We start from the raw sequence: 56,373 nt of genomic DNA on the forward strand, positions 1-56,373 counted from the left end.
GAGACAAACAAGCAAGAGCCGCAACGCGGCTCTCCGTTCCTGATTATTTGGGCGATCTTGGCGAGGCTGGCGGCGGGAGAACAGGCGGTTGCTCTGTCGATTCCTCGGGGTTTTCGTGCCGGGAGTCCGAACTATCGGCCTCTCGTTCCTGTTGTGAGCGTCCGGTCCAGTCCGGTTCTTCAGCGAAAGCGAACGAGCCAAGAACCAAGACGCCGGACATCGCCAGTTGAACAAGCCTTCTCATATGCATGATGAGCATCCTTTTTCGCGTTGACGCAAATAGGACGGCCTACGGCCGGCTTTTATTCTGCGATGGCATGAGCGAAGCGATGGCATCGCCGCGTCAGTCCGGTCGTCACCCGCATGGGCCGAAACGGACGTGCCGGGAGCCTTGACGAAGCAGGCAAGTGACGGGCTTGCGGAGCAAAAGACCGGGAACGCCGTTGCTAAGGCTGGCGAGCGGTGCGGATGGTTCGGTGAGCCGGTAAAGCCGGCGAATAGGGCGGCGGTGCCATAGGCAGACGCAAACAATCCTGCGATACCTCACGCTTCCCTAAGTCGCCTTCTCAAAACGGAAACTCATATATCCAGTAACGCAAGCAAACCGGCCGTTAGGTTCCAAATCGCATAATTCTGCATGAAATATCAGCGGTCTAAACTGTGCGCAAAAACCGCATCAACTGGCAAATATTTCCAGCCAAAGGCCCTCACCCATCACTGTTGCAAGAGCGCTCACCAAAACTATGCTGGACGCTTCCTGAAATCGCAAACGGTGGACCAGACCAGGCGCATAGCTCAATAGCCCGCCAACGATAGCCACAGCCAAAAGCGCAAACCAACTCAAAACAGGTTTATGAAATCCGAGTGACGCAGCACCCACGAACGCCGTTGCAGCAGCATATCCAGCAATTCGTAACAAGTTTCGATCGTCAACCAGCATTAATCCCTCCAGTTATCGTTGATCATCTTCGTTCATCAGATCCTATCATTCGATATGAAAGCGTCCAATTCACACGACCTCTCATTGCCACTAGGCTTTACTTTGGATCAGGACGTCGATTTGAGGAATTGCACAGTCGAAACGGCGAGCACGATCGGCGCCAGAATAGGAGAGATAGCAAAGGTCAGTGGAAAGACGATCCAATGACCGCTTCTGGACGTGTACAACCTGTTTCGCGACCATATGGCGACTATTTCCGCAAGAAGGCCGGTAAACAGGGCTGCAAAGCACATGCCGACGATGATGACCGGAACTGTCATGGCAGTCCCGATATGCCCCTGCAGGAGGAGTAGGAAGAGCGTCGCGGCGATCAGAAGCCCGGCGAGCGCAGCGCGCCGGGCATAGATCCGCCGCGAAAGCCTGGGGCTGCTAACCGCGTTCGCAAACGCTTGCCAGCCCTCCCCTACCCGGCCGCCGGGCATTAGCCCTGGGCGGCCGCCTGTTCGGCCGCGCGAGCGCGAGGGTCTATGCCCTCGTCGAGTTCTTTCTGAAGTGCGCCAAGTGCGAGTTCCAGGACCTCGGCAATCGCGTTGCATTCCAGGCGGTCGGCAAACTCATAGATCAGGTTGTTCGTCTCGACCTTCAGCTTCACGGCAAAGGGAGTGTTACGATTGGTGGTTCGTTTTCTACCACGGCGACGTGCTTCGCCCTCTCCTTCTGATGCAACTGGCGCTACTGGCGCGGCCGGTGCAGGTACGGAGTCGGGTTTCGGGGAAGGTTTCGGCTCATTGCGGGTCTGTTCCGGTGCATGGCGTGTCTTGAAACCGGTTGCCTCGGCAAGCTTTTCCACGGACGCCTTTGCAGCAGGATCGGCCTTCTTAGCCTCTGGTTTAAACTCATCCAGATCAAGGCGAATATTGTGCGTGCTCATGTGCGGTGCTCCTTCAGCAAGGCGATGATTTCACCGGTGAACGCGGCGGCGTTAGCCCGAGCCTTCTCAAGTGAGGGAACCTGATCTTCGGTCAGGTTCTCCAGCGTCCTGCCGTAGTTGAAGATGCCCCTGAAGGCTTCTCGTTCGATCAAGCTGGTTTCGAGAAAGCCGATTCCTGCCTCCTCGAATTGCGAGCCGATATCGCGAGCGCTGCGCGTAATATAAGCGGCTGGCGTGCGAGCCCAAAATACTCGTGCAGGCATTGTCTTCCCACTGCTTTTTCCCTGTCTGAGGATGAACTTCAGGGTTTTGGCCGCTTCGTTGGCATCGAGTTTGGACGGCTGCAACGGGATAAGTATCAAATCGCTTTGGGTCAGCGCGTAGCCGGTCGATAGGTTTGCCGAGCCTTCGAGATCGACAACCACAAACATATGCTTGGCGGATTGTTCTTCGATTGTCTCGATGATGTTGTCCTCATGTACATCGCCGATCACCGTCAACGATTTAGGATGAACCGCCTCTGTGGCCCAACCGACAAGCGGCTGATTGGGGTCGGCGTCGATCATGCATACCGAAGCGCCCTGCTCTGCGAGTACGGTCGCAAAAAGCGTGGCGCTTGTGGTTTTTCCACCGCCGCCTTTGGTGGTCATGAAGGAAACGACAGCCATACGATCATCTTCCGTATCTAGTTGCTATTCGGATAGTCGACACATCCGAAACCATGCGAATGTCTTCACTATCGGTTTTATCATCGGATTATGAACGGATGGTAAACGCAATTCCTACGTTTCGCAAAGGTTTTATTATGGTATACCTATTTAAAGCCTATGGAAAACGTTTTGCTTATATTTGCCATTAGGAAATGAATGCGAAGAAAAAAATAGCCGCTTATTCAGCGGCTAATGGGAGTCTGCCCGCCTGTGTCTCGACAGGTTCGGACTCCGTTAATGCCGGAGCCTTCTGAGCGGGTATCGGGGGAGGGGAGGGGGAGCGGCGATATTCGAATCCGTAGTCTACGGCTTCGCGATAACGTCTCTGATAGAACGCCGGCCTCCTATGGCCGGCAAAGGTGGCCCTGATCGTCCTGAGAGCACTCGGGAAACGATATCCAGCCCTTTCAACGAGCCAGAACACAAGCATTGCTGCCAGGAGAAGAACGGCGGTCCAGACCGCAAGATGGACCGCCAGAAGCAGGAAAAAGAAGACCAGGCGGGCATCAAAGATCATGAGACGGGGTTCTCGCATGGAGTCGCGCCAATGGACCTTTCTTTTGAAGCGGTTGCCGTCTTCGAATTCCTGTTCACTCATCGCGTAGCAACCGAATTAAGCGTGGCCTGAACGTTGGGTACGCCCTGCATGAATAGGACGCCAATGGTGTAGCCGCTGCCAAGCTTGACGAGCGGTCCACTCGGGGCCATGTCCTCGATTTCGCTGGCGAGCTGATCGCCAACACGGCCAGCGCCGGCATATAGCGCGTCCTTCAGCTCGGTTTCGCGATCAACGACAGTCGTGGAGTTATTGCCGATGATGATTTCCTGGCTTGGGCGCGACATGGTTTCGCCAAGGCCGGAAATGAAGGCACCGGCAAGTCGCGGCCCGTAGCGGGCAAGCCACCGATGATCTACATCTGATTTGACGGCGATGGAGCCTTTGGCACCATCAACGGCATATGCCGAGATCGGTACTTCGGTGCCATCGGCCATCACAAGGCGGCTGAATTCGACAATCAAAGCGTTCGTGTTGCGGTTTTGCTGAAATGACCCGAGCATTCGGGCACGATACAGAGGGCCTTTCTGGAAGATTTCGGCGACGACGGGACCGGGCGTATCGGAGTCGGACGCATTGACGGTGCGTGCAAAGAGGATCTGACCGGCTTTGATGAGCATGTTTGCGCCGTCAACAACGCCGCCAGTGCCTGATAGGGCGGCCTGTCGCGCTGCCTCGGCCTCGGCCTGTCGCTGTTCGGGCGACTTGTAGAGCGTCTGATTGAGAACGATCGTATTAACAGACCCCTTGGGAGACCATTGCGACGCTAGACTTGCAGCTTGGGCGGCCATCGCACCGGCAAGCGTGTTGATGTCACTGTAGTCATCCGGGGTCATGGCCTGACGGCGGTCAGGGGTGAAATTCTCAACGCGCTGCGTCGGAACTTCGTTGGCAGGGGCCACCGGACGTTGGCGAGGGTAGGGCTCCTTCGTCACATCGCGAATATCGTCAATATTGCGCAGTGGTTCGTCCGGCGTAGCGAGGAAGCTGCCGCCGCTCTGATCTGCCGTTTGCGCGCCCTGCTGATTAACCGCATCGAGCGATTGCTGATATCGTTCGGAGTCGGCCTGCTGCTGTCCGGCTGGCGTGGCATCGACATTAGGGCCGCGTGAAATACGGGACGGCGCAAGATCGTTTTGCTTGAACATGGAGTAGCCGACATAGCCGACGGCTGACGCAAGCAAACCGACGACGACGTAAGTCTGAACCCGTGACCCGCGTTTGCGGCTTGAACGATTGACGGTTGCAGCACCGGCCAGCTCCGGCGCTGCATCCTCGCGCTCGGCCGAATTCTTGGCGTTTTCGTCGCTTGCGTCGCTCATTGGGTAATCCTCACTCTGGAAATCGTGCCATTGCGCGAGATCAGCACAACGGGAGAGGGCTTGATTTTCACGGCATGGATGCCTCCCGGTCCCGTCAGCATGGCTTGCGGGGATGGGGAGGTGTATGTGTCAGATGTCCGGAGATAATAGGCTCCATCAAGAAGCCAGGCCTCAACATTGCTGTCAGAGGTCCGCAATTTGATTGCCGATCGTGGAAGATCCGCACCTTGTGCGAAGGCCATCATCGTCCCGTTGGAAGGCGGCTCTTTAACGGAAACTTCCGTCGGCGAGACCGCGGCATTTGGGCCGTACCCCTCAACGGTGATGTCACGGCGGAAATGCGTCTTGGTATCGCTTGTCTCGAGATTGATCACGATCGGTCGATCTTCCTCGACAAGAGAGATTATCAGGTTCGAATAGCCGTGCGTCACGAGCGGCGTGACTGCGATCTGGTTCGAACCTTCCTGCAGCGCATAGACTTGGAAAGAATCGGCTCGACCAACGACAAAGCTGGCAATCGGCCATGCTTTGCCTGTGCGGTCGTAGAAAGCCATTACCGATACCGTGTTTGGCGTCGTGTACAGGGTTTGGAGCGCCTGATTGGACTTGAGCGACATACGCACGGAATCAGATATTGGCCGTGCTCTGAAACCGCTTGGCGGCATCGCCGCGGCCTTCTGGCTTTCATCGACCCTACGCCGATAATCGCGGATGATTTCCGGAGACATCGGCATTAACGACTGAACAGTTGCGCCATAGGCCGTAATCTCTTCTGGCGTCAGGGGACGGTCCAGTTCGGAGAGTGACTGCATCAGACGGCGGGCGCCGATGATCGGGACATTCGGGGCTTGTCGTGGCTGGCGTTGCGCGGCCTGTCCGGGCATTGCTTCGCCGTATTTGGAGTATGCAGGCTGGCCTTGCCCTTGAGTTTCCTGCTCGTCGGCAGGTTGAGATACCTGCTCTTGTTGCTGAGGCTGTTGGACAGGCAGTTCGGCGGCGGCCTCTGGGGTTGGAGGCGTGTATGTTTGCGCAGGCTGAGCAGCCTGTTGAGCAAGTGCGGACCCGCTCAGGGCGAGGAGAAAAGCGATATTGCCGGCGAACATTCTCATCAAGCACCTCCGGGGGCCGCGAGGAAGCGGGAGATAGCCGCGCCGCGCGGGTGTTCATAGCTTTGCAAACGCTGCAGGGTGATCGTGACCATCAGATTTTGGCCTGTCACTTCCGATGCAGACTGATAGGTGACACGTACCGGCATCTGAACGATCCACTCGTAGACGCCATTCGCATTGACGCCTTCTCGCACGATAACTGCGCGTTGTGCGATCGCAGTCGTGTTGAGACGGCGGTTTTTCACAAGTTCGAGCGTTCCGGATTTCTGGACCGCATCAACGAATGAATTCCAGCCTTGCGGCTTGGTGAAATACTGCTGCGCGTCCTGAAAATCCTGCTGGTAGGTGGCGAATGAATAGGTGAAGGACCGCGTGACGGCTTCTGCCGCATAGGTCGCTATCTCGGCGGCGCTCAAATGTGGTTGATCGAGCGGTATGAGCGGCTGAATGCGCCCGTCGGCTGTCGTTGCGAAATATCGCGGCTCCGGCCTTGTCAGCGCGAGGCTAACCGCCGCCAGGACGGCGATCACGGCGACGACAAGCAAGGCAAGGGCGATGATGCTCATGCGACGATAGGCGGTCCGATAAACGTCCGCCCGCATGAGGATTGTTTCGATCTGGCCGTAATCGGCGTTCTGGCTCATTGGGCGGCGGTTCCGGCGTTGTTGGCGGTAGCGGCTGGCTGCGCGTCGGGGAGAGCGGTTGCTAGTTGTGCATCATTGAGAGCGCCAAAGGCGAACTGAGCACCTTCCTTCGTGCGATAGAGATAGAATGGGGTTCCGGGAACGCCATTGAGACGCATCCAATCGACATTGCGTTGCATAGCTGCGACCACGGCGTTGTCGAAGTTCTTCGGATCGACCTTCGGCGCTGGCTTGCCCGATCCGATCACGGATGCGAGTTGGTCACGCAAGCTCGTAGCAATATCCTCCTGATGCATGATTGAAGCCGCGATCTGCGCGGCTTCGGGCGAAAGGATCGGGGCCATGATGACGCGCAGGTCAATCGTATTGTCATCGATCCGCTGCTTCAGATGCTCGAACGACCATGCGCAATGCGGGCAGGTGGGATCAACGAAGACGTATACGAGAGGCGAACCAGGCTTTGGCTTATTGGCAGGGAACCACATAGCGAAGTCCTGGGCTTGCTGCATAAGCTGTTCAATGCTGGCTGCCTTGGGAACGTCTGGAACGGTTTGCGAGCCCACCGATGCGAGCTGTTGCGGAGGGGTAGCGGCTTGCGCCTGCTGTTGCGGCTGAGCCTCTGGTGGCGGCGTTGCAGCGGTAGGGGCCTGCGTGGATTGAGCGGCTTGCGTTGCGGGTGCTGCCGGTGCAACGACCGAATTGTTGCTTGCTGGCCTCTCAACAGACGGGGCAGCCGAAGCAGCCTGTTGCGGCTCTGCCGTGGATGGTTGTTCAACCGGGGCAGGGGAGGACTGTCCCGTCTGAGGCGCTGCGGCCGCGGCCGCTATCTGCGCGGCGGTTCCTACTCCGGGAACCGACCGGATAACATTAGCGGCAGCCTGAGAGGTCGTCGTTGATGAGGTGGCTGGCGACTGCGGATCGAACGGCGAAGGTTCCGGTGTGACGGTTGGTGCAGTTGCCAGAAGAGCGGCGGAAATGTCTTCACCCTGCGGGCCGACGATGCGACCGTAAATCGTCAGACCGTCCGGTGTGGTGAGCGCGATTTGCTGGCCGCCATCAGCAGTTGGAACCGCCCATGCGTTCATCCCGGCAATTTGCATGAGCGGGCGAACCTTCGACGCGTCCTTGAAAAGGACCTGCGTTGTATAGGGTGAAGATGAGACCGAGCAGCCCACAAAATTCTGCTGCCAGAGATTCAATTCTGCCTTGGCGGGCAGACCTGTAGCGAAAATGGCACATGACGCGAGGAGGATTTTGTAGGCATTCATTCCCGCATTTTCCTTTTGCTTTATATTGCAATATCGTCTGAATATGCCATAAAGAGTCTCATTGTCACCCCCAAAAGGCCACAATCGAAAATTGTTCGATTCGTGTTGTCGAAAGCACACGCAGAGCACAAAATGAGTATAGGCAGGCATGATGACAATCTATCTCGGCTACCTACGGAAGATAGCGACAGAGGCATGCTATTCCGGGTAGTCTTGATAGTCGCAATTTGTGCAATTGCTGGTGGCGGACTTTATTTTGCTGCGGGTAGTGCGCACGGCGAAAAATCAGATTCAGTCAAAATAGAAAAAACATCTACGCCAACCCCGATTGAGCGTGAAATTATTGCGTTAAAACGTCAGGTAGCTGATTTGCGTGCCGACAACGATGCATTGCGTGCGGAGGTCACAACGCTGACTTCGCAGAACGGCGTTGTGGATACGATCATCGCGCGTCTGCGGGAACTCAAGGCACAAGATCAGGCAATTATCGGCCTGATCCAGCCGGGAGCAAACGGATATTCCGTTCAAGCCGGCAATGACGGGGAAGCTCCGGCAGACGAGGCGGTTTTCGGCAATGCCCGACATCAGATCGTGACCCCGAAGGCGAAGGCACCACCCGTTCCAACTCCGAAGCCGGAAAAGGTAGCGGAAGCGAGCGCCGCCGGAGATAAACCGAAAGAGGATGCTGCGGCGACGCAGTAATATGGGTGAGCCATGGGCGGAAACGGTGAAGCACTGAATGGCTTGGTGGGATTGGTTCAGCGGCTCGCTGACCTGATCCCGCCGGCACAGGCGCTTGTTGCCGCGACATGTTTCATTATCGGCATTGTCCTGGCGATTGCGTCCATCAACAGCTTTGTCAAAGCAAGCGAACGCGCCGCCTCCGGCCAGCACGTTGCGCGTGACGATCATGGCCGATGGATCGGAATGGCTGGCTTGATAACCGCCGTCATGCTGGTCTCGCTATCATCGGCGATCTCGGCGTTTCTGATGTCGTTTTTCCAGGTGGACGAGACAGTCGCAGCCTCGGAAATTTTTGCTTACGCGCCAGAAATGCTCGCTCCGCTCGATCATGAGCAGGCCCGTTCGGTCATTATTGCGCTTCTGCGCGTTGTGCAATTTCTCGGCCTTCTCGGCTTCATTCGCGGGCTCATGCTGCTCAATCAATCCGTGAAATGGCCGGCTCCGGGCCTTGTTGGCTTTGGAGTCGTACACCTAATCGGCGGAACATTCGCGATGAACATCGTGATGTTCGTTGGCTACATCGAAGAACTTGTGCTCGGCTAAGAAAGGAAAGCACTTATGAAGAAGGCATGGATACAAACGGCGGCACTCTTTGCCGGGACGTTTGCTTACCAGACCATGGCGCTCGCTCAATCGAGTGGCGGCCTTGGCGAAGTTCTGACGAATGTTCGCAATGATACGCTCGGCCCTGCCGGTGACTTCCTCGGCGCGGCTTCGTTCATCATTGGTGTTGTGTTCGCCATGCTGGCGATCAACAAGCTCGTGCAGAACCACCGCAACCCGCACGATCCGTCCGCTAGGCCCGCTACGGCGATCTGGTTCGGCGTTGCGGCCGCACTGTTCATTGCCGTTCCGGAATTCCTCGGCATGGGTGTGACGACGTTCTTCGGCTCTGGTGCCGATACCACGTCGGTTGACGGAACCTTGCGGTCGATCAACTGATGATGGGAGGGATCGGAATTCTGGACACGCTGGCGGCCGTCATCGGTCGGTCGGCGCTGCGGAAGTCGCTGGACGGCTATTGCCGCCTTGTGACCTCTGAAGGCGAAAACATGCTTGTTGCCGATGACGGTTCGTTGGTGACGGTATTTCGGCTTGAAGGCTTCCGGTCCATGCCGGGCGAGAAGGAAATCAGCAAGGCGGTGACGGATCTTCGCCTTGCCTTCAGCTCGCAATTGGGGACTGCCGGCTATACGCTTCAATTCTGGTTCGGGCACACCCCGGAACTCGGCGCGGCCGACATCAATCGCGCACTTGCAGTAACAGAAGGCGTTGCGGCCGATACGGGCCTTGATATTCACGATCTTATAGACGAGCGGCGGCAATTGTTGCCGAAACGTCTAACCGGCGAGCGTTGTTTCATGGCGCTGTGGTCGCGGCCTACCTTGCTCACGCGCCAGGAGCTGAAGACCAGTTCGGAAAAGGCCCGCAAAGATATGCAGGGTGCGCCGCAAATGCGGCATGCACAGTGGCCGGCGCTGGCGATCGACGCCCTCGTTACAAGGCATCGCTCCTTTTGCGAGGCCATGGTGCGAGAAGCCAACATTGTCGGTATCGAAATCGAGCCGCTGGAAGTGCATGAGGCCCTGTCGCAGATCAAGGGCGTGCTCAATCCGGAATATCTGATCGCGGGGGATAGCTGGAAGGCGATCTTACCCGGAGATTATGCGCGGGCTCGTATGCCCAAATCCGTCAAGGAACTCAAGAAAAGCGAGGTTTCGAACCTCCTTTGGCCGTTGCTATCTCGACAGCTCATCAATGAGCATGGCGAAATCATTGACCAAACGACGGTGCAGCTTGGTGAAACAGTCTTCTCCGGTTTCGACATATCGCTTGGACCGGAAGTCGTTGTTCAATTCAATGACCTGATCCGGAGGGTGCTCGACAGCAATCAACGCATCTCTTGGCGCATGTCGATGCTGATCGATTCCGGCGGTTTCCAAGGACAGATGTTCAAGGAAACCTACACGAATATCATGACGTGGACCGCGCCGATCCACAATTCACGCATCAAGAAGGCTTTCGAGAAACTGCGTCTTGATGACGGCGCGGATGATACCGTCGTTCGGTGGCGCTGCTCGTTTGCAGCATGGGCGCCAAAGACGGATATAGAGACGCTGCAGCGGCATGTGGCGACCCTGAGGCGGACGGTAGAACGATGGGGCAACTGCCAGACGGACGCACTGGTCGGAGATCCCGTCCAGTGCGTGATGTCGTCGGCTCTAGCGCTCAATGCACAATCGACAGCACCGGCGGCCGCCGCCAGCCTTGCCGACGCTTTTGCCCTTGCGCCGATCGCACGACCTGCAAGCCCATGGCAACAGGGTTCCGTCATGTTCCGGACGAAAGATGGCAAGCTGTGGCCGTATCAACCCGGTTCCTCGAAACAGTTGGGCTGGGTTGACCTGATCGTCGGCACGCCGGGCTCCGGCAAATCGGTCCTGATGAATTCGATCAATCTCGGCGTGGCGTTATCACGCCAGTCAGGTCGAAGCAGGTCTAACGAGGGCCTGTTGCCGCGTATTTCGATTATCGACATTGGTCCATCGTCGTCAGGCCTGATCAGCCTCATTCGCGATGCTCTACCGGTCCAGCGCCGCCATGAAGCCGTCTTTCATCGGCTGAAAATGTCAGAACAATATTCGGTCAACCCGCTCGACCTGCAACTGTGCATGCGTCACCCCTTCGAATATGAGCGAGCTTACCTTGTAAACCTGCTCTGCCTCATATGTACCCCGGACGGTGAGGAGGCGACCTATGACGGTATCAGTGCGCTTGCGGGCGCAACGATCGACGAAGCCTATAAGTTCTTCAGCGATAGCCGCTCACCGAAGCGCTATTCCAAATCCGATTCCTTCGAGGTTGACGCCGCGCTCGAAGAGCTTGGTTTCGAGATCGACACCGCGACGACATGGTACGAGATCACCGACTATCTGTTCTCGAAGGGAAGATATCATGAGGCTGCACTAGCGCAGCGCTATGCCGTCCCGACCTTGGCCGATCTCGTGAATGTCTCTAACTCCGAAATCGTACGAGAGCCATTCCGAGATATGAAGGCACCAACCGGCGAGGATGTGCTGAAAGCTTTCCAGCGCATGTTGACGGCGGCTTGCCGCGATTATCCGATCCTGGCCCGACCGACGCGGTTCGATGTTTCGAACGCCCGCATCATCGCGTTCGACCTTGCCGGCGTAACCGCGAAGACAGGTCCGCACGCCAAACGACAGACCGCCATCATGTATATGGTCTCGCTTCAGACCCTGACCACCGATTTCTGGATGGATGCTGACGAGATCCGTGCTCGTGATCTAAGCGACGAGGTTCGCGCCTATCATCTTCAGCGGATCGAGAACAACCGGCAGATGGGCAAGCGCCTCTGCGTCGACGAATATCATTTGACTGGCGGCCTGGACAGCTTCCGCGACCAGATGATCAATCTCGGCCGCGTCGGTCGTAAGGCCGGCGTGCAAATCACGCTTGCGTCTCAGCTTCTCGAAGACTTCGACACGAGCATTCAGAAACTCGCCAACAGCTTCTGGTTCTGTAACGTGCCGACGGAGGAATCTATCCGTCAGATTGCATCGACCTACAATCTTACCCCTTCGATCATGGACATTATGCGCGGGCTTCGTGGTCCGATCGAAGGGGAGGGCGCACCGCTGCTGGCGATGCTGAACCTGCGGTCAGGCACGTATGTCCAGCACGTATTCAACCAGCTCGGCCCGATTGAAATTTGGGCGCTCTCAACGACGGCTGAGGACACCTCGCTACGCACGATGCTTTACGAAAGCCTCGGTTCGAAGGCAGCCCGGCGCATTCTCGCGCGCCGTTTCCCTTCAGGTTCGGCAAAGGACACGATCGAGCGCCGTCTTGCAGACATGGAAGATCGTGGCGTCGCAATTGATGACAAGGTTCGGGGCAACGCAATTCGCCAGCTCGCGGACGAACTGATCAAGGAGGCCTCGTGATAAAGGCAATTACAGCCGCGCTGTTGGCAAGCGCGATTGGAAGCGTTGCTCTGGCTCAGTCCAACATTGACGACCTGGTGACGGAAACCATCAATTTCGAAAAGCAGGACTCGGATGCGACGGCGACGGCGCGGAAAATGTATGGGCGTGATTTTCGTATCGTGCAGGCAAAGCGCGTCTGGCTCGAAGAACCGACAGATGGCTACGACCAGATGGTGGTCTTGCTCGGCGAGGCCCGCGGTTGCGCGACCGGGTGTTTCGTGTCCGCTTTGTACTATGACGATAAGCAATGGCTTGAGGTTTGGCGCGTACCGGGCAAGTCCGTTGGGCTTGGTCCTGTTGCAGCGACTGGCATGAAGCCGCTCTATGATGGTCATCGCCTTTGGCAATGGTCTGGAACGGCTTATATGGCGCAACCCGTACCCCAAGACCGCAAGAACAGAACTCCGACGGAGGATGAGCTGAAGGCCACAACCGAAGCGCTGAAAGAGCGCTTCAAGGGCGGCTCGGAAGCTCTCGAACCGTCGAATGTTCTCGCTCAAGACGTGAATATTAAGGATGGTGACGAGACCGCTATTCTGGTGCGGTCAAATTACTATTGCGGCAATTCGGCGTGTCCCGTGGTCTTTCTCGATGGGAAAAAGCAGCTCATCGACATTCTCGAAGCATGGGGACCAGATTTCTCAGTCATTGATGAGCGCGATGGGAATAATCGTCGTCTGATCGAAGTCGCGACGCAGGACGGCGTTGCGACCTATTCGCTTGGCGACAAAAACCCGCGCTCTGTCATCAACGCCATGAAGATCACGATAGCGGGGCAGAAGCGATGAAACGCTCGATTATTGCCATCCTGTGCTTAGCATTGCTGCTGCCGTTCGCGGCATGGGCGGACTATAATGAAAACACGTCCAAGCTCGAAGGCGGCAACTCCTATTCTATCTTCAACGGAAACGGCGGTAGCGCCGTCGGCCGTTATCAAATCACGGCCGGCACATGGGAATCTCTCGGCTACTTCAAATATACGGGTAGTGGTTCTACCGGCAATTGGAACAATTATGTTGCTACCGACAAGGCCAAAGCCGCAGGCGTCAACAGCCTGAACGATCTGCGCTATTCGAGCGCGGGGGCGGCTCTGCAAGATGCGGCGAATATGGAGCTTGCTTCCCGCAATTGGTCGTCCCTGAGTAGCCAGACGCGCGGTCTCGTCGGTCAGACGATCAACGGAGTCGAGATCACCCAGGACGGATTGCTCGGCGCGGCCCACTTCCTCGGCGCCGGTGCGCTCAACGATTGGGTCGCCAGCGGCTTTGATCCGTCCGTCCTGCCAGCTTCGTATCTGACCGCGAACGGCTTCTCATCCTATGCGGAGCTTCAGGCACATTTGTTGAAGCGCATGGCAGCCATGAACGGCCAATCCTTCGCAGGTTTGGACGGCGGGCTGGGCGGAGAAACCGGGGGCGGCATGTATGACCAGACCGAAGGATTCCCCGGAATCGGCACCAAGCGGCCGATTCTCATCCGAGAAATCCCACCATTCCAAGGGGAGAAAGCAACGCTATGAGGATCTTCCGATATCTATCGTTCTGCGCCATCGGTGGCTTGGCTCTCGCAGCCGCGCCCGCCCAAGCAGACCAGATCGAACAGCTATTCAAGGACAGCGGTAAAGGCTGCGTCGATACGGTAAAGATCAACCTCGTCGAGGCCATTCGCGCAGGTATCGATAAGGAAGTGAAGCGCCATGAAGCAGCCCTTCAAAAGCCGCCATCACTGGATTCGCTTGGCTGCCTCGACAATCTGATGAAGGTCAATCTCGATTTCGCAATTCAGGTTCCGGACCTGAGCCAGATTTTCAATCAGGCTTTGTCGAACGCCGAACAGCAAATCTGCTCCTATGCGCAAGAGCAGTGGAACAAGGTGACTGAACCGCTCCAGTCCGCGCTTCAATTGCCATCCTTCGATTCCTTGCAGTTGCCGGGCGGCATGGGCGGGGGATCGGTCCCGACCTTGAACTACAATTACAAGGGCGGTTCCCTGAATCTGAATTCTCCCTCGACGGAAAATTCTGGCCGTCGAGAGAATGACGGCTCGCTCTTGAATAATCTCTACAACGATCTCTATGGACCGGGAGGCCTGTGATGAAGGCAGTCATCAAATCGTTTCTGTTTGCTGGAACGGCTTTCGCGTCCCTTTCCGTCGGAGATGCGGCGCTGGCTGCCTGCTCCTGTGGTGGCGTTCAAAACATCGTCTACCGCGCTCAGGAGAACATCAATTCTCATACGACGGACGTAGGCAATCAGATTGCGCAAACCATCCTGAAGGGGGTCGCTCAATTGAGCGCTTATCAGAACCGCGCGATCGAGGCGAATTCACGGACCCAGGAAGCCGCTCAGATGGCAGAAACCATCCGCGAGCGACAGAAGGCCCGAGCTGCAGCCGAAGGCGGGCGATACGATCCGGCGACATCCGCCTGCCTCGACTTGTCGGGCATCTTCAGCATGGGTAAGCCAGGGCAGGGGGTCGCCGGCTATGGCGGCAACGATGTAGCCAACGCATCCCGCAATTGGTCTTACGGCAACGAGGATATTGGCAAGCCGGTAACGGAAGGTGGTTTGGCGGTCGCGAACGCGATCATTGCAGACCGTGACGAGTTGAGGAATGTCGCCGGCTTCGCTGATCCGACTTCTGACGTTCGCCTTCTGACCGATGCGATCACTCTCGATACGTCGGACGGTGAGGTTTCCAAGGCTTACGTCCGGATGATCAACAATATGGTCGATCCGATTCCGCCAAAACCGATCACGCAAGCGGAGATGAAATCTCCCGCCGGCAGGGCTCAAGTTGCTGCCCGTCAAGTCGATGCTACACGCCGTTCAGCGGCACATTCGATCTACAGCTATCTCGGTGACATTGCGGCTCCGACTGGCGGCAAAGAACTTGCGGATTGGGCAAAAAAAGCAGTGACGGAATCCTATCCCTACGAAGTAGGCGAGCATGTTTCCGAACTGCAGGCAGTGGATATTTTCGTCCGCTCACGCTTTTCAAACCCGGAGTGGCACAAGGAACTGGCTGGCATGTCGCCAGCCGCGGTGCAGCGCGAACAACTGCTAACCCAGGCCCTCAACCTTCATGTCGATTGGATGCGGTTCAATCTCGAGCGTCGCCAAGCATCGGCTATTGCCGCACTGTTATCGAACAGCCTCGATGAGCGCGACAGTCGCACGACCGTAACGACAGCGAGTGCGCAATGAGTGAGGAAGGTCGCATCCGTCGTTTCGCCTCTTGGAACCTGAAACGGGCTTTCGGCATCAAAGTCTTTTTCAACGCAGCATCACATGCTGCGGAAGATGCCGCCGACAACGTTCAGAACACGATCGGCGAGCTGCGACCGAAAGGCCGGTTAAAGGCGAGAAGCTTCGGAGATCGATATGCCGATGGCGGCATTCAGCGCTTCAAGGAATTGAGTGACGGGCTCAATGCAAAGGAAATAGATGCAGCGCTGGCAGCATGGGACCGGGATTCCAGCATCTACATGGTAGCAGGTTGCATAGCACTTGCTGCTATCCCGGCTCTCTACGTGCTCGGCTATCGGTCCTTCTATCTTCTTATCGGGGGGTGCCTAGTAGCCATCATCACCTTTGCCTTGGCGATGAAGGCTGATTTTAGAGCATGGCAGATCCGGCAAGGCCGTATCGGGTCCGTGCGGGATTATTTTAACGACCGTCTGCCTTCGAACATGCAGATCCTATCAAAGGACGATTAACCATGAACCGGGTGGGGCTTCTCGCTACTTTTTGGATGATTTCGGCAAGCGTCGCGCACGCCGACGACATCAACATTGCCGACATTATCAAGGGCGAGGGTGACGCACGGTCTAATTCCTTCTTAAACATGATATTTGGGCCGCTCTTCACCGGCCCCAACGACGAAACCCTGATTTCCTCACTGATCGCCAATTTCAATGTCCTGTTCTTTGCCGTTGCTGCAATCCTGTTCATTTACAACGTCATCGTAGGTGTCACTGAAACCGCCCATGAGGGTGAGATTCTTGGAAGACGGCATTCGGCAATGTGGGTGCCGCTGCGCACCATTCTCGCGGTTGGCGCTCTCATCCCCATGCCGACAGGATATAATGCCGCTCAGCATGGCATTGCCTACATGGTCAACGTGAGCACGGCCACCGCTTCATTCTTCTGGAATGAGACGGTCGATCTCATCGTTGAACAGCGGTTGCCAGTCGTGGGCGGTGACTATGACGCCCTTGACGGTCAATTCTTACAAGGACTGTGGAGGGCCGAGCTGTGCCAGGCCGTGTACAATCTCGAAGTATCCAAAGGCGGTGATGGACTTGACGGCATATCTCGTGGGCCGTGGCAAATGAAATCCGGCGTCCCGCAAATGGCATACAGTCTGCCGAATTCGTATGGAGCTTGTGGCATCGTCAGCCTACCCGGCCAGACATCAGGATTTCAACGGCTCGCTGAAGCCGCTGGCAAATCGTATAATGACTACATCACCGACATGCAAAAGGCGGTAGACGATACGGCCAACGGCTTCACCGAAACTGCCGCCAAACTCGCTCAGGCGATTAGTTCGCGGAATCCGCAGTTAATGCCGGACTATCGCAACTTGAGAGAGGATCTGAAGGCATGGCGGGAAAAGCATGCGAGAATACTTGATGGGTACATTGGACCGGATAAGCTGCAAAAGGCGGGCAAGGACGTTGCGGAAGCCGATGATCCGTTGCAGGTCACGCCGGTTGGAGATTCACAAAGCCAGGCACTAGCCGGCAATCTCAAGAACGGCGGCTGGTTGCAAGCCGGATTCTATTATCAGCTCATCGCACGGCTTTCGGCCGACTCCAATTCGGTAGCAACCGCACTTCCTAAGGTAACTCCTGGCGGAGCCATCGGCGCCGCATCAAACCCCGCTGGATCAGTTCGTAACGCCATCGCGTCACAGTATGCGGACAACAACTGGTACTTACTCGGCTCGGCCGATGGTGACGCGAAGAAGTTCCTTGATCAGATTTCAGCAACCTACAACGGCACTGTCGAGTGGTGGAACGAAAGCGTCGCGAGAAGCGGGATCAGGGCATTCGTAAATGAACGCGTCGCGTTCGCGGACAGCGGCGGCGATATATCGGACTGGATGCCATCCGCGGGATCTCTCTATCAGGCGCTGGAATTCCTGAACCCAATGCGGGCCACCAATGATCCGATGATCGGTCTTGTCACGTTCGGAACACAGGTCACGTTCTACACAACGGCCGCGATAATCGCGCTTTCCGTCCTTGCAGTAGTTCCATACGTGGGAACCGGGATAACGGTCCTCTCGAACTTCGTCGGTTGGGTGATCAGCGGTATTGGCGTGATAGGCATGTTCCTTGCGTTCGTGCTTCCAATGGTTCCGATGGTGACTTGGGTGATCGGAATCGGCGCGTTCTTCCTTCTCGTAATGGAAGCCATATTCGCCGCCCCACTTTGGGCGATCGCGCATCTCTCCATGGAAGGGAAGGGGATGGGTGGCAGCCAAGCACGTCGCGGCTACGTCATGATCCTGGCGCTCACCCTGACGCCGGTCCTCATGCTTTTTGGGCTCCTGCTCGGAATGATCCTGTTCCGGATCATGGGCGTGCTTATCAATGGCGGGCTCTATTACGCCCTTACCTCGGCACAAGCACTTGTAGGCGACAGCTTTGTTAGCCTCGCTTGGTTCCTCGGCATCTTTGTCGTCATGGGCTTTATGGGAGCGGTCTATCTCGTCATCATTGAGCGGTCGTTCTCGCTGATTGCAGAATTTCCTGGCCGGATTTTCCGCTGGTTCGACCATATCGGCGACGATCTCGACGCTCACACTGCACTCCGCGCTAACACTGCAGCGATGGGCAGCGCAGCTCATCTTGGAAAATCCATTGAGGCCGCAAAGCCAGCACTTCTACCGAAGCCACAGCAAAGAATAACCAACGGGTAAGGGTGCCGGTTTTCACGTTAGCGATATTGATGTATATTGCAGAATGAAACTCGGCACGAAAGGAGGCCGGATATGACATTGCCTAAGTATCTGCGTCCTATTCGTGACGTTGAGGCACACGGCTTGAGCGGAACTGAAAAACTCTTTCGTTTTTTGGTTTTCGTGCCGTTCCTGATGCTGTTCTCAATTCCGCGTGGAGCGCTTATCGCGGTTATGCCGATCCTGCTTGGCTACATGCTCTTTTTTCTTCCGGTTGGAATAGACACCATCATCCACGACCCGAAGAATTACAGTTTCGAATTGTCAATTCTCCTCGCGATCGTAGCGATGCTTCTCTTCTCGAACAGCATCGCAAAGGCAATCCGACGCTATTTCCTGCCGTTCGGCTAAGAAAAGGTCGTTCAAGCATAAAGGCCCGCGATGCGGGCCTTTTGCGGTTTTTGCCGCCAAGCATCCTGCCTACAGCGTTGCATAAGAAAAAATTCCTCTTGACGGGAACCGTCTCTCCGTTGTTCTGTTTTTGTTCTATTCAGGAGCGAAGACAGAATGCGCAAGCCGGAGACGATCGAACGGCTCTACCTAGATTTTGACGGCTTCTTTGCAAGCGTCGAGCAGCAGTGTGACCGGCGCTTAAGGGGGCGGCCGATCGGCGTCGTGCCGTTCGCCGGCACGACCCGCACGGCCGTCATAGCGTGCAGTCGTGAGGCAAAGGCCTACGGCGTAAAAAATGTAATGCCGATCGAGGAGGCGAAGAGGCTCTGTCCAGACCTGGTGCTTGTTCCACAAAAGCCCGACCTTTATCGGCGGGCGCATAACGCGCTCCTGTCCGAAATAGAGACCGTTATTCCGATCGACGCGGCTAAATCGATTGATGAGCTGACTTGCCGCCTCGATGAGACCGGCCGCAATGACCCGGAAGGGTTGTCCGCTCGCATCAAGGCCGCGATCGCAGAGAATGTCGGTTCCTTTATCACCTGTTCGATCGGCTTCGCCGCCAATCGCCAGCTTGCGAAAATCGCCTGTAAAGAAGGTAAGCGCGGGGCAGGGCGGTACGGCGACGGACTGGCGATCTGGCGGCCGGTTGACTTGCCGGCGCCATTGTTTGCGGTTCCGATGGAAGATATTCCAGGTGTCGGCGGGAACATGGCGAAGCGGCTCTATCGATCGTCCATCTACACAACCGAACAGCTTTATAAACTCCAGCCCAAGCACATGCGCCGGCTTTGGAACAACGTCACTGGCGAACGGCTCTGGTACGCTCTCCATGGTTACGACATACAGGCCCAGGCATCGAGCCGGGGCATGTTCGGCCATGGGCGCGTGCTTCCTCCGGAATCGCGCACCATAGCCGGCGCGCGCGAGATCTCACGGTTGCTTCTGATAAAAGCGGCGCGGCGTCTGCGACGCGAAAATTTTTATGCAGCCGGCCTCTGGCTCTGGCTCTCGATTCGTGATGGATCGTGGATGGGAAAGCGCCATCTGCCGGTCGTCAACGACGACCAGGCCATCCTCGCCGCCCTTTCCGAACTTTGGGAAATGGTCGCGCTGGACTATCCGCGTGGACTCACGATCTTCCGGATAGGCGTCACCCTCTATGATCTGACGCCAGCGCATGAGCGCCAGCTTGACCTACTTCACAATGATGACCGCCAACGCCGGCGTTGGGAAAACGCCAGCAAGGCAATCGACAATCTCAATGCGCGCTATGCTGCCACTGTTGTCAGCCTCGGCCAATGGCGGCCGCCGGCTGGCGGCCACGTCGGGGGCAAGATCTCATACACACGCATTCCATCCGCGGAGGATTTTTGGTGATGGGCTGGAAACAAAGCGTCAAGGTCGGCGACCTGGCCGACAATCAGAAGCTTGAAGCGCGGTGCAAGAAATGCGGACACGTGCATTACCTCACCCGTGCCATCGTATGTGTCTCGCCGGAACGCGAATTCCTGTACATCGACGAGCTCGAGCGCGAAACGATCTGCAGGGCGCGCGGCTGTCGTGGCACAGTACGGATTTCGATGGTGCGGCTTGATGAGTTAAGCGGGTTTGTCGGCGGCCTTGCGTAACGCCCTTACGAGAAGATCAGCCACGCCAAATAGCAGATTGCTGCCAGAATCATTAATCCAACTGGTATTTCATACCACCGCTCGCCGGGCCTCTTGCCACCACACTTAGGACAGTATGGAGCGTTGCTGGCGACAGGTGAGTACGAACAATGACGGCAAGAAGTAGTAGCCATATTTCTTCCAATAAATTCAATGGCTTGTTTTAGCAAGTTAAGGATGCGACGTTTCCAGCAAGATAGAAATGCGACAGGCGGTGACGTTCAGCCCCCATTCCGAGAGGCTGGTCAGGGTTGCAAGCGAGGAATGGGGGCGGGTGAATATACGGCTCTTCGGCTTCAACCTCTTTAATCACCAATATAGTGCGCACCCCTTTGCTTGCCGTTGATAAAGCTGGTATGCCTTCGACATGACTAAAGGCGTTCTCAGATTTTTCTTCGATTATGGTGCAGGCGGCTGCCTATGGGCTGGTGATCCTGCCACACGTGACAGCCTTGGCACAGGACCTGTTGATGCGGTGTTTTTTAATCTACAAGGGCAAGTAATCAAACCTGCCTGCGTGGAACTTTCTGAAATAGCTAAAAGTTTAAGGGATCAACTTGACTTTGAGCACTCTGGCTATCTTAACCCTTTGTATCCGCCTGACCCCAGTCTTTGGTCTCAGGCGCTCTGTGATCGTTTCAACGCGAATGTGGACAGATTAGTAGCGCTCTTACGCCAAGAGATTGGCAATGACTATGACATCTTGGACGAACAAATCCGTTATTTGGAAGATCCTCAACTTGATCACTATCTGATGCGCAACTCAGAGCTTTCCAAATTGAACGAAGTCAAAGCTTCAACTGTCCGCTAGGACTAAAGATTCCAATTATCTATCAACCGCCTTCATACGCGCCAGCGCTTTCTCCCGGCGGGCGATAACATCGGGATCATTCATGTAAGCGGTGCGCGATTTACGCTCGCGCTTCTGATAGCCATTGGCTATGCTGCCGTCGCGAATGCCAAACATATGGTTTGTCTGTCCTGTTCGACGCGGCCCACTCTTACTGCGCTGCTGTTCTCGACCAGCCTGCATCTCGGCTACGAGCGCAAGCGCGTCATCCAGTCGTTTGTTCTCTACAATAGACGACCTATGAACCGAGCGCAGCTTGTCAAACGTTTTATAGGGCAGGGTGTCCGTGCCATGCATGATCTCCAGACGCCCATCGGGGTAATCGCAGACTATGACTTTCTGTCGTGCCAAGCGTTTTGCAAACTCCGTTGGTTCCAAGATGAACAGCACCTTGTCGTAACGCAGTGTCAGTGTTTGTGACAGTGTCCGCACTTCCTTCCGACACATCGCACTATCAATGTTCTCATGCGCGGCCAGCGGTCGATGCATATCTTTTGGATTGCGAGGCTCCTTGCCAAAACGGGTATTGAAATCTGCAATGAACTCCGGTGCATAAGCATTTGCTGCTTCCATCGTATCAATGCCGTGCAATCGCAATTCCTTCACCAGACGATCCTGCAGAGTCCTGTTTGCCCGCTCGACACGGCCCTTGGCCTGCGGGGTGTTGGCACAGATAATGTCGATGTTGAGCTCATAAAGCGCGCGCCCAAACTGGGTCAGGCCACTCGTGCGATCTTTCTGCGAACCATGAGTGGAGCGAAACACACCATGCTTGTCACTGTAAAAGGCCAGCGGCTTGCCCCATTGCTGCAGGTAGGCCTTCGTTGCATGAAAATAATCAAACATATTCTCTGATCCAGCAAAGCGCAGATGCAGAAGCTTGCCGGTGGCATCGTCAATATAAACGAGGAGGGCGCATTTGGGACCCCGCTCCTCGAACCACCAATGATGTGAGCCATCCATCTGCACCAGCTCACCAAAACAATCGCGCCGGGCGCGCGGTTGGAATACCCGTTTTTTGCGTTCACGGCGTGAAACCCATATGCCTGCCGCCGTCATCCATTGGCGCAGTGTCTCCTTGCTGATCGAAATTTGATGTCGTTCAACAAGCTTCTCACATGCTAGTGTCGGCCCAAAATCCCGATAATAAACCCGCACCAAATCCAGCACGGTATTCCGGAAGTCCTCGCTGTAACGTCGATTACTCGGGCGACCGCGTCTTCCAGTAATCAGGCCTGTGTGTCCAAATCTATCGTAGGCCTGTAAAAGACGATGAATTTGGCTGCGGCTGAGATCAAGTAATGTTGTTGCCTGAACAACGCTCAGACGGCGATCTCGTATCTTCTGAATGACTTCTAATCTATTGAGTTCTTTCTGCGACATCGTGATCAAACAAGACATGACGGCTCCCATCCGTTGCTTGTATCCGGAACCCCAGTCTTCCTTTCTTTGTTTTGTTTGAATAGGGCAAGCGACCTAAAAATGTCGCATCTCTAATTTGCCCATGTGTCGCATCTGTATATAGCTGCTATATGGCTTAGTCGCATAACCCTTATTATGGAACATCTAGGCGGTTTGCGGGCTGTTGCGTTCTGGCCTGAAACCGCGTTTTCCACGACTGTGGAAAACCGTAGATGCTGCGGTTTGCTGTGTTGCGTTTAACCGAACCGATGGCATTGTTGCTTTCGTTGAGAAACGCGAGTGACCATGCCGATCATCAATATAAGAAATGCAGCCCTGCCGCCATCAGCACGTGGGCTTGTCGCTGTCGGTTCTCTTGGCGTCCCACGGTTTTGGGCCACCATCTGGAGTGACGTCCTGAACCCAAGACTGGAACCATCGAGCCGACAGAAGTATCTGACGGCCATTGATCGTTTCTACGAGGCAGTCTGCGAGCAACACGGTACCGACTGTCTGGACCGTCTTATAGCCGAAGCCGATGGAGATGCTTTGGAAGAATGTCTTCTGGGCTTCTTCGCCCAACTCAGGAACGCGGCCGTCGTCGAGAACGCGGACAAGTCGTCCACATGGAAGTTTGCGCTCGACTTCGCGACGGAAATGCTTCGCCAGGCCGGTAGCACGGCCGGTGCGCGGGCGAACGAAATCCAGGCAAAGGTACATCGCCTTGAGACCTTCTACCGCAACCTAGTTCCGAACCCCCAGAAGCCGCCACCGCCGATCCGGGCACTTCCGCCGCTCGTAATCGAGGACCTTTACGAAATCTTCAGGCCGGATTCGACGCGAAACCCCTTCAAGACTGAAGCGCTGCGCTGGCGCAACCTCTTGGTCTTCATGTTGCTGTTGCGCCTTGGGCTTCGGCGTGGTGAAGGCGCGTTGCTGTACGCTTCCTCGTTTAAGGAGGACTTCGACCCAGTCGCTCGCAAGACCGTCCACTGGTTGGATGTCGAGGAAGTCGATGATCCGGACCCACGGTACGAACAGCCTGGGCTGAAGACGGAGACCTCGCGACGCCAGCTTCCGTTACAGGAAGAGATCGTTGAACTCGTCAGGTTCTACATCCGCAACTATCGCGGACGGGCAAACCACCCACACCTTCTGATCTCTCAAAAAGGCCTGCCACTTTCGCTGCGATCCCTCAGTGAAATCTTTGAGGTTGCGACGAAGGCCCTGTGCGACGAGGCTAAGCAATCTCTGAAAAAGCAAGGGCTTAAAGGCGTCTCTTGTCACGATCTCCGCCATACATCCGCTGTCGTTAGGATGCGTCGGTATCAGGACACGGGCAATGATCTGGACAAGGCTCAGGAGAAGCTACGGACATTTTTTGGGTGGTCGAAGAAGTCGGATATGCCGCGCCTCTATGCCAAGGCCTACTTCGAAACCAGCCTGGACGAAGCCTGGGGCGAAAAATTTGACCATTTTGTGGATGCTCTTCGACGCACTGTTCCGGAGACATCCCATTGAAAGCCGCCGTCACGCTTCAGAACGACCGCCTCGTCGCCGATATTGATCGCCTGACATCGAGATTGCCGCCGCTGCCTGCGGTGGTCAAATACTACGATGATTTTGCGAACGAGATATGCTCCGTCCGAGACCTATCCGAAACCGACCAAGTCTTCCTTGCCTTGGACGGCCGCCAGCATTCAATATCGTTCAATGCGTTTGGTCCCGCAACGCAGGTAATGAAACATGTGTTCGCCGAATGGCTTGGCGAGCACGACCTTCACTACGTGACGATCCTGTTTGGCAGCACCCTGAGCTATCTCGCACGTCGCGGCGTCGCCTCTCTCATCGAGCTATTAGTGTCACAGCCGTTCGATGCTCGATCCCATTGGAACACATTCGTTCTTGCAGAGGTAAGTGCCAGGGAAAGTTACTCGCTAAGAGCCATTCTTCATTCCCTGTGTCGGCTCAACATTGGTCATTGGACGCCCACGGCGGCATCGATCATTCGGGCTCTGAAGAGCCCAAAGGTCGACAAGTATCGCGTCGTTCGCATCGGTGATTGCTTCCTGCCACTGGATCACCAAAGCATCATCGTCGACCACATCGATGCGATGTGCGCCGCGCTATCGAATGATCCTCAGTCGATTGATGACGAAGCGCTACGGGACGTGTGCATCTTGGTCACGTCATACCAGTATGCCTTCCGTCCGGGGCAGATAGCGCGGATCGAGACGGCCGATGTTCGGCTGTACTCGACTGGTGCGGTGCATGTTGCGGTCACCCGGATCAAGCAGAAGGATCACCGCAAGCGCATTCGAGAAACCCGGCGGATCAAGCGTGAGTGGGGGCCGCTCTTCAATGAGTTTGTGAAGCGCCGGGACGCAGGAATCGTCATGATAGAGGAGGGCGTGCCCCCTCGCCTCCTCTTCGGCCTCACGCCGTCCGGTGTTGGCCGGGTCATTCTTGAGCTTACGTCGGACTTGACAGGAGAAGCCTGGTCTCCAACCGACCTGAGACATACGGCGGCACAACGTCTCGCGGACGGCGGCATCTCGCACGCTGGCCTCTCGGAGTTCATGGGACACTCCAGCGACCGCGTGGCCAATGTCTACTTCGACGCATCGCCACCACAAGCCAAGCGTATCAATGATGCCCTTGCAATCTCGCCCATTTACAAGAACGTAGCCAAGATCGCGACGACGAGAACCATCGATAAGGAGATGCTTCTGGGCCTTCCGGCCGAGAAGCAGATCGGAGGTGTGCCTCACGGGATTCCTATCGCAGGAATAGGTGGTTGCAACTTGGGTCAGAACCTCTGCATGAAGAACCCGGTGCTTGCCTGCTACACCTGTTCCCAGTTCATGCCCCTCAACGATCCCGAAATCCACCAGGACGTCGTGGAGAGCCTTCGTCCGGTCGTCACTGAGTTCGCCGCCGCGTCCCGCAACAACCAGCAATCCCCTGCCTACGCTCAGTTGAAGAGCACGCTCGACGCCGCAAGACGTGTTGCCGAGGAACTGAAATCCGATGGCGGGGACGAGCCATGAACCCGTTCTATGCCGAATACATTGCCACGGCCAAGAGGCTGGCCGAAGAACGCGGCCTGAGCTGGAAGCTAGTCTTCGACGGTGAGGGCAAGGTCACCAAGGAGACGAGGTGGAACCTGACGGAACTGAGGGGTGGCCTTTCCAAACCGGTCTCATGGCTTGGTCAGGTTGGCGTGGACGCCGCGCCATTCATAAAACTGAACGAGATCAGAGTGGAAATGGGACAAGGTCTCTTGGTCGCCATGCCCCTGTCCCCCCACTGGCTGGACTTCTTCCAGGCTGTATTGATCCACCAGCTTCTCCTTGGTCAGACGAAGCCCGGAAGCGCCGTTCAAGTGGGCGCTGGCATCCGACGGCTGGCACCTGCAGCAGAGGATACACCGCCCTGGGCGGTAACCCCCGATCAAATCCAGCAGGCCTACAATGCCGTTCTTCGGTCATCGGAATCCGGCAAGCAAGCGCTCGACTTCGTGACCATGGTCAGGAACGTCATCGACAGACAAAAGCTCGCCGACATCCCTGCTTTGGCTCGTTTCTGCCAACCCTATTCCAGCAAGGAAGCGTTGGCAGCGCAGCAGCGGGCCGATGCGGTCAAAGACCGCCAAAACGCACATGGTGGCCGCAAGAGCCTGCGGCGCAGCCTGGCTGAACGGAAGTCGGCGTCGAAGCTTCCGGATGAGAAGGCCTTCTGGGAACTGGTTCGGATTGTCTTCACCGAGACGCCCCTGTCCTTCTCGGATGCGATCCGGTTTGCGGCATTTAAGGTCCAGATCATCATGGGCTTCCGGATCGGAGAGGCCGCCCTTCTTCCATTGGATTGGAAGCGTTGGCGCGAATATCTGGACGCCGACGGCCGACTGGCCGGAGAGCATGGTGGGTTCTCCCGTTCCCTGATAATCAGGTACTTCGCTGAAAAGCAGGAAGAGGACGACCTTGCCGAGGGATTGGCTCTGTACGAGAACATCCAGCACGTCCCGCCGATGTTCGAGGAGATTTTGGTAGAGACGCTCGACCACATAGCCACCATTACCGCCCCGCTGCGGGAGCGATTGAAACGGCAGGCTGAAACAGGTCGCATCTTTCCCGAATATGCTGAGGACGCGCTCGTTCCTGCCTGGGAGATGTACGTCCGCATTACAGGAAATGCGGTGTTCTCGGACGCAGAGGTTCCGCCGCAACTGATCCAGCAATATCGCGAAAGCTACGACCCGCAGTACCTCGACACCATCCGCGATCTTCAATTAGGCGGCAGACCCGCTGGTTTGTCGCAGTTCTGGACCAATCCGGCTCAACGCAACATTCCGATCCGGACATCGGCGGGCGTGATCGAAAACGGCAGGATTAACTGGCGATTTGCATTCGTCCGCGTTGGCGATGTCGAGGAACACATCCGGGAGAACCGCGCGACGAAGCTATCCGCTACCAAGCCGACCGCGACGACCGACGGTACGGTGTTTTATCCCTACGACCTCCTGTTCTTGATGCCGATCAGAAACCTCATCGAGGGGCGCAACAACGGCCTTCTTGACACGACCTTGTACTCTGCCATCGGCATTTTGGACAAAGGCCCTCTGAACGGCTCCTTGAGCGGCAAGGCAAGCGGGGAGACCCTCTTCCAGCGATACGGCCAGACGGACGAGGACCGCGCGTTGACGCTGACTTCTCATTCCCTGCGGCACCTGCAGAACACCGAGCTGTTCCGTCTCGGCGTCGCTGACACGATGATAACCAAGAAGTTCGGCCGCCGTAGCGTTCAGCAGAGCTACGAGTACGATCACCGAAGCCTTCATGAGGATATCGAGCATATCGACGTTCCCCCGGAAGCCGAAGATTCTCTCGGCGACAAGGCGCTTCAGGTCTACAAGATGATCGCCGCCAACAAGGTGCGAGGACCTATCGTCGACGAGTTCCGGCGTGTTCAACGCGAGTATGGCGACGATGCAGCCTTCGACTACCTGAATGCCGAGGCCGACGGTCTTCACGTCACGCCCTACGGGCTGTGCGTGAACAGCTTCACCAGCGATCCCTGCCCGAAACATCTCGAATGCTTCAACGGCTGCCTGCATCTAGCCCGAACCGACGTCGTAGAGGAGCACGACCATCTCGAAACGATGCGCGACCGCTTCGCGAAAATCATCATCCAGTTGGAATCCGTACCCGAGGGCCGTCGATATGCCGGATGGGCGAACCAGATCGCCCACGCCCGCATCCGATACGAGAATATCGGCAAGGCTCTCGCGACCGAACCCGGTGACCGCCCCTTCCCCGATGGCAAAGACCTCTCCGTGACGCCGGAGCAGAAGTTCGGTAACACCATCATCGACACCATGAGCCGCCTGAGAGACCTTGATGATTGATAAGATCGCCCATCTTGAGGAAATGTTGGAGGCGATGATCGCCGAGGACGAAACCATCACCGCGAGAGCCATCGTCCGGCGCAGCGGCGGCGTGTTCAAGAACGCCACTGACATCACTCGGAATGTGGACCGTCGCACCAAGTTCGAGGGTGCCCAGCGAAAGCAGGAGACTATAAGGATCGCGATTGGTCGCAGCAGCGGTAAGTCTCGCGCAGAGCTGGAGCGACTGGTCGAAGTGAAGAACGCCGAGATTGACCAGCTTCAGGCTGATCGGCAGCTCGTGATCGCGTCACACCGCATGATGATCCTGGCTGTCGCCGAAATGGGCGGCTTCTCAAAATGGAAACGTCTGTTCGAGGGATATCAGGAGACAGTCAACAAGCTCGACGGAATGAATGCCATTCCTTCTGGCGAGGTCGTAACCCTTCCTCCGAGGAAGTCCTAATGGCGCGAGGAACGGGCAAAAGCGGTGTCGAGGTTGCCCAGGAGCATGTCGATGCCCTCCAAGAGTATCTGGAGAACCTCGGTGACCAGCCGCTTCCCCGCTACGGCGGCGTCGAGCTGAACAAGAGCGCCATCGCCAAGGCCTGCGGCTTCGACCGTCAGGTGTTCCGCACCAATCCGAGATGCGCCGAAATCCTGGGCAACGCAGACGACCGTGATCGCAAGGCTAACCTGACACGCCTCGAACAGGCGGAAGCGGACCGCGAGCAGAAGGCCAAGGTCGATGGCAATCAGATGGCTTTGGAGGAAGAGAACCTTCGGCTGAAGGCGGAGAACGCCTCGCTGCGCCGCGACCTTGACCGCATGAAGCGGTTGAGCGCGGTGATCGCCGAGACTGGGAGACTTCCATGATTGGGTGTTTGAAGTCTGGTCCTCGGAGCCGCGCCGTCGTGGCCCCGACAGGCCGTGGGAGCTGGATCGCAGTGAATGAGGCACAGGGACCCGCGACGGCACGTCGTGGGTGGCCGCAGTGAACGGAGAGCCAGAGCCCATGGCAGGGGCCAATCAACGACGGGGTGGCGCAGAGGGGCAGACGTTCCTGGTCCTTGGTGAGCGTTCTGAGCAGTCTTCCTGGGAGCTGTCCATCACCTCCGTTCATGCCAGCCGGTTCGGCGACCATGTCATCATTGGCCGTGACGGGACCGAGCAGCTCCGTCGTGCACTCGTCCCTTCGAAGAGGTCGCCGCGCGATCCGGTCGCAGGGGAGACGTGGCGTGTCACGGGTCCTGTCAAACTCCATCCCGAATATGGGCCGCAGCTCCATGCCGAGGTGGCCCTGCCCTTGGTCACCAAGGGGCGGGCGATCATCCGCCATCTGGCCACCGACAAGCGCTTCGTAGGTATCGGCTGGGCTACGGCGGAGAAAGTCTGGGAGCGCTTCGGCGAGACCATCTACTCCATCATCCGAGATCGTGACCTGAAGGCGGTCGCGGACGTCGTCGGCGCGGATCGGGCCATCGCCATCGTCGACGGCTTCGGCATGCTCGCCGAGGAGGTCGAAATCTTCCGCTGGCTGGATCGATACGGCGTCTCGCCTCGTGTGGCTGGTGCTGCCGCCCGTCTCTGGGGTCTCGGAGCCATCGACCGCATCAAGGCCGATCCGTTCACGATGACATTGCTGGAGCCGTGGAAAGACGTGGACGCGAGAGCGCTTCGTCTTGGAGTCGCCCTCGACGATCCGAGGCGGCTAACGGCCGCCGTCGAGGAGGCCTTGGCCATCCGGTTCCGGACAGGGAACATGGCCTCCCCTTCCCCAGTTCTGAAGCCTCTGGTGAAACGCCTGCTCGCGCCTTGGAGCGGCGATCCGGCGAGTGCCATCGACCTGGCCTTGGCCAGCAGTCGCGTTGTGTCGCCAACCCCCGACCTTTTGCAGTCGAGGGCCTGCCGGTTCATGGAGGAAGAGGTCGCGCGACAGGTCAGCGAGCGCGTTGGTCGTGAAGTTCCGGCATTCGACGGTAAACTCGTCGTTGACGCCATCGCCAAGGTGGAAGAGGAAATCGGCTACGCGCTTACCGATGCCCAGCGAGAGGCGGTCTACATGGCCACGAGCTGCGGCATCTGCGTCATCAGCGGTGGCGCAGGCACGGGCAAGACGACAGTCGTGCGTGCAATCCTTGCCGCACTGGAGGCCGTCCGCGACAGTCTTCCAGCTTCGCAGCGCCAAGGCGTCGAACACCTGCAGGTGGCTCTGGCAGGCCGCGCCGTCAGACGGATCAGCGAAGCGACAGGCCGCCCGGCAAGCACTCTTTCGCGACTGGTGCACGACATCGAAAATGCTGGCCGCCGTGTTCAGTCAGGGACCGTCATCTTCGACGAGTCCTCGATGCTCGACACCCCGTCGATCTATCGGGTGCTCGCTCAGTTGCCCATCGAGGTCAACCTGATCTTCATTGGCGACCCCGGTCAGCTCCCGCCTATCGGACCCGGCCTGCCCTTCCACACCATGGTCAAGGCGACGCGCATCCCTTCGGTCACTTTGGATGTCGTCCATCGTCAGGATGATGCCACTGGCATTCCCGCCGTCGCCTCTGCGGTGCGATCAGGTAAGTCCGTCGCCCTCCGGCGCTTCGATCCAAACGTCGCCCTCTCGCCGGGCGTCTATCTCTTCCCGGCGACGAAGGAGGATGTGGCAGCAAGAACCTTGGCCGCCTTCCGCGCCATGTGCGGTCGGGTGCCCGCCTACGGCAGGACGGCCGCCCTGCACGATATGGATGTCCAGATACTCACTCAGGTGAAGAACGGACCGGCCGGATCGAAGGAGCTGAACCGCGCCATCGAGATCGAATACATGGCGCGGCAGGCCAACGTCGAGGACTGGGGCCTGAGCGTCGGCTCGAAGATCATGTGGTTGAAGAACGACTACTCCAAGGCACCGCAACTGGATGCTGATGGCAGTCCCCTACTCGACAAGGTGACCGGCGAACCTGTCTGCTCCGGGTTCATGAACGGCTCTCTGGGCGTGGTCACCAAGCCTCATCCGAAGGGTGCTTGGGTTAGGTTCGATGACGGCGCTGAAGATGCGGTCACTGCGGCCGACCTTGAGAAGGTTACTCATGGCTGGGCGATCAGCGTTCACAAGGCGCAGGGCTCGGCTTTCCGTAGGGTGATCGTGCCGCTCGTCGGCTCGAAACTTCTTGACCGGACCCTGCTCTATACGGCCGTCACCAGAGCCGTCGAGACGGTCGTCATTGTTGGTGACCCGGAAGTCCTTCGTCGCACGATTGAAGAGCCGCCCACGGCTCTTGATCGAAGCAGTTCGATGAGCTTGGAGGCGGAACAATAGTTGCTCGAAATCGCGCTAAGGCCGAACGGAGCGGGAACGGCCCACCGGGCGCATCTCAAAAAGGGCATCAATAATCGGGCATTCCGGAACCTGGTCGCCGCTGCATTGCGCTGCCATATCCGACATGACCCGCTCCAGACGCCTTAGATCGGCGATTTTCTGACGGATATCTTTCAAATGTTCGATTGTGAGCGCGTGAACCTCCTGGCAGGTGTGGGCGTGGCCATCGACAAGTTGCAATAGCCCACGCAGTTCATCGAGGCTGAAGCCGAGTTCCCGGCCGCGCCGCACGAAATGTAGCCGCCGCGTGTGGTCATTGCCGTATACACGATACCCGCCTGCGCTGCGGGCGGGCTCCGGCATGACGCCGATCTTCTCGTAGTAGCGGATCGTCTCGATGTTGACGCCGCTGCGTTCAGACAGCACGCCGATCGAGAATTCTTCTTCAGTCTGCTTCATCACGATGTGCTCACAAATTGGTGAATTTTTCCCGCTTGACCCTGTAGTCGCTACAGACGCTAGGGTCACGATAGATCAATTTTGGGAATATGTGAACGATGACGCAGGACGAAACTCAGACGCTGAGAAATACCGCCGTAGAGCCCGAGGAAAAAGGATTTGATCGGGCGGCGTTGCTGTCAGTTGGCGGCATCGTGGCGGCACTGGGCGCGGCAACCTGTTGCGTGGTGCCTTTTGCCTTGTTCTTCGCCGGCATCAGCGGCGCATGGATCGGCAATCTGACTGCCTTCGAGCCCTATCAGCCTGTGTTCGTCACGATCGCGCTCGCCTGCCTCGGCTATGGCTTCTATCTCGTATACCGCAAGCCGAAGGCCGCGGAATGCGTCGAAGGCTCCTATTGCGCGCGCCCGTCGTCCCACCGGAACGCCAAGATCGGCCTCTGGATCGCAACGGTCCTCATCGTCGTCGCTGTGGGCTTTCCCTACGCTGCGCGCTTCCTCCTTAACGCCTGACCTGAAGGAAATCCTCATGAAAATCCTACCCCTCGTTGCCCTCACCGTATCGCTGCTTACGAGTGTTCCCGCCTTTGCCGCCGAGCAGACGGTGACCTTGAATGTCGCCAACGCCACCTGCGAACTTTGCGGCCCGATCGTGCAGCGGGCTCTCAGCGACGTGCCAGGCGTACTCGATGTCGACGTGTCGGAGGCGATTGGCGCGGCAATCGCCAAGGTGCGCTTCGATGACAGTCAGACGAATGTTGAGGCGCTGATCACCGCAACCAGCAATGCTGGCTATCCCTCCAGCCTTTCGCAGTAGGGAGGCTCAGCATGACTGATGGAAAGTTCATCGGCTTCGGCGTCGTCGCGCTTCTGGCTATCACCTGTTGCGCCGCCCCATTTCTGCTGGCTGCTGCGGGCTCTTTCGTGGCTTACGCATGGTTCGCGGCAGCGGGCCATATGCAGGTCCCGATCGCGCTCGCTGCCATTGGGGTAGCTGCATTTTACCTTTACCGGCGCAGCCGTTCCGGATCGGCGGCGGATGCCGCTTGCTGCGGATCGCCGACAGAAAACAAGGAAGAATTGAATGTGTGAACACTGCGAACCCACTTCGAACAAAGGCAATGGCCGTTACGATCTCGTTGTCGTCGGGGCCGGCTCGGCCGGATTTTCCGCCGCAATCACGGCCGCCGAACAAGGCGCGCAAGTGGCCCTTGTCGGGCATGGCACGATCGGCGGCACCTGCGTCAACATCGGCTGCGTGCCCTCGAAAGCCCTGATCAGAGCCACGGAGGCCGTGCGTCACGCCAATGATGCGGCTGCCCGTTTTGATGGTGTCGAAAGCGGTGCGCGGGTGGTCAATTGGGCCGCCCAGATCGCCCAGAAGGACGCTTTGGTTTCCGCTCTGCGACAGGCGAAATACGCCGATCTGCTGCCGGAGTACAACAACGTGGTCTATCGCGAAGGGCAGGCCCGTCTTGTAGACGGCGGTGTCGAGGTGGCAGGCCAGCGGCTCGCCTCCGAACGGATCGTCATCGCGACAGGCGCGCGTCCAGAACTGCCGGAAATTCCGGGGATCGCCGACGTATCGCCGCTCGACAGCACGACGGCGCTCGCCCTGACCGAACTGCCGCGTTCGATGATCGTGCTCGGCGGCGGCTACATCGGCTTGGAGCTTGCCCAGACTTTCGCGCGGGCCGGTGTCGCGGTGACGCTCGTGTTCCGCAGTCGGCTTCTGCCGGAGGCTGAACCCGAAATCGGGTCTGCGCTTGCTACCTACCTGGCCGACGAGGGCATCCGGATCGTCGGCGGCATCAGCTACGAATCCGCCCGCAGGACCGATGACGGCGGCATTGCGCTCGCCATCGTGCGGGACGGTCGTCCGGAGACCCTGACGGCCGAGCGGATTCTTGTAGCGACGGGACGCCGCCCGAACACCGAGGCCCTCGGGCTCACTGAGGCCGGCATAGACTTGTCACCTGCCGGTGCCATCGTCGTTGACGACCGCATGCGCACCTCGAAGACGGGGGTCTATGCGGCCGGAGACGTGACCGGCAAGGATCAGTTCGTCTACATGGCTGCCTATGGCGCAAAGCTCGCCGCCAGGAACGCCTTGAACGGCGACGGCCTGCGCTACGACAACACCGCAATGCCCGCTGTGGTGTTCACAGACCCGCAGGTGGCGAGCGTCGGCCTGACCGAAGCGCAGGCGCGCGCCGCCGGACATTCGGTTCGCACTTCCGTCCTTTCCCTCGACAATGTGCCGCGGGCGCTGGCGGCGCGCGACACACGCGGCCTGATCAAGCTGGTGGCGGACGGAGCAAGCCGGAAACTGCTGGGGGCGCACATTCTCGCGCCGGAAGGTGCCGACAGCATCCAGACGGCCGCGCTGGCTATCCGTGGCGGCCTGACGATTGACGATCTGTCGGAGACGATCTTCCCGTACCTGACAACCGTCGAAGGTTTGAAGCTTGCGGCTCAGACCTTCGACAGGGACGTGAAAAAGCTATCCTGCTGCGCGGGTTAAAGGTGAAAGGGAAACGGGTGCTTGCTCAAGTTGTAGCATAGACGGAGCGGGCACCTCATCCCTGACGCGCATAATGGTCACGGCATCGTCGGTGCCTTCTGGCCAAGCTTGATGATCAGCGCTCCGATTGTTGCGTGCCTCGCGTCGAACTATGCCGCCAGAACCGACGCTCTACGGAGCAACAAGGGAGGGATAGAGCGGTGCAACAATGCTGCCAAGTGTAGCGAAACGGGCCGACCACCAAAGCAACAAACGGTGTCAAATCATTGCTGCAACACCTTGTCCCGAGGTCATCCTCCGGAAACCATTGCAACGCATGGCGATCGGCTCACTCACTCACCCAGCTTCACTGCCGAAACCGCACTCTTTGGAACTAAGCCATTGATATCGCTGAATATTTTAGATTCGGATCAATTTGCGCAGAATTGCTACCATTGTCACGGATTTTCCCGACTGTGCTTTGCCAACGATGATTCCTGTTTTAGGCACAGGTGGCGTTCCAACGCTGTTCTTTCTCATTTCTTCACCGTTCCAAAAAGGCGAGACCCTTGTCAGTCGGATTTAGTGACCGAACGCTTCCTTGAGCGATAACAGGATAGGCAATCTCGACCAGCTCGTGATCGAGAAGCAATCTCAATCGACCCCACGGCAAATCTCGATCTTCACCGCGTATGATTAGCGTCAAGTCCTCTTGCGCTTCCCGGCTTTGGCCTTCAGTCATCGGCCTGACTGCATACCGATTATGATCGGTCATGCCGCATCTCCTCTATTCCAGGACCTCAAACATCGACCGCGGAACGAAACTCCGGGCCTCTTTCATCGTGATCCAACCTTCGTCGACAAGCTTCATAGTCGATTGGGCGAGCGGTCGCGCAATAACCTTGTCAGATTTCATTCCCTCCTTGAGGAGCTGACGCACCACAGCGGACCAGCCGTCGATTGGCTTATCCAGAAATCGGTCGCGAACATCATCATCGAACACGAGGAATTCGCGGACCGCAAAGCGTTTGGTGCCGTCCGTCGTGCGGATAAGATGTTGAGCGATAAAGATCTGCAAGGAGCTGATCAGGTCGAACGCTCGCGCGGCCTGCTCCTCCGCCGGAAATTCCATCGCCATGCGCCGTAGCCCCTCGGCTACGGAGCCCGCGTGCGTGGTCGTGTTGACGATATGCCCCTGAATGCTTGCAGCGATACAGCCGCTCATCGAACCATGATCGCGTGCCTCACCGACATTGATGATCGCCGGCGCACGCCGAAGTGACGACCAGATTCCGGCCGCGAAGGTAGGAAGGTCACGCCCCTCCCCGATCTCCGATTGGCCGATCAAGCTCGCGGAAACGCCCTGCTCGCTGAGAATATCGGAGAATGTGAATTCGATCGGCGCCTGAAAGTCCACGATCTTTCGCGGATTTTCGTGGTTTTCGAGATGATGACGGGTGATTGCAGCCATCGTTGTCGATTTTCCATGGCCCGTCCCGCCCGCAATGACGATGATGCCGGATTTCGGATTGAGAAACGGCCTCAACTCATTTTCGAGCTGAACATCATCGAGAGTCGGTGTACGAGACGGCAATGAGCGCATCGTCAATTCGACGCCGGAGCCGCCGTTTTTCGTAATCGGGGTTGCGTTGACGCGGAAACGATGCCGCTCATGGCGACTGACTTGGACCTCATAGGAGAAGTCGAGACAACGGCCCTGGCGCAATATGCTCGGTGCATCGCTCGATCGCCAGATGTACGACAGCAGTAGATCGACCTCTGAGCGCAGCAACATGCGCTTGGTGCCGAAATGCTGGCGAGAATTGATCTGAATGCGCGGCCGGGCTTCCGACTGGATGGTAATGTCGGACGCCCCGCGCTTGCCGGCGCCGACGATGAATGTGTCGAAGATCTCGGGCGAGGAATCGAACCGCGTCGGCTCTTCCTTCAGGACCGGTACGAAGGAATCCGTTGGCTTGAATGGGGTATCGTCCAGACGCGTTTCGTCAATCATCTGCCTCGCCTATAGAACCAATAGCCAGCAACCACGGCAATCAGAGCTACGACGATGAAAAGCCCGCCATATCCCCCTTCCTGCTTGCGGAGGCCGAGGGGGTCAGCAGGATCGACCGTGCTTGTCTGGCTCGAAGTTGAGTTTCCGTTCATTTGGAGACCTCGAATCTCCGAGTGATCGGTTTCCAACGCCTCGGGTCGGAAACGAACGTCGCGGCATTCTCGATCTTCACCCGGCGCTGGCCGATAAACAGCTCTTCCGGCGTGCCCTTGGCACGAACCTCGCTCGACGTCACTACAAGGCTCTTGACCAGGCCAGCATCGACCAGACGCCGATATTCGACCATGCCCAAATAGTCGCGGCGAAGAAGGTTCATGTTTTCCTTCAACGCTTCCTCGGCCTGCATCCGTCCCTGCCGCCAGCCTTCAGCCATATAGCGGTCCCAAATCTTTCGCTCTTCCTTTCCAGAAGGAAGGAACTGGTCTGAGGGATCAGGGGTCTTATCGACGCCGATAACGAGATAATCGCGCCAGCTCGGTATCACGGCCACGAGGCGACCGGGCTTCTCGATGCGGTAATATTCATCGGCCGCAACGCTCTCGCGGCCGCCGTCCGTGATGGTGATCGCTTCCTTGGCCCTGCTCACGACAGGAGGAACGACATAGCCCGCCTCTTTCGGTGCCTTGTAGACCACATCATTGAAATTGAACTCTTGCGAAAGCCTCGACGACTGCGCCTCAAGCTCTCGCAGGATCTCCCACGAACGCCGCTCATAGGCGGCCTGCGCCGCATATGAGAGCGCAGCGTCGCGCAGCGCCGAATACCGCTCTGCATCAACGGCGTTCGCGCCGGTCCCGCTGCGCGTCTTACGGGCAAACTGCTCGTAAGTCATAGGCGCGGTCGTTCCGCCCGTTAGGTTGTCCACTCCGCCAAGGGTTGGAGGTGGAGGCGGTTCGTCCGGATTCGATGTACCGGTCGTGGTGCAACCGGCCAGGGCGACAGAGACGGACAGTGCGGCAAGGATTGTTGGAAACTGCTTCATAGCTTGGTGTCGTCCAGGTGCGGGACCGGGCTTTTTTCAGGCCGGGCGTAGTGGATGGTCATGACGCGTGCGAACTGGTCAATTTCCAGCCATGCGCGCCCTTTTCCTTGGCCGAAAGCTTCCCGCAACAGACCAAGAAGCGTCATGTCGGCCCAATGGACCGAAACCAAGATTGGAGACCCTGAACGTTCTCCATTCGCCCTAACGGAATAGCCGGCCATGCGGGCCGCTTTCCGTGTGATATCATCAAGTGTTCCGTTCCAACGAGCATGAACCGGCTGTAAAAGCTCTTGCCCGGCGGTCTCTGGATGCAGCCTGACAGTATTACTTGCGTGGGGCTCTAGTGCTCTCGGATATAGCGAAGCATATCGCTTTTCCTCATTCACAGTCGCCAACGACGAATCGAGATATTTTCTAACCGATAGAGTATCGAAATTCTCTTTCTTGTTCGCGCAGGCACTCAACAGGAATGCCAGAGCTACAATTACTGAGTTCCGCATCAAAAGTCGCCTTGTCTCTCATTATGGACAAGCGATCAATGGAATGATCACCCTCTCAAAATCAGTCCTACCCAATTTGACGGATTTTGCAATATACAGCATCACCAAAAGCGACCATTTCCTACAATCTTAATGCGAGATTCCTTCGCCCCTCTCCCGGCCACGCACCTGCTGCTGCTCATGGCTCATTTCAATCTTTTGCGCCTGTTGAGCCGCCTGCACGGTCGTCACAAGCTGGTCAGCTTTCGCGTACCCGGCTGCGAACGCTTCAACCCGCTCCTGATCAGCACCGGGCATCGCCTGGGCGAGGCGATCGCGATCAAGCTCATTTGTTCCCGGCAAACCGAACCGGTCGCGAACTGTCTCGACAAACCGGCGCAACTCACCCATTGCCTGCTGATCATCCGCCGATCTAATCAACGTCCCTAGACGATCTGCAGGCGTTCTCTCGATACGACCGACAAGCTCGCGTGCAGCCTGCGAAAGATCATCAACTGGCTCCCGCATCAGGGTACGGAACCGCTGCTCGTCCTTGGTCAGATCATTCCTCAGATTGCTTCGAACCTGGCCGTAATCCTGCAAGGCCGAGATCGCCGGCGAGACCGCTGCCAGCGCCTTCTCTCGCACGCCGTCATTTCGGCCGAACATGCTTCTGCTGCCGTGAAGCTCGCCAACAGATGCTGGATTATCCCGAATGGACTGCGCGAAATCGGCGACTAGAACCCGCCCGTCATCTATCCGGTTCCGCAGCGCAGAAAGCACGGCTTCAGGCCGCTGCCAGACGGCTGCAACCGCCGTCTCGAGACGGCGTGTTGCTGATTGCATGACCGGCCGGGTTTCCATCCGTGCCGCAACCGTCGCCTCGATGCTATCGCGCCAGTCGGAGATTGCTGCAACAAGTGGCTTTTCTGGTGTCGCAAACATCGCCTGCCTCCTTTCATACTGTTCGACTACCAGCCTCTCTTTCGCTTCGCTGTTGAGCGTCTGCGCGAGTTCGAGGCGCGTGAGATCCTGACCGGCTTTCTGCCCGGCATGGATCAGCGGCCAGTTGTCGATGAAAGCCTCTCGAACCGACTCCGGTAATAGCGACTGAACCTGATTGCGATCGTCGGCGCCGAGATCCGGACCGATGGCAACGACAGTCGCTTGCGGAATAATGGAAGCAATTTCCCGATTGAAGCGCTGAAGATCCGTGGCGGCTGAACCGTCCCTTAATTCATATCCAGCACTCGTGAACCAACGCCGACGTGCTCGATCCGTATCGGAGATTTGGGCATGTCCTAGATTATGCTCCAATCGGGAAAGGGCTTGACGAACCGCAGAAGTCATTTCGGGGAATGTGATGTCCGGAACCGTTACGACCTGCCGCTGTGACGGTTGATATTCCGGCCGATGTTCGGCGGCTTTGCCCTGTTGCTGCTCGGGCCGAATGACATGGGCGAATTTCTTGCCAATGGCTTCCAGCCGCTCGGCAACCTTCGTGAAGCGCTCTCGCAATGCCGCAAGCTGATGACGGAACATATCCCCAATTTCGCTGAATGATGGGATGCCGCGCCGTTCAGCAAATTCCTTCACGCTCAGACGGTAATCGTCAGTCCGTTCATAAGCGAGAGTGGTATCCTTCATGCGATCGCGTGAAAGTGTGTCCACCAGCTTATCCAGAGTTCTGAATTCATCGGAACCTGCATAAAGGGTCGCACTGTCTCGATGCCGGCTCATCGCCACATACGTCATGTGCGCGTCCATCGTCGGGCTCGCCAGAACGTGGGCACGATCGACCGTCGCGCCCTGACTCTTGTGGATCGTCGCTGCGTAGCCATAATCGATATTCGCGTAACCGTTCTGTGCGACGGTGACGCTTCGGCCGTCAAACAGACCAATCACGAGACGGCCGCGACTAGCCTCCTCTACATTGCCGAATGAACCGTTCTCGACACCAAGTTCACGGCTCTTCTCCAGAAATACGATACGATCCCCAACCGCAAACTGACGCTGGCCCCGATCAGTCCGGAACCCATGTTCCTCCTGAAGACCGCCTCCCTCTTTGATAACGTTTCGGGCAGCCATATTCAGAGCAAGGACATCGACATTGCGATGCGCAAGCATCAACACATCGACGCCGGCCTCCCAATCACTCCGCCAATTGCCGATCAAAGAATTCCGAGCCGATGCACTGTCAGATTCGAGCTGGACGAGATCATGTTCGACGTAGCGCCCGATCGCGTCCGCGGTATTCCCCTTGCCGAATTCAATAGTCGCATTCTGCATCCATTCTTCGCGCTGGCGGCGAACGCCCGTAAGCTCGATATACCCTGCGTCATCGGCAATAGCCCGGAAGGCGGCACCAGCTTCAATCGGCTGCAACTGGCGCGCATCACCGAGTAAGATGAGCTTCGCTCCGGCTTCTTCCACCGCAGAAACAAATCGCTGCATCTGCGCTGAACCGACCATGCCTGCTTCATCAAGTACGAACACATCGCCCGGCCCCAACTGGCGAAGGCCGTTCTTCCAAGACGCCTCCCAGGAGGCAAGTGTGCGGGATTCAATGCCTGCACTTTCCTGCAAGCCGACTGCAGCCTTGCCGGCCAACGCTCCGCCTACGACACGTCTCCCCTCTCCCTCGTAAACCGCGCGTACAGCGTTCATCACAGTCGATTTGCCGGCACCTGCGTAACCGACCATGACGGCGATACCCGCCTTTTCAGTTAGGCGAGAAATGACAACCTTTTGCTCTGGATCGAATTTGAAACCGGCACGTTTCTCAACCTCTGCGACAACCTTATCAGCGCTCTTCTGATTGACCGCAAAACCGTCCCGACCGACTAGCGACCGCGCAGAAGCGATCATAGTTCGTTCGGTATCGAGCACTTCCGTCGTTGTATATTTTGCGCGCTCAATGATCTTGTCTGTCATAGGATCGAAGATCGGTGATGCGATCATCACCTGATTTTCAAGCGCGCCTACGCGGAGGAACAGCGCCTGAAAATCCTCGTAGGAATCGGTGTAGCGATGGACTGTTCGCGCAACGTCGCGCTCATCGAAGACAGACTTTTCAGCGGTGATCAGCTTCAGGATGATGGAAGGATCTGCCATCACCTGCTGGCGGCGTGTCGCTTCGATCTCTGCATTGATCTCTATGCGATCCGACTTCACCCCTTTCCGGTCCATCCCCTCGGCGGTAGGCCCGCGGTGCATGGTTGGTTCGATCGCAATTCCCTGCTCTGAATAGGAGCGGTGGTCAACACGAATATCGAACCCGTGTGAGGCAAGATGATGGTTCTGCACATCCGCCCATGCTTCTCTCAGTGCAGGGATGAGCTCCTTGTCTCCGGCGAACTGGCGATAGAGGGCATGGCCGTTCTTCGAGAATTTCGGCTCACCATTCTCATCAACCGCGCGAACATTTTTTGCTCCAAATCCCTCATCTGTCAGAGGCCGCAAAGCGCTCATGATATGAACGTGCGGATTGCCCTTGATCTCGTGATACGCCCAATCCGCCACGACCCCCTTCTTTGAAAAGTTCTCCTCCACGAATTCGCGGACCAGGGCAATGTTCTGTTCTCGCGAAAACTCAATGGGCAGGGCAAGTGTCATTTCACGAGCAAACTGCGCGTCCTTCCTGTTCTCGGATGCCTCAACTTTATTCCAAAAGGCCTCCGACGCCTGAACCGGGGAAAGGTTCGCGAGAGCCTGCGCCCATTCCGGCGCATTAGCTGGTATCGCGAATTCGCTGTGAACGTTTCCCTTCTTGTTGGAAAAATCATAGGACCGTTCATAGGTCTGATTAGTCATGGCGGCGCAATGGCGATATGATGCTGCTGCGACCGCGCTTTGCCCGGTCGCCCTGCTTAAAACCTTCGCATGAAGATGAAATATCGCCATGCGAACACACATAACAAGCAGGTATCGACTTGTCGATACATAAGTGCGCCCTTACAATCGGAGCGCTGCGCGGCTCCGAACGGGACTGACAATGCGTTGGCTACGCCAACTCGTTGTTTTTCTCTGTGTCTCGCTATCGCTCGACCGCTTATCGAGTGGAAATCAATCTTGCCGTATAGAGCAACTGGCGGTATCAATGACGAGTGTACAGCGCAACAACGGAGGTTATTCGTGGCTCGCACATCAAAGGTATCGAAGATCCAAGACGAGATTGCACGTCTCCAGCAGCAGCTAGACGCTGAGCGTGCAAAAGAAGCTGAAAGGTTGGGAAGCCTAGCGGTCAAAGCCGGCCTCGCTGACGTTGAAGTCTCCGATCGCGATCTGCTCAAGGCTTTGAAAGAGGTGGCCGAGCGATTTCAACAAACACCCGCCGAGTGAAGCGGGAAGCTTAGCGCTCCTGCTTGGGAAGCGACAAAGGGAGTATCGAGACAAGATGGCGGCAAATCGGCAAAAGGATGCGCATGAGAAAATCATGCTTGGTGGGCTCGTCGTGAAGGCAGGTCTTCGCGGTGAGAACCCCGCCTTCATCCTCGGTGTGCTGCTGACTGCTTTTGAGCAAAAGGATAACGAGAAGCTTCGCATTGCGATGATCGAAAAAGGCAGGAAGGCATTTGAGAAATGATACGGAAACCGCCTGAACCTGCTGTTGGAGTTCTCGTTATCACTGCTATCGTGGCGGCGGTCATGACGCCGCTCTTGTGGTACTTCCGTTTCGTAAACCCATCATGGCCTACGGCGAACGGTCATTTCGTCCAACTCTCATTTTCGCAGGCATGGGATTGCCTGACGATATGGAAATGGGGCGCTTGCCGATCCCATCTTGAAGCGATCGGAAGCCCCCTCGCCGGCTCAGCTATTCGCAACCAGGTAGTGGTTATTGCGCCTCTTCTAGTCGCTCTCGCCCTCCTCGGAGTATTCATTTTTCAGAAGTGGCTCGTGGTTCGGCAACGCATCATTATCTCGGGAATGGTCGTAGAGGGAATGGACGCTTTGTTGCGTGCTGCTCGTTACGAGCAGAAGCACAATCGCTATCCGAAGACTCGCGGAATCCATATGTTCAATGGATGGCATTACACGCTCCCTCGCGAGACAAATCACACATTCATCCTTGGCGCTCCCGGGGGTGGCAAGACGGTAACTTTTCGTCGCATGATCGGCTCCGTTGTCGAACGCGGGGACAAAGCTATCATCTTCGATGAGAAGGGTGACTATACCCGCATAACACCTCCATCGGTTCGTGACGGAAAAGAGGTTCCTCCGCTTCTTCTGGCGCCACAGGATGACCGTTCGGCGGTTTGGGATATTGCGGCCGATTTGATCGTGTCACAGGACGCTGTTGAATTGGCGCAACGTATCATTCCCGATGACGGACATCCGTTTTTTACGCAGAGCGCTCGCGCTGTCCTCGCCGGCTGCGCTATCAAGCTGATGGCGGAAAAACCGAAGGAATGGACATGGCTCGATCTGCTCAATGAAACGCGTCAGGATCAGGAAAAACTGCTCCGGATCATGCTCAAGTATCAGCGCGGAGCCGACATATTTTTGACCGCCGATTACAAGCAGGTCATGTCCACTCTCGGACAGCTCGAAACGAATATGCGCCTGCTCGAAATGCTGGCGACGGCATGGCCGACCTATGAGGGAAGGCAGCGATTCCGGTTGCGTGAATGGCTGGTCAACAAGACCGATCAGAGAACGGTCATTGTCCAGCACTCCGGTCGATATGCCGAACTGTCTGACGGCTGGATCTCCGCGCTTTACGCGGTCGCAGTCTCTACGGTAACGGACAGTAACCTGCTTTCAGACCATGACCTGCGCCGTATATGGTTCTTCCTTGACGAATGGGGTCAGCTTCCTGAAATTCAGGATTTCGAGCGCTTCGTTACTCTCGGTCGGTCCAAGGGGGTCTGCGCCGTACTCGGTCTGCAAGACCTGTCACAGATCGCCAAAAACTACGGACAGGAAGTCCTCGACGTCCTCATAGCGTCTGTTGGCACGAAGGTCATAACTCGTATCAACTTTGGCCCCACAGCCGAACGCATGGAACGTGACCTGGGCGAGACGACATTCTATGAGTATCGCCGGGACATGATGACCGATGGCACGACGAAATGGTTGAAGGAAACGCATCGCGCCAGCCCTATCGAACGATCGGAATTCAGCACGGAATTAGGCGTCGATGATAAAGGTGTGACCGCCTTCGTTACCGGAATCGGCAAGAACGTCTATCAGGTCAAATTCCCCTTTCCTGAAGACGCAAAGGATCATCGCCCATCGAACGTTCCGGCCGAGTGGACCTACACCTTTAAACCAACCGGCACCTTCACCAGTGACGCCGATATCGACGTCTATGTGAAGGCGGTTCTTGGAAAGAACTCCCCTCCGCCACGAGGTGCGTTGCCTTCGACCGAAGATACCGAACAAGAGGACTTGCCGCTTGAAGAAGCCTTCAAAGCGGCGGCCGCGGCCGCACGCAAAAATGCGAGTGCTCCGGCACATTCTGAGGAGGCCGGAGACAAGCCCGAACAGGTCGATCTTTTTGAGAAGTACCGCTAGTTGCCCTAGTGGTAGGCCTCCATATCGGACGCCGCCCGCACATCAATCGACACGTGCTTTATGACATTCCCGTCCTTGTCTTTCGCGACAAGCATTTTGGGATTGTAAGCATAAACGCCGTTGTAATTGACGCGATAGATCACGCCGATCTTTTGCCAACGCTTTTTGGCGCGCATCACTGTATCTCGAAAGACTTCGAGTTTAGCCGCCAACTCGTCATTTGTCGGAGTTGTCCCATCCGCTCGCGGATTTAACACCAACTCCCTAAGCATCTTAGACCAATGCCTGTTTTTTGGAGGAGGGTTATCCGCGAGTTCTGTCAACCAAGAGAGATTCACGCCGGCTTCACCCGGTTTTATTTTCTCTGGTTCAGGTGGGCCGTCAAACGTTATTACCTTTGAGATGCCCTTCATCTGTTCCGCCAGTCTGTCGTTCCCACGTTCGATTTTATTTGGTGCGCTTATTGGTGTACTTTTATACAAGAGAACGTCCTAACCGTTATCATCTCCTTAATGGAGTCAATGTTTTGCTCCATCCAGCAGAATCATTTCACAATGAATCCTGCGACATTTTCAATGTCAAATACGACTAGCTTGGCAGGAGCTTTTTCCCCTCGGTCCGCAAGGTGCCGTCTGGCCCGACATGCCGATAAAGGGTCGATCGGGTAATGCCTAATTCCCGGCATAGTTCCCCGACCTTCGTTCTCGGCTGGCTCATCGCAGCCATAGCCAAACGTAACTTCGCCTTTGTCATTTTCGGCGGTCTCCCTCCTACTCTCCCGCGCGCTCGCGCAGCAGAGAGGCCCGCCACAGTACGTTCTATTGTCAGTTCGCGTTCATACTCAGCCAGAGCGGCGAAGATCCCGAAAACCATCTTGCCCGCCGGCGTCGTCGTGTCGATTGATGCGCCATGTCCGGTTAGGACCTTCACGCCGATGTCTCGCGCTGTAAGATCATGAACCGTGTTCACCAGGTTGCGCAGATCGCGGCCGAGCCGGTCGAGCTTCCACACGACAAGCGTATCCCCTCGCCGCAATGCTTTCAGGCACGCGGCGAAGCCCGGCCGATCGTCGCGTTTCCCCGACGCCAGGTCCTGATAGATGTTGTTCGGATCGACTCCCGCTTGCACGAGACTATCTCGCTGCAGGTCGAGACTCTGCGAGCCGTCCACCTTCGATACACGCATGTAGCCGATTAGCATTCAGCCCCCTGTGCCAAAAACGGTCATTTTTGGGACAAATGTCAGTGTGTGCCATATCACCTCCCGAATCTGTCAGAAAACCCGTAACAAAAACAACATATCAAAAACGTCAGTTTTGGGACAGCGTTTTACGGCGGCCTTCGGCCGCAGGGTTTTCCCACAGGCTCCGGCCTTCTCTACGGCGCCATTGGGGGCGCGCTCAGGCCTCCGCCTGCTACGCCTGCTTTCCCTCGAAAGCAGGCTTCGGCCCTCCGGGCTGGAAAAACCCTTACTGCATGGAAGGCCGGCTTCGCCGGCGACTATTTCCTTGTTGAAATGCACCGATCCTCGATCCGGTCAAATTGCAGAGCCTCGCCATGCTCGCGGGCTCGCCGCTGCGCGTGGCTCCGGTTCCGGTCGCAAGCGACCGAGTTTGACCGGATCGGGCGGTTCGGTGCCATCCTGACCTATCGGGACGAGGGGCATCGCCCCTCGCCCGTTGGCGAGAAAGTTCGATCCGCCTCCGGCGCGGATCGAACAAGGGGCAAGTCCTATTCGAGGAGAGACAGGGCACGTATGAGCCCGCTTTCACTGTCGGGCGTCCAGCGTTGATAGTCGTAGACGCGGACAATGGTGCCGGCGTGTTCATCAGCGCTCGAGATGAGCGGAACGATCAGCTCGGGCAGCGTATCGAGCGATACACACGGATAGCAATCCAGGGCGCCATTTGGGCGTTCGAGCTCCACACGAAACAGGTGGGTTTGGGAATCAGTCATTGAACTCTCCGTCTCAGGGAAGGCGAAAGGGAAGCCCCCGCCGAAGCGGGGGCCGGGTGGATCAATCCCAGGGGATGACCGCCATCAGGCTTTCGTCATCCTGCCCCGGATAGCGGCCCAGGTTCGCGTTCAGCTTTGCAAAGCCGGTGTTGACGGTGAGCGTATAGTATTCGCCGCCCCTCTGGTTCTTCTTTTTCCAGATGCCGCCGATCTCGATCCGGCGGTTGCGCGGGGACTTCGCGTAAAGCCGGTAGACCGGAGCCTGAGGGTTCGTGCTCTCAACCGGCTCGCCGGTGATGTCGATGTCGAAGGTCAGCGTTGCGAGGTTGCCGGTCAGCGTGTCGGTTTCGGCGTCGATCTGGATGAAGTTTACGAGGTCAGACATTGCGCGATCTCCTTTGCTTGCGTTGTCGATGGACACGAGAAAGGACCGCACAAAGACCGGGCTGCACCCGAAGGGCCGCAGCGCAGCGGAGGACGGCATTGGCGGGCGATTTTGACTCGCGAGGAAGCGCCGCAGGCGCGGGGAAAATCGTTCGGTTATGCTGTTGCTGGCCGGGCGGACGGTCCTAGTGGCCTATTCGATCGACAACGCTGCCATGCAAAGGGATTTGATCGCTATGTCTTTGCTCTCGTCCCATTTCATTCCATAGCCGAAACCGGCATTTTGACCGGCACGGCTTCACAGTGTTCGTCCCGACGACATTGACATCAATGGCCTAGGCGTCGCGCGCACGAAACTTCCTGCTCCGTGCCGCCAGCTACGCTACACAGCTTTCGCGCCCGTCTATCGAAATGACAGTCGGCAATCTGGAACATGAACCAGGCCGGTAGCTTGGTCCTTCACCTCAAACTGTCAGCGCCGCTTTGCAAAGCGTGCACAGCTCCCTACATCTTGCCGGCAGGACCTCGATGCCAATGACCATCATCGGTATTCGCGCCGTCCCCCCGGCCTGCTTCGGCGGGGGCTTCCCTTTCGCCTTCAACAATTCGAGCGCCCTAGTTCATGGCAGATTTCGCCAAGGCCCGCAGTGTCGGCGCGAGGTGCAATTCACCCTTCGGCGAGCGGTACAGCATTGACAGGAAGTAGCGCGCCGGCTTCGCGATCTCGGCCGCGCCCGGCTTCAGCGCGGCGGACCGCACCAGCTTCTCAGCCACGATCGCGAGCGCCGCGGCCGCGTTCATCCGGCCGGCGACCTGTACGCCCGCGACCCATGTTTCGCGCGGTATTTGTATGAGCGCCCGGATTGTGTCGGCCTGCCCCTCCAAATCGCGCCAGGACGAGAAACTGATGCCATATTCGGCCTGAAGCTGGCGGCAAGCTAGCCGTAGCAGATCAAGGGTGGTTGCAGGATCATCATCACTACGTTCCCGGTCTTGCGCAGACGGTTCCGCTCGCACAGGCTCTTTTTCGAGAGCCCATTGATCGGCGGAGCCGATCTCAGAACTAAACTGAATCGATCGTGCGTTAGCGCGATGCCGTTCTCTTCTTACTAATGTCGTGGGGGTTGTAGTTGTATATGGGGGGACAGAATTGTCCTGCGCGGGGGACTCTTTACGGCTTTGATCGGCAGAATCATCATTCTGTGGCGATGACCCCGAAGGTTGCTCGGACGGCTCATACAGTGCAAGTGCGTCCTTCAGGAGGTCCACGAGCTGCGCAAGGTAGTCAGGATTTGCCCTCTGTTGGTGAAAATCGACTACGAGCGCATTGAACTTCTCCTCGAAACCCTGCGTCTCATGACCATCACGGCGAAGCTGTTCGAGCGCATCGACGATCTGCCGGGCGACACCTTGGCTTTGCCGTGTCGTCTCGCGCATCGATCGCCACTCATCAACATGAGCGCTCGCCAGTTCTTCGAGTTCCGCGAGCCGCGCTCTGGCGGGCGAGAAATCAAGGCCGAAGCTGCCCCCGCCTTCCCGATTTACATAGCGGCGACCGGTCGGGCTGTCGCGATAAGCGACAATGCCCGCCTCCACGAGCGAACGAATGGCGCGGGTGACGGTTTTCTCGCAGACGCCAAGATCATAGGCCAAACGGGCATTTGATATGGCGACGACGGGACGCTTGCCCTCTGTCCAGTCCTCTGCCGGGGAGATAGCAAGAAGCGTGTCGAGGATCTGGTAGGGATAGCCTTTTATGCCAAGGCGACCGGCGCATTTCTTTAGCGCGCTCGCAACCTGCGCCTTGGTCGCGGGGCGGTTGTCTTCCCTCATGGCAAGGGCAGCGCTGGCAAGAATGCCAGGCGTCACCCTTCTGAAACTGGCGATGGTCTGCATCGGATTCCTTTCTGAAATCCGGGCAAAGCTCACCCGTTCGCAAAAGCTGCGCTCGATATTGACAGTGAGGGAAAGGAGCCTTAGATTGAGACTTGAGTTTTTGAGATGGGTCTCTCGGAGCGACGGCAATCGCTTCTAAGATCATTCTTTCCCCCCGATGTAGCTTGCTGCGTCGGGGTTTACTTTTTCCGGGTTAGGGTTTCTCCTCGTTCCAAATCACACGACTCGCAATCGCGTCAGCCGCAAACGCTAACCGATTTGCTTGATAAAGCAAAATGATTCGGGAAATTTTCCGAGCTACAGCTTTCAAGCGAACCGGTCACAACTTGACAAGCGCTTGCGTCGTAAGGGTTTTTCCTAAACCCAAAGCCTGTGGGATCGCATTGTCGCACAAGCGCAATCGCATCATCGTGGCCGGCTTTACGAACACTTCCGGCACTGATCATCAATGACTGATTCTCTCGGTACTGGCGAATCTGCCCGCATCGTTACCCACTGCCAGGGAGAGGTGGAAGGGTTTGGGAAGGAGGAGGAGGGAACCGTCCCTCCTTCCCATGGGAGGGTGTTTGAGGGAGGGGCGGGACCGCCCTTCCCTCATGGGGGAGAGTTAGAGAGGGGCGGCTTGCCCCCCCTCTTTCGAGGGGTTTGGTCCGGTCGATCCGGGACAAACTCCTGTGCCCGCGATTTGAACCGGGCCACTAGCGCCCGTTGGATACGCGGCGGCCAGCACGATAAAAGCGCCTGCGTCAAAGGGCTGTCAGGATCGCGGTCCATGACCTCCTTTGTGTAACCAAGATTCCAGCGCTTCCACTGAAATGAATTCTTCATGTCAGCCTTCGGCCTCTATCGGACTTGAGGACGGGCAGCCTCGATAAAGGCTGCGATGGCATCTTTCCGCGTGGCGAAACCGTCCCGCATAGGGCGATCATCATTGAAGATCACAAACCATTCGCCGGTTACGAAAGTGCAATCGATAATGCCGCCTGCGTCATGTGGGTTCGTCATCATCCCGTTCGGGATTTCGCTCCATCCCGGCACGAAAGAATTCAGGGTCTCCAAATCAGTCATAGGCCGTCCTCCTTTATGGCATGGCGAGCAAGCTCCGCCTTTTCCGCAATAATCCGGTGCAGTTCCGCAACTCCGGCCTCAAGGCAGGCTCTCCCTTCGAGATGCCGGAATTGCATCCAGAAGGCGGCGCGTTCCTCGCGCGCCGGTCCTATGCCTGCCTGTTGTTCCAATTCTCCAATGGTGCCCATGGCTCATCCTTTCCCGCGCCGCTCAAGCGGCGCGACGTTCCTCGATCTCGTCAACTTCGGCTGTGATCTCGCCCGCGTCAGGCTGAAGGCTATGCAGATAGGTAACGGCACGCTCTGCATGGGATGCCGCCTGAAAAATCGCCCGTTTGTCGTTGTTCAGGACCTTGAGCCAACTCGCGATATAGGCGGCATGATCGTCGCGGGGATCGATGGCAAGGCCAAGATCGGCGGCTAAAAAAACGCTCCCAAGTTCGGCACACAATTCTTCCCGCGAATATCCCTCATCGCCCCATGCCTTGCGGCCAAAATCCCGAGCAAGGCGCGACGGGTGGCGGGTCCAGTGGATGCATTCGTGCCCGAGCGTGGTCGCATGTGCCTCGGCCGAAACAAAGGCGTCAAAAACCGGCATGCCGATGAAATCAGCATCGATCCGGTAATACGCCTTGTTTCCACCTTCGCGAATGTCAGCGCCAAGGTTGGCGAAAAAGGCATCCACATGCGGAATGCGTTCCTTGATCTCCGATCCTTCGGGCGCGGTCGCCTTGGCGTAATACTGCTCTGGCAGGTCATCGATCTGATCGGCGCAAAAAACGCTATATCCTTTCATGAAAGGAATGCGCTTTTCGATTTCCTCGCCGCTTTCTGTCGTCTCCGTGCGCTCGATGGCGTTCGCATAGACGACAAGGGCCGATTTCTCGCCTTTGCGGACTTGCCCGCCAAGCTCCTGCGCTTGCTTGTAGGTCATCCAAAACGGCGAAGAATAGCCGCGCTCGCTCGCTTCCATCCACAAAAGCACGGTATTGATACCGCGATAGGGAACGCCATTATGCCGCAACGGGCGGACCGGCGTTCCACAAGCGCCCCATGGCTGCATCCATGGGCGAGTACCCTGCTCAAGCTGTTCAATGATCCGGTTGGTGATCCGCTCGTAAACGTCAGCGCGGGGCTGTGTGGTGCTGCTTTTGGACTGTTTGCGCATGGTGTTTTCTCTCCTGATCCGCGAAGCTGTCTTCCTGTCCCGGTGAGGGGCAGGAGCCCGGCTCCTGCTCCCGAGCAGTCGGCGATCCGACCGGAGAGAGGGGGGCAACAGGCAAAACCGGAGGGGGATCACCCGCCCGAAGGGACAGGTTGCGAGGATCCGCGCGGGACGCGCAAAATCCGCGCACCTGGTCCTGCACAAGGGGGAGTTCGCCGGCAACGCCGGCGAGCTCGCCCGCGGAAGGACGGGGAAACCGGTTTTGCCTGTTGCGGGGGAGAGACCGGCGGCCGATCTCTCCCCCTCTAATTAACAGCGTGAGCCGCTATGCGGCTCGCATCGTCGAGGCCGAAGGCCGGGAAAAGGCCAAGGCCGCCGAAGCGGCCTTGGCTGCACCGCGTTAGCGGTGCTGGTCCCGATCCCACTCGGTTTTGACCGTCAGGTCTGCCTCGAAGAAGAAGGGCAGTTTCACCGCGATTTTCAGGGCGATACTGCCCCGGCGGAAGAAGTTACTGACGATCTTCGCGAGGAAAGTGCGGAGGCTGCGGCCGGTGGCTTGGAGATATTGGATAAAATTCTTCATGGTGGTAGCTCCTGTGATCTGCGTTATTGCGGAGTTACGCGAACGCCCGGACAGGGGCTTGCACCCGGAGGGGCGCAGCGCAGCGGAGCACCTTGGCGGACATGAATTTTGTTGCGCGAGGAGCGCCGAAGGCGCGGGGAAAATTCTTGGCTGACAAGGTTGCTGGCCCCTGGCCGGGTGGTAGTCTACGCAGCAATGAATAACGCAGCTCACAGGAGCGGGGCATGAAGCACATTGCTCCCTCCAAGCCACCGGCCGTAGCCGGTTTCAACGCGGCAGGATTGGAACATTATTGCGCTGGCCCGACGGCCTCATGCGGTGAAACTGCCCTTCTTCTTCGAGGCTGCGCGCAGCGCGTGGGATCGGGACCTGCGGCGCGATCGCGCCGCACCCAATGGCTTCGCGGCCCTGCCGCGACCATATTCCGCGTCAGTCCGATCGTTACCCGAATGGGCCGAAACAGGCTGGCCGCGCGCCCTGTCCGGAACAGGCCGGGATCGGCACGCTTGCGTGACGGTACTGGCCGTTGTGTAGGCAGGCGCGCGGCCTGACTGGTTCGGTGAGCCGGTGCGCCAGAACCGGCGAATAGAGCGGCGGTGCCGTAAGGCAGACGCCCAATAGACGCCCCTGCTTTTTTCTAATTGTCATGAGGCTGCGGATGGTCATATTCAAAGTTGATGCGGCAATACAACTTATGCTTTCCAAGGGTCGCCGTTCGTGATGTACGTACCGCGATCCGTCATGACGTTAATTACTCCGCTCCATTCGGTTTGCCTGACGAGCGGAATCTAGGACCGAACGGCCCTGCGCCAACGCCTGCGCTGACGAATTTCCCCGCGCCTGCGGCGCTTCCTCGCGAAGCAAATTCGCCAGCCTTTCGGCGTCCTCCACGATGTTGCGGCCCTAACGGGTGACGCATGTCCCGTGTTCGCTCCGGTGTTTCCGCATCGGCAACCGAAAAGAGGAGTAATACCGATGACTGACCTCGTGAATTACATCAAGATCGACGGCGACAAGGTCGCAGGTAACATCGCCACGATCACCTTTGATATCGACGTGACCGGCGAGCCGGTCCACAGCGAAAACCCGGCGGCTCCGGTCTACCGTCTTTACGGCAAGTCTCCGCGCAATCGCCGGATCGAAGTTGGCGGCATCTGGAAGAAGAAGAACCAGCGAGGCGGCGAATACTACACTCTTTCGGTCAACACCGGTTTCGCGAAGCTGAATGCGAACCTCGGCCGCTATCCGGGACAGGACGACGACACCCTGATGGCGGTCATTCCTTGGGACTGACGCGGAAGCGGGCGGCACTGAGCGCCGCCCGCCTTTGGCTGCTTATCGCAGCCGCGTCGATCTTCCCTCTTGCATGCGCGGCATAAAGTTGATTCTGCTTTATAAAGCGAAAATGCAAAGAGGAAGCTCTGAATGAGATTGCCGCGACTGCTGTTGATTATACCCCTCCTGTTCGCCCTCCCCTCGGGCGAAATGTCGGCGCAAGCCGCCGATACGAACTGGCCGATTTGCGGTCGCGGCAAGCGTATCACCTGCATAGTGGACGGCGATACTTTCTGGATGGATCGGGTCAAATACCGTCTTCAGGGCGTGAACGCTCCTGAAGCTGGCGATGGCGCGCGCTGCGCCAAAGAGCGGAACATGGCAGACGCTGCCACAGTGCGGCTCCAGGAGCTTATGCAAAGACCGGGGCTGACGTTTCAGCGCCGGGGCAATGACCGCTATGGGCGCGTGCTTGTGACTGTCCGGACCGCCGACGGCGAAGACGTCGCGGCGCTGATGGTCAAGAGCGGACACGGGCGAACCTATTACGGCGGATATCACGATCCTATGGAGTGGTGCCGTTATTGAATGCACCAGTGCTCGGCTTGTGCAAGTGGTGGGTCCTCGCCATGCTCGCGGGCCTTGCCCGCTGCGCGTGGCTCCGGTCCCGGCCCGAAGGCCGCCCTTGCACAAGCCTGCGCGCCGGCGCGGTGCTGAAAGCATCGGGACGAGGGGCATCGCCCCTCGCCCGCTGGCGAGGAAGTTCGATCCGCCTCCGGCGCGGATCGAACAAGGGGCATGAGAAAACTGGCGGAACGCCAAGCGCCCGGGCAGGTTCGATACCTGGCCGGGCGCTAATGGGTTTTTGGGGGAGCTGGCCGCGCCGGAGAGGAGCGCGACCAGCTAACGGCTTATTCAGCCGCTTCGGGGAACTGTTGCTCGGCTTCGACCTCGGTCATGGGAATGCGAACCGGTTCGGGAAGCCAGCCGGTGTTTGCAACCATCCGCTCGGCAATGGCAACGGCCTCGGCCTTCTTGCCTGCTGCTCGGATAGCCGTCGCGGCTTCTTCCCCTTTCACCTCGGCAACCACAGCCTCGATGCTCTTTTTGTTGAGGTGGGAAAGATAGGCATCGCCGGTCGGTTCAAACCAGTTGCGCATATCGACATTGAGGGCGCGGCCTATTTCGTTGGCATGAGCAAGAGCCTTGTCGCGTCCATGAAATTTTGCTTCCACGGCATTGAGGCTATGAGAGGCGGCGAAGGCCAGCAAGACCAGCAACTGGTCGCGAGGCTGATCAAGGCACCATTCCCATAGATCGGCGGGATTGCCGGGGATATGATCGCCATAGCGTTCCTTCAACTCCTGAAACGCAATCCCGGCCTTGCTGTTTTCGGGCTGCTTCATGGACCCTTCCAAGGGCTGATAGGTCAGCTTGATTTCCAAGGCGGTGTGTTCACTCGCATAGCGGTAGACCGCGCTCAAAAGCAGGGCATGAACCACGGCTGCGAAGGCTATATCGGGATTGTCGGCCAGTTCCACGCGAAGGGCAGCGGTCTTCTGCGCTGTCAGGTCCTCGACCAATGCCGCCGAATGGGTCAGCTTGATCGGCGCCGCCTCGCTTTCTCTGCTACCCTCATTCTCGCCGCTGTGCTGGCCTTCCTCCTGCTCCTGCTGTTCATCCTCATCGTTGACAAGGCCACGATGCACGGTTGCCCGCCCGTAGTAGTCGAGGCAAACGATCGCCCCGGCGCGCGCCAAATCCTCCGCCTTATAGGCTTCCTGCCGGTCCTTGAGGCTGTCCATTTCCTTTTCGATGGCTTCAAGCTTCGGTTCGGCGTCCTCGTCGGCGTCTCCTGCCTCGATCAATTCGGCAAGGCTGTCATATTCCTCGGCAAGCTGATCAAGCCGCTCCTGATCTTCTGCGCTAATATCTACAGGCTCCGGATAGACGCGGCTCATGCTGTAAATGTCGTCCGGCTGTGCGGAATGAACTTCAACCCATTTCCAGCCCTCAGCCTTGACGCCTTCGGCTTCGGTTTCGAGCTTTTCGAGCACCAGCCTTTCGACTAGGCCGGAATCTGTGGCATAGCCGCCGCTCTCACCGTCGAACAGATCGCGGCGAACGGTCCCGCCAGCCGCTTCAATGGCATCCAAGCCGCCAATGAAACGGATACGCTTGTCGGAAGCCGGGATTTCCTCGGAAGCCAGCATGCGCTTGATGGTGTGGGCATAACGGTTGTAACTGGCGAGGCTATTCCAAACCTGCTCCTGCCGTTCGTGGTCATCCGTGATGGTGAAGGCTGCAAGCTCGTCATAGCTCATCTCACCATTGCGGAAGAGATCGAACAGGACCGGCGACACGCGAGCCAGCGCCATGCGGCGCTTCACGTTTAGCTCCGTGGTCCCGAAACGTACTGCAATTTCGGCAGGGCTTTTCCCCTCGTCGGCCAAGGTCTTGAAGGCCATGAATTCGTCGGCGGGATGCATCCCCTTTCTGACGAAATTCTCGGCAAGGCTGATTTCGGTCGCGTCTTCGCCATCCCACAGGCCGCAATCGACGCCATGGGTTTTTCCGATTTCGCCCTGCTCTGCAAGCAGATTGAGGCCAGCCAGACGCAAACCGCCAGCGGTGACGAAATAGCGGCCCTTCTTTTCGCCCGGACGAATGACAAGGTTATGGATCAGCCGGAAATTACGCGCCTTTATGGAAGCGGCCATTTCCGCGATTTCTGCCGCCTCGTAGGTCTGGCGCACGTTCCGGGGGTCGTGGTCGAGCTTGTTGAGCGGCACTGTGATGTTGTTGGTATCGGTCATGATGTTATCTCCTATTTCCCTTTTCCCGCGAAGCGGTCTTCCTGTCCCGTAAGGGGCAGGAGCCCCGCTCCTGCTCCCGAGCAGTCGGCGATCCGACCGGCGAGAGAGGGGGGCAATGGTGAAAACCGGAGGGGGATCACCCACCCGAAGGGACAGGTGGCGAGGATCCGCGCGGACACGCGCAAAATCCGCACACCTGGTCCTGCACAAGGGCGAGTTCGCCGGCATCGCCGGCGAGCTCGCCCGCGGAAGGATGGGGAGACCGGTTTTCGCCATTGCGGGGGAGAGACGGCCGCACGGTCTTTCCCCCTGAAGGGGATCAACACGCTTGCGAAGCAAGCTCCGCTATTATCGCGTTGAGACAAATCGCTTCTTCGAGCGTTAGGGCGGCATGGCGAAGCACTTGAGCGGTATGAGAACACGAACCAAGATCAGCGACCCGATGCCCCGGCGCATCGAGCCATGCCTTGCGCTGCTTGTGTCCAAACCACCAGCAGGGCCGGACTGGTCATTTGAAATCAAGTGGGATGGCTACCGCCTTGCGGTCCATGTCGAACCTGATGGCGTCCGGGTGCTGACCCGAGGAGGACACGACTGGACGCCAAGATTCACACACATTGCCGACGATGCGCAGCAACTCGGCCACGATACAATGATCCTCGACGGCGAGGCGGTCGTTCTGGATGAACAAGGCCGATCTGACTTCGGCTTGCTGCAGCAAGCTCTCGGCGGACGTGGCGGCAGGCGTTTTGCCCGTGAGGCCATATTCTTCGCCTTCGATCTTCTCTATCTCGACGGTCGCGATCTTACGCACGAGCCCCTTTCCAAGCGGCGGCAGACGCTCGAAAAGGTACTGAACGGCCGTGAAGGCATAATACGCTACTCTGAATCGATTGATGCGGATGGGAACCAGCTCCTCGAGCGCGCTTGCGAACTCGGCCTCGAGGGAATTATCGCAAAGCGTCTCGATCGTCTGTATCGTTCCGGCCGTCATGGCGAATGGCAAAAG

At 57.5% G+C, this 56,373-nt stretch carries 58 protein-coding genes (1 of these 58 only partly in view); 30 read left to right on the forward strand and 28 right to left on the reverse strand.

Features of this window, described 5'->3' with window-relative positions:
- Positions 1–676: 676 nt before the first annotated feature.
- The 9 genes from LJ361_RS22980 to LJ361_RS23020 all read right to left on the reverse strand — a co-directional run bounded on the left by LJ361_RS22980 (position 677) and on the right by LJ361_RS23020 (position 7,480).
- Entirely contained in the window at positions 677–940 is a 264-nt protein-coding gene (locus tag LJ361_RS22980) for a hypothetical protein (RefSeq protein ID WP_113397793.1), read from the reverse strand.
- 107 nt (positions 941–1,047) lie between these two features.
- Positions 1,048–1,260 carry a hypothetical protein gene (locus tag LJ361_RS22985; protein WP_162751127.1) on the reverse strand — a complete coding sequence of 71 codons (213 nt, stop codon included), beginning with the start codon at positions 1,258–1,260 and terminating at the stop codon, positions 1,048–1,050.
- Positions 1,261–1,421: 161 nt separating this feature from the next.
- Positions 1,422–1,871: a hypothetical protein gene (locus LJ361_RS22990; RefSeq protein WP_113397795.1), complete on the reverse strand. Its 450-nt coding sequence runs from the start codon at positions 1,869–1,871 to the stop codon at positions 1,422–1,424.
- Complete coding sequence (locus tag LJ361_RS22995) at positions 1,868–2,539, reverse strand: ParA family protein (protein ID WP_100560340.1); 672 nt, start codon at positions 2,537–2,539, stop codon at positions 1,868–1,870. Before LJ361_RS22995 ends, LJ361_RS22990 begins: the two co-directional genes overlap by 4 nt.
- 220 nt (positions 2,540–2,759) lie before the next feature.
- The gene (gene icmT, locus LJ361_RS23000; RefSeq protein ID WP_320109284.1) at positions 2,760–3,179 is read right to left on the reverse strand and encodes an IcmT/TraK family protein; all 420 of its coding nucleotides are present in this window, start codon (positions 3,177–3,179) and stop codon (positions 2,760–2,762) included.
- Positions 3,176–4,459 carry a TrbI/VirB10 family protein gene (locus LJ361_RS23005; RefSeq protein WP_264813630.1) on the reverse strand — a complete coding sequence of 428 codons (1,284 nt, stop codon included), beginning with the start codon at positions 4,457–4,459 and terminating at the stop codon, positions 3,176–3,178. Before LJ361_RS23005 ends, icmT begins: the two co-directional genes overlap by 4 nt.
- The gene (locus LJ361_RS23010) at positions 4,456–5,562 is read right to left on the reverse strand and encodes a DotH/IcmK family type IV secretion protein (protein WP_264813631.1); all 1,107 of its coding nucleotides are present in this window, start codon (positions 5,560–5,562) and stop codon (positions 4,456–4,458) included. The genes LJ361_RS23005 and LJ361_RS23010 overlap by 4 nt, the downstream gene beginning before the upstream one ends.
- 5 nt (positions 5,563–5,567) lie before the next feature.
- Positions 5,568–6,212: a type IVB secretion system apparatus protein IcmL/DotI gene (locus LJ361_RS23015; RefSeq protein WP_100560336.1), complete on the reverse strand. Its 645-nt coding sequence runs from the start codon at positions 6,210–6,212 to the stop codon at positions 5,568–5,570.
- Positions 6,209–7,480 carry a thioredoxin fold domain-containing protein gene (locus LJ361_RS23020; RefSeq protein ID WP_264813632.1) on the reverse strand — a complete coding sequence of 424 codons (1,272 nt, stop codon included), beginning with the start codon at positions 7,478–7,480 and terminating at the stop codon, positions 6,209–6,211. Before LJ361_RS23020 ends, LJ361_RS23015 begins: the two co-directional genes overlap by 4 nt.
- Positions 7,481–7,612: 132 nt before the next feature.
- Here LJ361_RS23020 and LJ361_RS23025 point away from each other — a divergent pair, with 132 nt between their 5' ends.
- The 14 genes from LJ361_RS23025 to LJ361_RS23090 all read left to right on the forward strand — a co-directional run bounded on the left by LJ361_RS23025 (position 7,613) and on the right by LJ361_RS23090 (position 21,075).
- Positions 7,613–8,182: a septum formation initiator family protein gene (locus LJ361_RS23025; RefSeq protein ID WP_264813633.1), complete on the forward strand. Its 570-nt coding sequence runs from the start codon at positions 7,613–7,615 to the stop codon at positions 8,180–8,182.
- Positions 8,183–8,194: 12 nt separating this feature from the next.
- Positions 8,195–8,767 (forward strand): hypothetical protein, encoded by a 573-nt coding sequence (locus LJ361_RS23030; RefSeq protein WP_113731086.1) that lies wholly within the window; start codon positions 8,195–8,197, stop codon positions 8,765–8,767.
- A gap of 15 nt (positions 8,768–8,782) precedes the next feature.
- On the forward strand, positions 8,783–9,166 hold the full coding sequence (locus LJ361_RS23035; protein ID WP_112700677.1) for a hypothetical protein: 384 nt from the start codon (positions 8,783–8,785) through the stop codon (positions 9,164–9,166).
- On the forward strand, positions 9,166–12,192 hold the full coding sequence (locus LJ361_RS23040; RefSeq protein ID WP_100560326.1) for a hypothetical protein: 3,027 nt from the start codon (positions 9,166–9,168) through the stop codon (positions 12,190–12,192). The genes LJ361_RS23035 and LJ361_RS23040 overlap by 1 nt, the downstream gene beginning before the upstream one ends.
- On the forward strand, positions 12,189–13,022 hold the full coding sequence (locus LJ361_RS23045) for a hypothetical protein (RefSeq protein WP_113731084.1): 834 nt from the start codon (positions 12,189–12,191) through the stop codon (positions 13,020–13,022). The genes LJ361_RS23040 and LJ361_RS23045 overlap by 4 nt, the downstream gene beginning before the upstream one ends.
- Positions 13,019–13,753 carry a hypothetical protein gene (locus tag LJ361_RS23050; RefSeq protein ID WP_113731082.1) on the forward strand — a complete coding sequence of 245 codons (735 nt, stop codon included), beginning with the start codon at positions 13,019–13,021 and terminating at the stop codon, positions 13,751–13,753. Before LJ361_RS23045 ends, LJ361_RS23050 begins: the two co-directional genes overlap by 4 nt.
- On the forward strand, positions 13,750–14,328 hold the full coding sequence (locus tag LJ361_RS23055) for a hypothetical protein (protein ID WP_113731080.1): 579 nt from the start codon (positions 13,750–13,752) through the stop codon (positions 14,326–14,328). Before LJ361_RS23050 ends, LJ361_RS23055 begins: the two co-directional genes overlap by 4 nt.
- Positions 14,328–15,440, forward strand: coding sequence for a hypothetical protein (locus tag LJ361_RS23060; RefSeq protein ID WP_113731078.1), 1,113 nt, complete (start codon positions 14,328–14,330; stop codon positions 15,438–15,440). Before LJ361_RS23055 ends, LJ361_RS23060 begins: the two co-directional genes overlap by 1 nt.
- Positions 15,437–15,952, forward strand: coding sequence for a hypothetical protein (locus LJ361_RS23065; protein WP_113731076.1), 516 nt, complete (start codon positions 15,437–15,439; stop codon positions 15,950–15,952). The genes LJ361_RS23060 and LJ361_RS23065 overlap by 4 nt, the downstream gene beginning before the upstream one ends.
- 2 nt (positions 15,953–15,954) lie before the next feature.
- Positions 15,955–18,162, forward strand: a complete 2,208-nt coding sequence (locus LJ361_RS23070; protein WP_113731074.1) for a DotA/TraY family protein — start codon at positions 15,955–15,957, stop codon at positions 18,160–18,162.
- Positions 18,163–18,234: 72 nt separating this feature from the next.
- Positions 18,235–18,552 carry a hypothetical protein gene (locus LJ361_RS23075; protein ID WP_146617343.1) on the forward strand — a complete coding sequence of 106 codons (318 nt, stop codon included), beginning with the start codon at positions 18,235–18,237 and terminating at the stop codon, positions 18,550–18,552.
- A 156-nt stretch (positions 18,553–18,708) separates the two neighbouring features.
- The gene (locus LJ361_RS23080; protein ID WP_264813634.1) at positions 18,709–19,974 is read left to right on the forward strand and encodes a Y-family DNA polymerase; all 1,266 of its coding nucleotides are present in this window, start codon (positions 18,709–18,711) and stop codon (positions 19,972–19,974) included.
- Entirely contained in the window at positions 19,974–20,225 is a 252-nt protein-coding gene (locus LJ361_RS23085; protein ID WP_112700661.1) for a hypothetical protein, read from the forward strand. Before LJ361_RS23080 ends, LJ361_RS23085 begins: the two co-directional genes overlap by 1 nt.
- A gap of 406 nt (positions 20,226–20,631) precedes the next feature.
- Complete coding sequence (locus LJ361_RS23090) at positions 20,632–21,075, forward strand: hypothetical protein (protein ID WP_264813008.1); 444 nt, start codon at positions 20,632–20,634, stop codon at positions 21,073–21,075.
- A gap of 15 nt (positions 21,076–21,090) precedes the next feature.
- On the opposite strand, the gene LJ361_RS23095 is transcribed toward LJ361_RS23090, so the two are convergent.
- Complete coding sequence (locus LJ361_RS23095) at positions 21,091–22,515, reverse strand: ISNCY family transposase (protein ID WP_264813007.1); 1,425 nt, start codon at positions 22,513–22,515, stop codon at positions 21,091–21,093.
- Between the two features lie 306 nt (positions 22,516–22,821).
- Here LJ361_RS23095 and LJ361_RS23100 point away from each other — a divergent pair, with 306 nt between their 5' ends.
- From LJ361_RS23100 to LJ361_RS23125, 6 genes are all read left to right on the forward strand, one after another.
- The gene (locus LJ361_RS23100; RefSeq protein ID WP_264813006.1) at positions 22,822–24,036 is read left to right on the forward strand and encodes a tyrosine-type recombinase/integrase; all 1,215 of its coding nucleotides are present in this window, start codon (positions 22,822–22,824) and stop codon (positions 24,034–24,036) included.
- Positions 24,033–25,565, forward strand: a complete 1,533-nt coding sequence (locus LJ361_RS23105; protein WP_264813005.1) for a site-specific integrase — start codon at positions 24,033–24,035, stop codon at positions 25,563–25,565. Before LJ361_RS23100 ends, LJ361_RS23105 begins: the two co-directional genes overlap by 4 nt.
- The gene (locus LJ361_RS23110) at positions 25,562–27,922 is read left to right on the forward strand and encodes a hypothetical protein (protein ID WP_264813004.1); all 2,361 of its coding nucleotides are present in this window, start codon (positions 25,562–25,564) and stop codon (positions 27,920–27,922) included. The genes LJ361_RS23105 and LJ361_RS23110 overlap by 4 nt, the downstream gene beginning before the upstream one ends.
- Positions 27,915–28,367, forward strand: a complete 453-nt coding sequence (locus LJ361_RS23115) for a hypothetical protein (protein WP_264811912.1) — start codon at positions 27,915–27,917, stop codon at positions 28,365–28,367. Before LJ361_RS23110 ends, LJ361_RS23115 begins: the two co-directional genes overlap by 8 nt.
- Entirely contained in the window at positions 28,367–28,777 is a 411-nt protein-coding gene (locus tag LJ361_RS23120) for a hypothetical protein (protein ID WP_264813003.1), read from the forward strand. The genes LJ361_RS23115 and LJ361_RS23120 overlap by 1 nt, the downstream gene beginning before the upstream one ends.
- Positions 28,778–29,195: 418 nt before the next feature.
- The gene (locus tag LJ361_RS23125; RefSeq protein WP_264813002.1) at positions 29,196–31,208 is read left to right on the forward strand and encodes an ATP-dependent RecD-like DNA helicase; all 2,013 of its coding nucleotides are present in this window, start codon (positions 29,196–29,198) and stop codon (positions 31,206–31,208) included.
- Between the two features lie 15 nt (positions 31,209–31,223).
- On the opposite strand, the gene LJ361_RS23130 is transcribed toward LJ361_RS23125, so the two are convergent.
- Positions 31,224–31,667 carry a MerR family transcriptional regulator gene (locus LJ361_RS23130; protein ID WP_264813001.1) on the reverse strand — a complete coding sequence of 148 codons (444 nt, stop codon included), beginning with the start codon at positions 31,665–31,667 and terminating at the stop codon, positions 31,224–31,226.
- A 98-nt stretch (positions 31,668–31,765) separates the two neighbouring features.
- Between LJ361_RS23130 and LJ361_RS23135 the strand changes: the two genes are divergently transcribed.
- From LJ361_RS23135 to merA, 4 genes are read left to right on the forward strand one after another with little or no spacing between them, the layout of a single operon-like run.
- Complete coding sequence (locus LJ361_RS23135; protein WP_142174824.1) at positions 31,766–32,179, forward strand: mercuric transporter MerT family protein; 414 nt, start codon at positions 31,766–31,768, stop codon at positions 32,177–32,179.
- A 16-nt stretch (positions 32,180–32,195) separates the two neighbouring features.
- Positions 32,196–32,483: a cation transporter gene (locus LJ361_RS23140; RefSeq protein WP_142174825.1), complete on the forward strand. Its 288-nt coding sequence runs from the start codon at positions 32,196–32,198 to the stop codon at positions 32,481–32,483.
- Positions 32,484–32,494: 11 nt separating this feature from the next.
- Entirely contained in the window at positions 32,495–32,758 is a 264-nt protein-coding gene (locus LJ361_RS23145) for a hypothetical protein (protein WP_142174826.1), read from the forward strand.
- Entirely contained in the window at positions 32,751–34,190 is a 1,440-nt protein-coding gene (merA, locus tag LJ361_RS23150) for a mercury(II) reductase (protein ID WP_142174827.1), read from the forward strand. Before LJ361_RS23145 ends, merA begins: the two co-directional genes overlap by 8 nt.
- A 523-nt stretch (positions 34,191–34,713) precedes the next feature.
- Here merA and LJ361_RS23155 read toward each other — a convergent pair.
- The 6 genes from LJ361_RS23155 to traA all read right to left on the reverse strand — a co-directional run bounded on the left by LJ361_RS23155 (position 34,714) and on the right by traA (position 41,619).
- Complete coding sequence (locus LJ361_RS23155) at positions 34,714–34,944, reverse strand: hypothetical protein (protein WP_113732134.1); 231 nt, start codon at positions 34,942–34,944, stop codon at positions 34,714–34,716.
- A 12-nt stretch (positions 34,945–34,956) separates the two neighbouring features.
- Positions 34,957–36,183: a type IV pilus twitching motility protein PilT gene (locus LJ361_RS23160; protein WP_264813635.1), complete on the reverse strand. Its 1,227-nt coding sequence runs from the start codon at positions 36,181–36,183 to the stop codon at positions 34,957–34,959.
- Complete coding sequence (locus LJ361_RS23165; RefSeq protein WP_264813636.1) at positions 36,180–36,335, reverse strand: hypothetical protein; 156 nt, start codon at positions 36,333–36,335, stop codon at positions 36,180–36,182. The genes LJ361_RS23160 and LJ361_RS23165 overlap by 4 nt, the downstream gene beginning before the upstream one ends.
- A complete protein-coding gene (locus LJ361_RS23170; RefSeq protein ID WP_113732132.1) occupies positions 36,332–37,225 on the reverse strand; it encodes a type IV secretory system conjugative DNA transfer family protein in 894 nt (297 codons plus the stop codon). Before LJ361_RS23170 ends, LJ361_RS23165 begins: the two co-directional genes overlap by 4 nt.
- Positions 37,222–37,725: a DotD/TraH family lipoprotein gene (locus tag LJ361_RS23175; RefSeq protein WP_113732131.1), complete on the reverse strand. Its 504-nt coding sequence runs from the start codon at positions 37,723–37,725 to the stop codon at positions 37,222–37,224. The genes LJ361_RS23170 and LJ361_RS23175 overlap by 4 nt, the downstream gene beginning before the upstream one ends.
- A 129-nt stretch (positions 37,726–37,854) precedes the next feature.
- On the reverse strand, positions 37,855–41,619 hold the full coding sequence (gene traA, locus LJ361_RS23180) for a Ti-type conjugative transfer relaxase TraA (RefSeq protein WP_113732130.1): 3,765 nt from the start codon (positions 41,617–41,619) through the stop codon (positions 37,855–37,857).
- A 219-nt stretch (positions 41,620–41,838) separates the two neighbouring features.
- On the opposite strand from traA, the gene LJ361_RS23185 reads away from it, so the two are divergent.
- From LJ361_RS23185 to LJ361_RS23195, 3 genes are all read left to right on the forward strand, one after another.
- A complete protein-coding gene (locus LJ361_RS23185) occupies positions 41,839–42,045 on the forward strand; it encodes a TraC family protein (protein WP_157803361.1) in 207 nt (68 codons plus the stop codon).
- A 55-nt stretch (positions 42,046–42,100) separates the two neighbouring features.
- Positions 42,101–42,289 (forward strand): conjugal transfer protein TraD, encoded by a 189-nt coding sequence (locus LJ361_RS23190; protein WP_100560295.1) that lies wholly within the window; start codon positions 42,101–42,103, stop codon positions 42,287–42,289.
- 314 nt (positions 42,290–42,603) lie between these two features.
- Positions 42,604–44,223 (forward strand): type IV secretion system DNA-binding domain-containing protein, encoded by a 1,620-nt coding sequence (locus tag LJ361_RS23195; protein ID WP_264813637.1) that lies wholly within the window; start codon positions 42,604–42,606, stop codon positions 44,221–44,223.
- Positions 44,224–44,228: 5 nt separating this feature from the next.
- Here LJ361_RS23195 and LJ361_RS23200 read toward each other — a convergent pair whose 3' ends face one another.
- The 10 genes from LJ361_RS23200 to LJ361_RS23245 all read right to left on the reverse strand — a co-directional run bounded on the left by LJ361_RS23200 (position 44,229) and on the right by LJ361_RS23245 (position 51,921).
- Positions 44,229–44,705 (reverse strand): hypothetical protein, encoded by a 477-nt coding sequence (locus LJ361_RS23200; RefSeq protein ID WP_146617407.1) that lies wholly within the window; start codon positions 44,703–44,705, stop codon positions 44,229–44,231.
- Positions 44,706–44,811: 106 nt separating this feature from the next.
- Positions 44,812–45,423: a recombinase family protein gene (locus LJ361_RS23205; RefSeq protein WP_113732128.1), complete on the reverse strand. Its 612-nt coding sequence runs from the start codon at positions 45,421–45,423 to the stop codon at positions 44,812–44,814.
- A gap of 530 nt (positions 45,424–45,953) precedes the next feature.
- The gene (locus tag LJ361_RS23210) at positions 45,954–46,178 is read right to left on the reverse strand and encodes a hypothetical protein (RefSeq protein WP_113732127.1); all 225 of its coding nucleotides are present in this window, start codon (positions 46,176–46,178) and stop codon (positions 45,954–45,956) included.
- A 61-nt stretch (positions 46,179–46,239) separates the two neighbouring features.
- Positions 46,240–46,563, reverse strand: coding sequence for a DUF736 domain-containing protein (locus tag LJ361_RS23215; protein ID WP_100560382.1), 324 nt, complete (start codon positions 46,561–46,563; stop codon positions 46,240–46,242).
- Positions 46,564–47,177: 614 nt separating this feature from the next.
- Entirely contained in the window at positions 47,178–48,458 is a 1,281-nt protein-coding gene (gene repC / locus LJ361_RS23220) for a plasmid replication protein RepC (RefSeq protein ID WP_100560285.1), read from the reverse strand.
- A gap of 843 nt (positions 48,459–49,301) precedes the next feature.
- Positions 49,302–49,526 (reverse strand): hypothetical protein, encoded by a 225-nt coding sequence (locus LJ361_RS23225; protein ID WP_100560283.1) that lies wholly within the window; start codon positions 49,524–49,526, stop codon positions 49,302–49,304.
- A complete protein-coding gene (locus LJ361_RS23230; RefSeq protein WP_264813617.1) occupies positions 49,523–49,714 on the reverse strand; it encodes a hypothetical protein in 192 nt (63 codons plus the stop codon). The genes LJ361_RS23225 and LJ361_RS23230 overlap by 4 nt, the downstream gene beginning before the upstream one ends.
- Before the next feature lie 22 nt (positions 49,715–49,736).
- Positions 49,737–50,693: an ArdC family protein gene (locus LJ361_RS23235; protein ID WP_264813618.1), complete on the reverse strand. Its 957-nt coding sequence runs from the start codon at positions 50,691–50,693 to the stop codon at positions 49,737–49,739.
- Between the two features lie 397 nt (positions 50,694–51,090).
- Complete coding sequence (locus LJ361_RS23240) at positions 51,091–51,273, reverse strand: hypothetical protein (RefSeq protein WP_100560277.1); 183 nt, start codon at positions 51,271–51,273, stop codon at positions 51,091–51,093.
- Between the two features lie 441 nt (positions 51,274–51,714).
- Positions 51,715–51,921, reverse strand: coding sequence for a hypothetical protein (locus LJ361_RS23245; RefSeq protein WP_264813619.1), 207 nt, complete (start codon positions 51,919–51,921; stop codon positions 51,715–51,717).
- A gap of 327 nt (positions 51,922–52,248) precedes the next feature.
- Between LJ361_RS23245 and LJ361_RS23250 the strand changes: the two genes are divergently transcribed.
- Positions 52,249–52,566 carry a DUF736 domain-containing protein gene (locus tag LJ361_RS23250; protein WP_100560273.1) on the forward strand — a complete coding sequence of 106 codons (318 nt, stop codon included), beginning with the start codon at positions 52,249–52,251 and terminating at the stop codon, positions 52,564–52,566.
- A 132-nt stretch (positions 52,567–52,698) separates the two neighbouring features.
- A complete protein-coding gene (locus LJ361_RS23255) occupies positions 52,699–53,136 on the forward strand; it encodes a thermonuclease family protein (RefSeq protein ID WP_113731491.1) in 438 nt (145 codons plus the stop codon).
- Between the two features lie 323 nt (positions 53,137–53,459).
- Here the strand turns inward: LJ361_RS23255 and LJ361_RS23260 are convergent, their stop codons facing one another.
- Positions 53,460–55,364 (reverse strand): ParB/RepB/Spo0J family partition protein, encoded by a 1,905-nt coding sequence (locus LJ361_RS23260; RefSeq protein ID WP_193603353.1) that lies wholly within the window; start codon positions 55,362–55,364, stop codon positions 53,460–53,462.
- A gap of 412 nt (positions 55,365–55,776) precedes the next feature.
- On the opposite strand from LJ361_RS23260, the gene ligD reads away from it, so the two are divergent.
- Positions 55,777–56,373: the 5' portion of a non-homologous end-joining DNA ligase gene (gene ligD, locus LJ361_RS23265; protein ID WP_264813638.1), read on the forward strand. Its footprint extends 363 nt past the window's final position; the window shows 597 of its 960 coding nt (coding positions 1–597); its start codon is at positions 55,777–55,779; the stop codon falls past the right edge of the window.

This window comes from Brucella sp. JSBI001, from assembly GCF_026014005.1.
GTDB lineage: Bacteria > Pseudomonadota > Alphaproteobacteria > Rhizobiales > Rhizobiaceae > Brucella > Brucella anthropi.

Excerpts from the sequence above, each read along its gene's own strand:
- LJ361_RS22980 (WP_113397793.1), bottom strand. The coding sequence starts at position 940 with ATGCTGGTTGACGATCGAAACTTGTTACGAATTGCTGGATATGCTGCT.
- LJ361_RS22985 (WP_162751127.1), bottom strand. The coding sequence starts at position 1,260 with ATGACAGTTCCGGTCATCATCGTCGGCATGTGCTTTGCAGCCCTGTTT.
- LJ361_RS22990 (WP_113397795.1), bottom strand. The coding sequence starts at position 1,871 with ATGAGCACGCACAATATTCGCCTTGATCTGGATGAGTTTAAACCAGAG.
- LJ361_RS22995 (WP_100560340.1), bottom strand. The coding sequence starts at position 2,539 with ATGGCTGTCGTTTCCTTCATGACCACCAAAGGCGGCGGTGGAAAAACC.
- icmT (WP_320109284.1), bottom strand. The coding sequence starts at position 3,179 with ATGAGTGAACAGGAATTCGAAGACGGCAACCGCTTCAAAAGAAAGGTC.
- LJ361_RS23005 (WP_264813630.1), bottom strand. The coding sequence starts at position 4,459 with ATGAGCGACGCAAGCGACGAAAACGCCAAGAATTCGGCCGAGCGCGAG.
- LJ361_RS23010 (WP_264813631.1), bottom strand. The coding sequence starts at position 5,562 with ATGTTCGCCGGCAATATCGCTTTTCTCCTCGCCCTGAGCGGGTCCGCA.
- LJ361_RS23015 (WP_100560336.1), bottom strand. The coding sequence starts at position 6,212 with ATGAGCCAGAACGCCGATTACGGCCAGATCGAAACAATCCTCATGCGG.
- LJ361_RS23020 (WP_264813632.1), bottom strand. The coding sequence starts at position 7,480 with ATGAATGCCTACAAAATCCTCCTCGCGTCATGTGCCATTTTCGCTACA.
- LJ361_RS23025 (WP_264813633.1), top strand. The coding sequence starts at position 7,613 with ATGAGTATAGGCAGGCATGATGACAATCTATCTCGGCTACCTACGGAA.
- LJ361_RS23030 (WP_113731086.1), top strand. The coding sequence starts at position 8,195 with ATGGGCGGAAACGGTGAAGCACTGAATGGCTTGGTGGGATTGGTTCAG.
- LJ361_RS23035 (WP_112700677.1), top strand. The coding sequence starts at position 8,783 with ATGAAGAAGGCATGGATACAAACGGCGGCACTCTTTGCCGGGACGTTT.
- LJ361_RS23040 (WP_100560326.1), top strand. The coding sequence starts at position 9,166 with ATGATGGGAGGGATCGGAATTCTGGACACGCTGGCGGCCGTCATCGGT.
- LJ361_RS23050 (WP_113731082.1), top strand. The coding sequence starts at position 13,019 with ATGAAACGCTCGATTATTGCCATCCTGTGCTTAGCATTGCTGCTGCCG.
- LJ361_RS23055 (WP_113731080.1), top strand. The coding sequence starts at position 13,750 with ATGAGGATCTTCCGATATCTATCGTTCTGCGCCATCGGTGGCTTGGCT.
- LJ361_RS23060 (WP_113731078.1), top strand. The coding sequence starts at position 14,328 with ATGAAGGCAGTCATCAAATCGTTTCTGTTTGCTGGAACGGCTTTCGCG.
- LJ361_RS23065 (WP_113731076.1), top strand. The coding sequence starts at position 15,437 with ATGAGTGAGGAAGGTCGCATCCGTCGTTTCGCCTCTTGGAACCTGAAA.
- LJ361_RS23070 (WP_113731074.1), top strand. The coding sequence starts at position 15,955 with ATGAACCGGGTGGGGCTTCTCGCTACTTTTTGGATGATTTCGGCAAGC.
- LJ361_RS23075 (WP_146617343.1), top strand. The coding sequence starts at position 18,235 with ATGACATTGCCTAAGTATCTGCGTCCTATTCGTGACGTTGAGGCACAC.
- LJ361_RS23080 (WP_264813634.1), top strand. The coding sequence starts at position 18,709 with ATGCGCAAGCCGGAGACGATCGAACGGCTCTACCTAGATTTTGACGGC.
- LJ361_RS23085 (WP_112700661.1), top strand. The coding sequence starts at position 19,974 with ATGGGCTGGAAACAAAGCGTCAAGGTCGGCGACCTGGCCGACAATCAG.
- LJ361_RS23090 (WP_264813008.1), top strand. The coding sequence starts at position 20,632 with ATGACTAAAGGCGTTCTCAGATTTTTCTTCGATTATGGTGCAGGCGGC.
- LJ361_RS23095 (WP_264813007.1), bottom strand. The coding sequence starts at position 22,515 with ATGTCTTGTTTGATCACGATGTCGCAGAAAGAACTCAATAGATTAGAA.
- LJ361_RS23100 (WP_264813006.1), top strand. The coding sequence starts at position 22,822 with ATGCCGATCATCAATATAAGAAATGCAGCCCTGCCGCCATCAGCACGT.
- LJ361_RS23110 (WP_264813004.1), top strand. The coding sequence starts at position 25,562 with ATGAACCCGTTCTATGCCGAATACATTGCCACGGCCAAGAGGCTGGCC.
- LJ361_RS23115 (WP_264811912.1), top strand. The coding sequence starts at position 27,915 with ATGATTGATAAGATCGCCCATCTTGAGGAAATGTTGGAGGCGATGATC.
- LJ361_RS23120 (WP_264813003.1), top strand. The coding sequence starts at position 28,367 with ATGGCGCGAGGAACGGGCAAAAGCGGTGTCGAGGTTGCCCAGGAGCAT.
- LJ361_RS23130 (WP_264813001.1), bottom strand. The coding sequence starts at position 31,667 with ATGAAGCAGACTGAAGAAGAATTCTCGATCGGCGTGCTGTCTGAACGC.
- LJ361_RS23135 (WP_142174824.1), top strand. The coding sequence starts at position 31,766 with ATGACGCAGGACGAAACTCAGACGCTGAGAAATACCGCCGTAGAGCCC.
- LJ361_RS23140 (WP_142174825.1), top strand. The coding sequence starts at position 32,196 with ATGAAAATCCTACCCCTCGTTGCCCTCACCGTATCGCTGCTTACGAGT.
- LJ361_RS23145 (WP_142174826.1), top strand. The coding sequence starts at position 32,495 with ATGACTGATGGAAAGTTCATCGGCTTCGGCGTCGTCGCGCTTCTGGCT.
- merA (WP_142174827.1), top strand. The coding sequence starts at position 32,751 with ATGTGTGAACACTGCGAACCCACTTCGAACAAAGGCAATGGCCGTTAC.
- LJ361_RS23155 (WP_113732134.1), bottom strand. The coding sequence starts at position 34,944 with ATGACCGATCATAATCGGTATGCAGTCAGGCCGATGACTGAAGGCCAA.
- LJ361_RS23160 (WP_264813635.1), bottom strand. The coding sequence starts at position 36,183 with ATGATTGACGAAACGCGTCTGGACGATACCCCATTCAAGCCAACGGAT.
- LJ361_RS23165 (WP_264813636.1), bottom strand. The coding sequence starts at position 36,335 with ATGAACGGAAACTCAACTTCGAGCCAGACAAGCACGGTCGATCCTGCT.
- LJ361_RS23170 (WP_113732132.1), bottom strand. The coding sequence starts at position 37,225 with ATGAAGCAGTTTCCAACAATCCTTGCCGCACTGTCCGTCTCTGTCGCC.
- LJ361_RS23175 (WP_113732131.1), bottom strand. The coding sequence starts at position 37,725 with ATGCGGAACTCAGTAATTGTAGCTCTGGCATTCCTGTTGAGTGCCTGC.
- traA (WP_113732130.1), bottom strand. The coding sequence starts at position 41,619 with ATGTGTGTTCGCATGGCGATATTTCATCTTCATGCGAAGGTTTTAAGC.
- LJ361_RS23190 (WP_100560295.1), top strand. The coding sequence starts at position 42,101 with ATGGCGGCAAATCGGCAAAAGGATGCGCATGAGAAAATCATGCTTGGT.
- LJ361_RS23205 (WP_113732128.1), bottom strand. The coding sequence starts at position 45,423 with ATGCTAATCGGCTACATGCGTGTATCGAAGGTGGACGGCTCGCAGAGT.
- LJ361_RS23210 (WP_113732127.1), bottom strand. The coding sequence starts at position 46,178 with ATGACTGATTCCCAAACCCACCTGTTTCGTGTGGAGCTCGAACGCCCA.
- LJ361_RS23215 (WP_100560382.1), bottom strand. The coding sequence starts at position 46,563 with ATGTCTGACCTCGTAAACTTCATCCAGATCGACGCCGAAACCGACACG.
- repC (WP_100560285.1), bottom strand. The coding sequence starts at position 48,458 with ATGCAGACCATCGCCAGTTTCAGAAGGGTGACGCCTGGCATTCTTGCC.
- LJ361_RS23225 (WP_100560283.1), bottom strand. The coding sequence starts at position 49,526 with ATGACTGATTTGGAGACCCTGAATTCTTTCGTGCCGGGATGGAGCGAA.
- LJ361_RS23230 (WP_264813617.1), bottom strand. The coding sequence starts at position 49,714 with ATGGGCACCATTGGAGAATTGGAACAACAGGCAGGCATAGGACCGGCG.
- LJ361_RS23235 (WP_264813618.1), bottom strand. The coding sequence starts at position 50,693 with ATGCGCAAACAGTCCAAAAGCAGCACCACACAGCCCCGCGCTGACGTT.
- LJ361_RS23240 (WP_100560277.1), bottom strand. The coding sequence starts at position 51,273 with ATGAAGAATTTTATCCAATATCTCCAAGCCACCGGCCGCAGCCTCCGC.
- LJ361_RS23245 (WP_264813619.1), bottom strand. The coding sequence starts at position 51,921 with ATGACAATTAGAAAAAAGCAGGGGCGTCTATTGGGCGTCTGCCTTACG.
- LJ361_RS23250 (WP_100560273.1), top strand. The coding sequence starts at position 52,249 with ATGACTGACCTCGTGAATTACATCAAGATCGACGGCGACAAGGTCGCA.
- LJ361_RS23255 (WP_113731491.1), top strand. The coding sequence starts at position 52,699 with ATGAGATTGCCGCGACTGCTGTTGATTATACCCCTCCTGTTCGCCCTC.
- LJ361_RS23260 (WP_193603353.1), bottom strand. The coding sequence starts at position 55,364 with ATGACCGATACCAACAACATCACAGTGCCGCTCAACAAGCTCGACCAC.